The sequence below is a fragment of the Thiohalomonas denitrificans genome, from assembly GCF_016841685.1.
Lineage (GTDB): Bacteria > Pseudomonadota > Gammaproteobacteria > Thiohalomonadales > Thiohalomonadaceae > Thiohalomonas > Thiohalomonas denitrificans_A.
On the sequence record NZ_JAENYR010000011.1, the window covers coordinates 1 to 57,671 of the forward strand.

At 59.6% G+C, this 57,671-nt stretch carries 48 protein-coding genes and 1 CRISPR repeat array; of the genes, 29 read left to right on the top strand and 19 right to left on the bottom strand.

The window, feature by feature from the left end:
• A partial coding sequence (locus tag Q7L05_RS03720) for an amidase (RefSeq protein ID WP_303902139.1) occupies window positions 1–595 on the bottom strand: 595 nt, incomplete at its 3' end.
• A 78-nt stretch (window positions 596–673) separates the two neighbouring features.
• On the bottom strand, window positions 674–961 hold the full coding sequence (gene gatC, locus Q7L05_RS03725) for an Asp-tRNA(Asn)/Glu-tRNA(Gln) amidotransferase subunit GatC (RefSeq protein ID WP_303902140.1): 288 nt from the start codon (window positions 959–961) through the stop codon (window positions 674–676).
• Between the two features lie 138 nt (window positions 962–1,099).
• On the opposite strand from gatC, the gene Q7L05_RS03730 reads away from it, so the two are divergent.
• The 18 genes from Q7L05_RS03730 (at window position 1,100) to Q7L05_RS03815 (ending at window position 22,916) form a co-directional block, all read left to right on the top strand.
• Window positions 1,100–2,152, top strand: coding sequence for a rod shape-determining protein (locus Q7L05_RS03730; RefSeq protein ID WP_303902143.1), 1,053 nt, complete (start codon window positions 1,100–1,102; stop codon window positions 2,150–2,152).
• A gap of 91 nt (window positions 2,153–2,243) precedes the next feature.
• On the top strand, window positions 2,244–3,134 hold the full coding sequence (gene mreC, locus Q7L05_RS03735) for a rod shape-determining protein MreC (protein ID WP_303902286.1): 891 nt from the start codon (window positions 2,244–2,246) through the stop codon (window positions 3,132–3,134).
• Window positions 3,131–3,634, top strand: coding sequence for a rod shape-determining protein MreD (gene mreD, locus Q7L05_RS03740; protein WP_303902146.1), 504 nt, complete (start codon window positions 3,131–3,133; stop codon window positions 3,632–3,634). The genes mreC and mreD overlap by 4 nt, the downstream gene beginning before the upstream one ends.
• A 432-nt stretch (window positions 3,635–4,066) precedes the next feature.
• Window positions 4,067–5,980, top strand: a complete 1,914-nt coding sequence (gene mrdA, locus Q7L05_RS03745; protein WP_303902148.1) for a penicillin-binding protein 2 — start codon at window positions 4,067–4,069, stop codon at window positions 5,978–5,980.
• Window positions 5,977–7,083, top strand: coding sequence for a rod shape-determining protein RodA (gene rodA / locus Q7L05_RS03750; protein ID WP_303902152.1), 1,107 nt, complete (start codon window positions 5,977–5,979; stop codon window positions 7,081–7,083). The genes mrdA and rodA overlap by 4 nt, the downstream gene beginning before the upstream one ends.
• Before the next feature lie 5 nt (window positions 7,084–7,088).
• On the top strand, window positions 7,089–8,078 hold the full coding sequence (mltB, locus tag Q7L05_RS03755; protein WP_303902155.1) for a lytic murein transglycosylase B: 990 nt from the start codon (window positions 7,089–7,091) through the stop codon (window positions 8,076–8,078).
• 2 nt (window positions 8,079–8,080) lie between these two features.
• Window positions 8,081–9,010 (top strand): septal ring lytic transglycosylase RlpA family protein, encoded by a 930-nt coding sequence (locus Q7L05_RS03760; RefSeq protein ID WP_303902158.1) that lies wholly within the window; start codon window positions 8,081–8,083, stop codon window positions 9,008–9,010.
• 155 nt (window positions 9,011–9,165) lie between these two features.
• A complete protein-coding gene (locus Q7L05_RS03765; RefSeq protein ID WP_303902161.1) occupies window positions 9,166–10,308 on the top strand; it encodes a D-alanyl-D-alanine carboxypeptidase family protein in 1,143 nt (380 codons plus the stop codon).
• A gap of 63 nt (window positions 10,309–10,371) precedes the next feature.
• Window positions 10,372–11,232: a D-amino acid aminotransferase gene (locus Q7L05_RS03770; RefSeq protein ID WP_303902164.1), complete on the top strand. Its 861-nt coding sequence runs from the start codon at window positions 10,372–10,374 to the stop codon at window positions 11,230–11,232.
• An 89-nt stretch (window positions 11,233–11,321) separates the two neighbouring features.
• On the top strand, window positions 11,322–11,588 hold the full coding sequence (locus Q7L05_RS03775) for a YbeD family protein (RefSeq protein WP_303902167.1): 267 nt from the start codon (window positions 11,322–11,324) through the stop codon (window positions 11,586–11,588).
• Between the two features lie 108 nt (window positions 11,589–11,696).
• Window positions 11,697–12,362: a lipoyl(octanoyl) transferase LipB gene (gene lipB, locus Q7L05_RS03780; protein ID WP_411293312.1), complete on the top strand. Its 666-nt coding sequence runs from the start codon at window positions 11,697–11,699 to the stop codon at window positions 12,360–12,362.
• A 43-nt stretch (window positions 12,363–12,405) separates the two neighbouring features.
• A complete protein-coding gene (gene lipA, locus Q7L05_RS03785) occupies window positions 12,406–13,350 on the top strand; it encodes a lipoyl synthase (protein WP_303902172.1) in 945 nt (314 codons plus the stop codon).
• 381 nt (window positions 13,351–13,731) lie between these two features.
• Window positions 13,732–15,120 carry a CmpA/NrtA family ABC transporter substrate-binding protein gene (locus Q7L05_RS03790; RefSeq protein ID WP_303902175.1) on the top strand — a complete coding sequence of 463 codons (1,389 nt, stop codon included), beginning with the start codon at window positions 13,732–13,734 and terminating at the stop codon, window positions 15,118–15,120.
• Window positions 15,121–15,215: 95 nt separating this feature from the next.
• A complete protein-coding gene (locus tag Q7L05_RS03795; RefSeq protein ID WP_303902178.1) occupies window positions 15,216–16,238 on the top strand; it encodes an ABC transporter permease in 1,023 nt (340 codons plus the stop codon).
• A gap of 154 nt (window positions 16,239–16,392) precedes the next feature.
• Complete coding sequence (locus tag Q7L05_RS03800) at window positions 16,393–17,256, top strand: ABC transporter ATP-binding protein (protein ID WP_317623087.1); 864 nt, start codon at window positions 16,393–16,395, stop codon at window positions 17,254–17,256.
• A gap of 49 nt (window positions 17,257–17,305) precedes the next feature.
• Window positions 17,306–19,780, top strand: coding sequence for a nitrite reductase large subunit NirB (gene nirB, locus Q7L05_RS03805; protein ID WP_317623088.1), 2,475 nt, complete (start codon window positions 17,306–17,308; stop codon window positions 19,778–19,780).
• Between the two features lie 164 nt (window positions 19,781–19,944).
• Complete coding sequence (gene nirD / locus Q7L05_RS03810; protein ID WP_303902181.1) at window positions 19,945–20,253, top strand: nitrite reductase small subunit NirD; 309 nt, start codon at window positions 19,945–19,947, stop codon at window positions 20,251–20,253.
• 8 nt (window positions 20,254–20,261) lie between these two features.
• On the top strand, window positions 20,262–22,916 hold the full coding sequence (locus Q7L05_RS03815; protein WP_303902184.1) for a nitrate reductase: 2,655 nt from the start codon (window positions 20,262–20,264) through the stop codon (window positions 22,914–22,916).
• A 32-nt stretch (window positions 22,917–22,948) separates the two neighbouring features.
• On the opposite strand, the gene Q7L05_RS03820 is transcribed toward Q7L05_RS03815, so the two are convergent.
• Entirely contained in the window at window positions 22,949–23,140 is a 192-nt protein-coding gene (locus tag Q7L05_RS03820) for a hypothetical protein (RefSeq protein WP_303902186.1), read from the bottom strand.
• 529 nt (window positions 23,141–23,669) lie between these two features.
• Here Q7L05_RS03820 and Q7L05_RS03825 point away from each other — a divergent pair.
• The 4 genes from Q7L05_RS03825 to Q7L05_RS03840 all read left to right on the top strand — a co-directional run bounded on the left by Q7L05_RS03825 (window position 23,670) and on the right by Q7L05_RS03840 (window position 27,820).
• Window positions 23,670–24,512: a penicillin-insensitive murein endopeptidase gene (locus tag Q7L05_RS03825; RefSeq protein ID WP_303902188.1), complete on the top strand. Its 843-nt coding sequence runs from the start codon at window positions 23,670–23,672 to the stop codon at window positions 24,510–24,512.
• A 533-nt stretch (window positions 24,513–25,045) separates the two neighbouring features.
• Window positions 25,046–25,504: a hypothetical protein gene (locus Q7L05_RS03830; protein WP_303902191.1), complete on the top strand. Its 459-nt coding sequence runs from the start codon at window positions 25,046–25,048 to the stop codon at window positions 25,502–25,504.
• A gap of 182 nt (window positions 25,505–25,686) precedes the next feature.
• The gene (locus tag Q7L05_RS03835) at window positions 25,687–26,661 is read left to right on the top strand and encodes a hypothetical protein (RefSeq protein WP_303902194.1); all 975 of its coding nucleotides are present in this window, start codon (window positions 25,687–25,689) and stop codon (window positions 26,659–26,661) included.
• A 184-nt stretch (window positions 26,662–26,845) separates the two neighbouring features.
• On the top strand, window positions 26,846–27,820 hold the full coding sequence (locus Q7L05_RS03840; RefSeq protein WP_303902198.1) for a hypothetical protein: 975 nt from the start codon (window positions 26,846–26,848) through the stop codon (window positions 27,818–27,820).
• A gap of 251 nt (window positions 27,821–28,071) precedes the next feature.
• Here Q7L05_RS03840 and Q7L05_RS03845 read toward each other — a convergent pair whose 3' ends face one another.
• From Q7L05_RS03845 to Q7L05_RS03910, 14 genes are all read right to left on the bottom strand, one after another.
• Window positions 28,072–28,947 carry a HEPN domain-containing protein gene (locus Q7L05_RS03845; RefSeq protein ID WP_303902203.1) on the bottom strand — a complete coding sequence of 292 codons (876 nt, stop codon included), beginning with the start codon at window positions 28,945–28,947 and terminating at the stop codon, window positions 28,072–28,074.
• An 18-nt stretch (window positions 28,948–28,965) separates the two neighbouring features.
• Window positions 28,966–29,373, bottom strand: coding sequence for a type II toxin-antitoxin system tRNA(fMet)-specific endonuclease VapC (vapC, locus tag Q7L05_RS03850; RefSeq protein ID WP_303902205.1), 408 nt, complete (start codon window positions 29,371–29,373; stop codon window positions 28,966–28,968).
• Entirely contained in the window at window positions 29,373–29,609 is a 237-nt protein-coding gene (locus Q7L05_RS03855; protein ID WP_303902292.1) for an antitoxin, read from the bottom strand. The genes vapC and Q7L05_RS03855 overlap by 1 nt, the downstream gene beginning before the upstream one ends.
• A 188-nt stretch (window positions 29,610–29,797) precedes the next feature.
• A complete protein-coding gene (locus Q7L05_RS03860) occupies window positions 29,798–30,001 on the bottom strand; it encodes a hypothetical protein (protein WP_303902208.1) in 204 nt (67 codons plus the stop codon).
• The gene (locus tag Q7L05_RS03865; RefSeq protein ID WP_303902211.1) at window positions 29,998–30,507 is read right to left on the bottom strand and encodes a DUF6036 family nucleotidyltransferase; all 510 of its coding nucleotides are present in this window, start codon (window positions 30,505–30,507) and stop codon (window positions 29,998–30,000) included. Before Q7L05_RS03865 ends, Q7L05_RS03860 begins: the two co-directional genes overlap by 4 nt.
• A gap of 179 nt (window positions 30,508–30,686) precedes the next feature.
• Window positions 30,687–31,559 (bottom strand): HEPN domain-containing protein, encoded by an 873-nt coding sequence (locus Q7L05_RS03870; protein WP_303902214.1) that lies wholly within the window; start codon window positions 31,557–31,559, stop codon window positions 30,687–30,689.
• Window positions 31,560–31,764: 205 nt separating this feature from the next.
• A CRISPR array of direct repeats spans window positions 31,765–37,446; the repeat unit is 28 nt; unit sequence TTTCTGAGCTGCCTATCCGGCAGTGAAC.
• 129 nt (window positions 37,447–37,575) lie between these two features.
• Window positions 37,576–38,142 (bottom strand): type I-F CRISPR-associated endoribonuclease Cas6/Csy4, encoded by a 567-nt coding sequence (gene cas6f / locus Q7L05_RS03875; RefSeq protein WP_303902217.1) that lies wholly within the window; start codon window positions 38,140–38,142, stop codon window positions 37,576–37,578.
• A gap of 3 nt (window positions 38,143–38,145) precedes the next feature.
• Window positions 38,146–39,180 carry a type I-F CRISPR-associated protein Csy3 gene (csy3, locus tag Q7L05_RS03880; RefSeq protein WP_303902220.1) on the bottom strand — a complete coding sequence of 345 codons (1,035 nt, stop codon included), beginning with the start codon at window positions 39,178–39,180 and terminating at the stop codon, window positions 38,146–38,148.
• Window positions 39,181–39,192: 12 nt separating this feature from the next.
• Complete coding sequence (gene csy2, locus Q7L05_RS03885; protein WP_303902222.1) at window positions 39,193–40,167, bottom strand: type I-F CRISPR-associated protein Csy2; 975 nt, start codon at window positions 40,165–40,167, stop codon at window positions 39,193–39,195.
• Window positions 40,160–41,461, bottom strand: a complete 1,302-nt coding sequence (gene csy1, locus Q7L05_RS03890; protein WP_303902224.1) for a type I-F CRISPR-associated protein Csy1 — start codon at window positions 41,459–41,461, stop codon at window positions 40,160–40,162. The genes csy2 and csy1 overlap by 8 nt, the downstream gene beginning before the upstream one ends.
• 195 nt (window positions 41,462–41,656) lie before the next feature.
• Window positions 41,657–44,929: a type I-F CRISPR-associated helicase Cas3f gene (cas3f, locus tag Q7L05_RS03895; RefSeq protein ID WP_303902227.1), complete on the bottom strand. Its 3,273-nt coding sequence runs from the start codon at window positions 44,927–44,929 to the stop codon at window positions 41,657–41,659.
• Entirely contained in the window at window positions 44,926–45,903 is a 978-nt protein-coding gene (cas1f, locus tag Q7L05_RS03900) for a type I-F CRISPR-associated endonuclease Cas1f (protein ID WP_303902229.1), read from the bottom strand. Before cas1f ends, cas3f begins: the two co-directional genes overlap by 4 nt.
• Window positions 45,904–46,170: 267 nt before the next feature.
• The gene (locus tag Q7L05_RS03905) at window positions 46,171–47,247 is read right to left on the bottom strand and encodes a hypothetical protein (protein ID WP_303902231.1); all 1,077 of its coding nucleotides are present in this window, start codon (window positions 47,245–47,247) and stop codon (window positions 46,171–46,173) included.
• Window positions 47,247–48,572 carry a sigma-54 interaction domain-containing protein gene (locus Q7L05_RS03910; RefSeq protein WP_303902233.1) on the bottom strand — a complete coding sequence of 442 codons (1,326 nt, stop codon included), beginning with the start codon at window positions 48,570–48,572 and terminating at the stop codon, window positions 47,247–47,249. Before Q7L05_RS03910 ends, Q7L05_RS03905 begins: the two co-directional genes overlap by 1 nt.
• A 318-nt stretch (window positions 48,573–48,890) precedes the next feature.
• On the opposite strand from Q7L05_RS03910, the gene cydP reads away from it, so the two are divergent.
• The 5 genes from cydP to Q7L05_RS03935 all read left to right on the top strand — a co-directional run bounded on the left by cydP (window position 48,891) and on the right by Q7L05_RS03935 (window position 52,453).
• Window positions 48,891–49,109, top strand: a complete 219-nt coding sequence (gene cydP / locus Q7L05_RS03915) for a cytochrome oxidase putative small subunit CydP (protein WP_303902235.1) — start codon at window positions 48,891–48,893, stop codon at window positions 49,107–49,109.
• A complete protein-coding gene (locus Q7L05_RS03920) occupies window positions 49,106–50,722 on the top strand; it encodes a cytochrome ubiquinol oxidase subunit I (RefSeq protein ID WP_303902238.1) in 1,617 nt (538 codons plus the stop codon). Before cydP ends, Q7L05_RS03920 begins: the two co-directional genes overlap by 4 nt.
• 84 nt (window positions 50,723–50,806) lie before the next feature.
• Window positions 50,807–51,949 (top strand): cytochrome d ubiquinol oxidase subunit II, encoded by a 1,143-nt coding sequence (cydB, locus tag Q7L05_RS03925; RefSeq protein ID WP_303902241.1) that lies wholly within the window; start codon window positions 50,807–50,809, stop codon window positions 51,947–51,949.
• 77 nt (window positions 51,950–52,026) lie between these two features.
• Window positions 52,027–52,131 (top strand): cytochrome bd-I oxidase subunit CydX, encoded by a 105-nt coding sequence (cydX, locus tag Q7L05_RS03930; protein WP_303902244.1) that lies wholly within the window; start codon window positions 52,027–52,029, stop codon window positions 52,129–52,131.
• Between the two features lie 10 nt (window positions 52,132–52,141).
• Entirely contained in the window at window positions 52,142–52,453 is a 312-nt protein-coding gene (locus Q7L05_RS03935; protein WP_303902294.1) for a cyd operon YbgE family protein, read from the top strand.
• Window positions 52,454–52,679: 226 nt separating this feature from the next.
• On the opposite strand, the gene Q7L05_RS03940 is transcribed toward Q7L05_RS03935, so the two are convergent.
• The gene (locus Q7L05_RS03940) at window positions 52,680–53,024 is read right to left on the bottom strand and encodes a NifB/NifX family molybdenum-iron cluster-binding protein (protein WP_303902247.1); all 345 of its coding nucleotides are present in this window, start codon (window positions 53,022–53,024) and stop codon (window positions 52,680–52,682) included.
• Between the two features lie 60 nt (window positions 53,025–53,084).
• Window positions 53,085–53,237, bottom strand: coding sequence for a hypothetical protein (locus tag Q7L05_RS03945; protein WP_303902249.1), 153 nt, complete (start codon window positions 53,235–53,237; stop codon window positions 53,085–53,087).
• A 354-nt stretch (window positions 53,238–53,591) separates the two neighbouring features.
• On the opposite strand from Q7L05_RS03945, the gene ku reads away from it, so the two are divergent.
• Both ku and ligD read left to right on the top strand, forming a co-directional pair.
• Window positions 53,592–54,437 carry a non-homologous end joining protein Ku gene (ku, locus tag Q7L05_RS03950; RefSeq protein ID WP_303902252.1) on the top strand — a complete coding sequence of 282 codons (846 nt, stop codon included), beginning with the start codon at window positions 53,592–53,594 and terminating at the stop codon, window positions 54,435–54,437.
• 562 nt (window positions 54,438–54,999) lie between these two features.
• Window positions 55,000–57,513 carry a DNA ligase D gene (ligD, locus tag Q7L05_RS03955; protein ID WP_303902254.1) on the top strand — a complete coding sequence of 838 codons (2,514 nt, stop codon included), beginning with the start codon at window positions 55,000–55,002 and terminating at the stop codon, window positions 57,511–57,513.
• Window positions 57,514–57,671 lie beyond the last annotated feature (158 nt).

A 57,671-nucleotide genomic window follows, 5' to 3' on the forward strand; every position in this document is an offset into this window, starting at 1 on the left:
CGTAGCGGGAGACCCGGCCGTAAGTGGGCTTCAGGCCGGTGATCCCGCACAGGGCCGCCGGCTGGCGGATGGAGCCGCCGGTATCAGTGCCCGTGGCGCCGGCAGCGAGACGCGCCGCTACCGCCGCGGCGGAGCCACCGGAGGAGCCGCCCGGTACTGCTTTCAGGTCCCAGGGGTTGCTGACCGGACCGTAGAAACTGGTCTCGTTGGAGGAGCCCATCGCGAACTCGTCCATATTGGTCTTGCCCAGCATGACCGCACCGGCCGTCTTGAAGCGCTGCACGACCGTAGCATCATAGGGGGCGACGAAGTTGTCCAGCATCTTCGAGCCGCAGGAGGTCCGCACGCCGCGGGTGCAGAAAATGTCCTTGTGGGCGATCGGAATACCGGTCAGCGGCCCCGCCTCGCCACGGGCGATACGCCGGTCCGCCTCGCGCGCCTGTTCCAGGGCGGCCTCGGCGGTCACGGTGATGTAGCTGTTCAGTTTCCCGTCGAAGCGTTCGATGCGGTCCACGAAGGCCTGCGTCAGCTCCTCGCTGGAGAATTCGCCGGCGCTGAGGGCGGCGGCAAGTTCGGCGATGGTCTTGTTATGCATGTCAACACTCAGGTTCGAGATTCAAGATTCGAGATACGAGGGGATAAGGGCACGGGACACGGGTATCTTGACCCGCACCTATTCGATGACCTTCGGCACGAGATAGAGCCCTGCTTCGGTCGCGGGGGCATTTTTCTGGAATTCGCTGCGCTGATCGGTCTCGGTGACCTCATCGTCACGCAGCCGCTGACTCATCTCCAAGGGGTGGGCCATCGGCACCACATCGGCGGTATCCACCGCGTTCATCTGCTCAACGAGTTCCATAATCCTGGAAAGGTTTGTGGCATACTCCGGGATATCTTCATCGGATATAGCCAGTCGCGCCAGGTGCGCGATGTTCTCCACATCGTCTCGGTCCAGGGCCATCAGGCTCTCCATCCGGTCGGTTAATAGCGGAAAAAGCAGAAACTTATCACAGTTGCCACCTTGCCCAAAGGGCCGCGGCATTGCTAAATTATGCCCGGTTCATTCCGCCGACTCATTAATCTTATAGAAGCGACTGCCATGCTGGGATCTTTCCGGGGCCTTTTTTCCTACGACATCTCCATCGACCTGGGTACTGCCAATACCCTTATCTACGTTCGCGGTGAAGGCATTGTCCTCAACGAGCCTTCGGTGGTCGCCATCCGACAGGAGCCCGGCCCGAATAATACCAAACGCATCTCGGCCGTAGGCGTCGAGGCGAAACAGATGCTGGGACGCACGCCGGGCAACATCACCGCCATCCGGCCGATGAAAGACGGCGTCATCGCCGATTTCACCATCACTGAAAAGATGCTGCAGCACTTCATCCGGAAGGTTCACGAAGACAAGTTCAAGGCCTTCAAACCGAGCCCGCGGGTGCTGATCTGCGTCCCCTGCGGCGCCACCCAGGTGGAGCGCAGGGCCATCAAGGAGTCGGCCGCGGGGGCCGGCGCCCGTGAAGTCTACCTCATTGAAGAGCCCATGGCGGCGGCCATCGGCGCCGGTATGCCCATTTCCGAGGCGAGCGGCTCGATGGTGCTGGACATCGGCGGCGGCACGTCGGAAATTGCCGTTCTCTCCCTGAACGGTATCGTTTACGACAACTCGGTACGGGTAGGCGGCGACCGCTTTGATGAGGCCATTACCGCCTATGTGCGCCGCAATTACGGGACGCTCATCGGCGAGGCCACTGCCGAGCGCATCAAACATCAGATTGGAACGGCCTACCCGGGTGCCGAGGTGCGCGAAATTGAGGTGCGCGGCCGCAATCTGGCCGAGGGCATCCCCCGCAGCTTCACTCTCAACAGCAACGAGATTCTGGAAGCGCTTCAGGAGCCCCTTTCGGGGATCGTCACTGCCGTTAAAACGGCGCTGGAGCAGACCCCCCCGGAACTCGGTGCGGATATCTCCGAGCGCGGGCTGGTGCTGACCGGCGGCGGCGCGTTGCTACGCGACCTGGACCGGCTCCTCGTCGAAGAGACGGGGCTGCCGGTAATCATCGCCGAAGACCCGCTGACCTGCGTCGCCCGCGGCGGCGGCCGTGCTCTGGAGCTGATGGATGCACACGGGGGCGATCTGTTTGCCCTGGAGTAGACCAGGTCCGAGGTAAAAGAATCGAGATACGGGGTTTCGCACCTCGTATCTTCAACCTCGTATCTGAAGTCGGAGGTGTCACATCAAGGTACTGTTCCAGCGCGGACCGTCAATGGCCATGCGAGCGGCACTGCTCGTGCTCGCCTCCGTGTTCCTGATGACACTCGATCACCGCCAACAGCACCTCGAAACGATGCGTGCCACCCTCGCAATGGTCCTCTATCCGCTGGAATACCTGGTCAGCCTGCCCGCCACGGCCGGGAACTGGGCCTCCGATGCCTTCGCTGCCCGCTCCCACCTCATCAGTGAGAACGAAAATCTGCGTAGCCGCCAGCTGAAACTGGAAGCGCGGCTACTGAAATTCGACGCCCTCCTGGCCGAAAACAGCCGGTTGCGTGAAATGCTGCAGTCGCCGCGGATGGTTGACGAACGGCTGCTGGTGGCAGAGCTACTGGCTGTCGACATGGACCCCTTCAAGCGCCAGGCGGTGCTCAACAAAGGTTCTCTGGCCGGGGTCTACCGCGGTCATCCGGTCCTCGACGCCAAGGGCGTCATGGGGCAGGTAACCGAGGTATCGCCGGTCAGTTCGGTGGCAATGTTGATCACCGATCCCAGCCACGCCATTCCCGTACAATTCAATCGCAGCGGACTCCGCGCCATTGCACTCGGTACGGGTGAGGCCGACCGGCTCGAACTTCCCCACATTCCCAACACCGCGGATATCCGCGTTGGCGATCTGCTGGTCACCTCCGGTCTCGACCGTCGTTTCCCGCCCGGCTATCCGGTCGCCAAGATACAGCATGTCGACAAGGATCCCTCCCAGCCCTATGCATTCATCGTGGCCCGGCCCACAGCGGAATTGGAGCGGGTTCGGGAGGTACTTCTGATTTGGCCGGACCACCTCACCGAAACCAGCGAATCGGAAGCGGCGCTCGGGGAAGATGCGCCCGAAGAAATGGCGCAAGAGGCGCCCTCGTCATGAGCCTGGCCCAACACAGCCTGGCCCAACACCAGAACGGCTGGGCCATTATCGCCAGTTTCCTGGTGGCGATGATGCTGACGCTTATGCCGCTACCGGATGGCGCAGAGTGGTTTCGCCCCGAGTGGGTGGCCATGGTGCTGATTTACTGGTGCATGGCCCTGCCCGAGCGGGTCAACATTGGCGTTGCATGGATTATGGGCCTGTTCCTGGATGTTGCCCGTGGAGCACTGCTTGGTCAGTACGCGCTGACACTGACCCTGGTAGCCTTTTTGACTATCCACCTGCACCGCCGGGTGAGGAATTTTCCGCTTTGGCAACAAAGCCTTGCGGTATTGGTCCTGGTGGCGCTGGAGCAGCTGCTGGTCCTCTGGGTAAAGGGCATCATCGGCCAGTCACCGAATAACTGGCTTTATTGGGCGCCCTCGCTTACCAGTATGTTGCTGTGGCCGTGGATGTTTCTGGTCCTTCGGGATCTGCGCCGCCATTTCCGGGTGACCTAGTCATGCCTGGAGCCGCCTTCAGGGAGCCGCTGACCGGCCAGGCCACTCCTGCGCATCCCTGCCCCCGCGGCATTCGTGCATCCATGGACATCACGCAAGGCGCGCTTGCGCCGGAATGGCAGGCTTTGGACGCGCAGAGACGCGCTAACACTCCAGGGGATATGGCTGCCCAGGAGCAGGCAAGCAGGCCTGCCCCCGCAGAGGGCCGGCCAGCCGCTCGTCCGAAGGGGGCCCCCCGAAAGCACCGTGACCGCGTTGCGGACTCCATCCCCGGAGTCCGCCCTTCGGGCCGGCCTTCGGCTCTCCGAATCCGCTCCCGGCGGATTCGTGCAGTGCGTGACAAGAGGATAACCATTGCCTGCGCGCTGCACCTCGTCCTGGCGCTTTCGAAGGGCCCCGAAAATCCCCCCAAGCGTGAAGTAGCACACTAAAATGGCCAAGAGATTCACCCTCAAGGATCCGATTCGCGAAGCGCACCTGTTCCGAACCAGGGCGATAGCGGCGGCAGTCTTGACCACCTTACTCGTTTTCGTGCTGCTGGCCAGACTGGTCCATCTGCAGGTCCACAACCATGACCACTTCAGCACGCTTTCCAACAACAACCGGGTGGCCGTCCAGCCAATTGCGCCGACACGCGGGCTCATTTTCGATCGCAACGGTGTGGTGCTCGCCGAAAACCTGCCCACCTACATCCTGGAAGTGATACCCGAACGGGTGGAAGACATGGAGACCACGCTGGCGGCCCTTCGCAAGCTGGTCAATGTGGCCGATAGTGATCTGAAGCGGTTCCGCGAGAGTGTCCGCCGAAAGCGCCGTTTCGAAGCTATTCCGCTGCGCTTTCAGCTGACCGATGAAGAAGTGGCCCGAGTCGCCGTCAATCGCCACCGTCTGCCGGGAGTGGAGATCAACTCCCGCCTCACCCGCCACTACCCTCTGGGTGCGCTGACCGCTCACGTTGTGGGTTATGTCGGCCGGATCAACCAACGGGAGCTCAATTGCCTGGAGCAGCAAAGGGGCTGCGGCTTCGACTGGAGCGATACCTCCAAGGAACTCCTGCAACGCTCGAACTACAGCGCGACCAACCGCATCGGCAAGGTGGGTGTGGAAAGGAGCCATGAGGATGCCTTGCATGGGAAGGTCGGGTTCCAGAAAGTGGAGACCAATGCACGAGGCCGGGTCCTGCGAATTCTCGAGCGCACGCCGCCGGTCCCGGGAAAGGATCTGCACCTCAACATCGACATCGGGCTCCAGCAGGCGGCGCAAAAAGCCTTCACCGGCGAGCGCGGTGCGCTGGTCGCCATTGAGCCGAAAACCGGTGCAGTGCTGGCCCTGGTCAGCGTCCCCAGTTACGACAGTAACCTGTTCGTGAACGGGATCGACTCGGCAACCTACACAAAACTCTCCCAGTCACTGTTTCAGCCGCTCTTCAACCGGGCCCTGCGCGGCCAGTATCCACCCGGCTCGACCACCAAGCCTTTTGTCGGCCTGGCGGGACTGGAACTGGGCGACATCGGCCCCGACGACAAGCAGGTATGCCGCGGCCATTACCAGCTAGAGGGTGAAGAGCGGCACTACCGTGACTGGACAAGGCACGGGCCCGGGGTGGATGTGCACCGCTCTATCGTCGAATCGTGTGATGTCTTTTTCTATGACCTGGCACACAAGCTCGGTATCGACCGACTCTCGGGCTTTCTGCGCCAGTTCGGTTTCGGACAACCGACCGGGGTCGATATCGGCGGGGAGGCGGGCGGACTGATGCCCACGCGGGAGTGGAAGCGCCGCACGCGACACGAGGCCTGGTATCCCGGCGAAACCCTGATCACCGGCATCGGTCAGGGCTTCACCCTGGCCACGCCGCTGCAGATGGCCTCCACCACCGCTGCCCTGGCCATTCGCGGGCAGCGCATGCAGCCCCAGGTGGTCCGTGCCGTGGAGAATTCGGGAGGCGGTAATCGTGAAACGTTGCCAGCGGTCGCTTTGAAGCCGGTGAGCGTAAAGGAGTCCTCCAACTGGGACCGGATCCTCAACGCCATGGAACAGGTGGTGCATGGGTCCCGCGGGACGGCTCGCCGTATCGGCCGTGATGCGCCTTATCAGATTGCCGGTAAGACCGGTACGGCTCAGGTGTTCGGTATCGCACAGGATGCAGAATATGTGGAGGCGGACGTCGTCAAACTGCTCCGGGATCATGCCCTGTTTATCGGCTTCGCGCCGGTGGATGAGCCGCAGATCGCCATCGGGGTCATCGTGGAAAACGGTGGCAGCGGTGGTGCCGTGGCCGCGCCCATTGCCCGGCAGGTGATGGATTACCACCTGATTGGCCGTCAGGAGGAGAAAAAGCCATGATCCTGGACGCACCCACATCCCTACGAGGGAGTCTGGCAAACCGGCTGCACCTGGATTTGCCGCTGCTAATCGCGCTACTGCTGCTATCGGGAGTCAGCCTGGCGGTACTCTACAGTGCCGATAGCAGCAGGGTTGACCAGCAGCTGCTGCGGTTGGCGGTAGGCTTTGTGGTCATGCTGGTGCTGGCCCAGATCCCGCCGGACAACTATATCCGCTGGACACCCTGGCTCTATGCGCTGGCCGTCGGACTTTTAATCGCCGTGCTGCTGGCGGGGATCGCCGGCAAGGGCGCCCAGCGCTGGATCGGCATCGGCGGATTCCGCTTCCAGCCCTCGGAGTTGATGAAGCTGGCGATGCCGATGATGGTCGCCTGGTACCTGAGGGAGGTCTCCCTGCCCCCCAGCCTGAAAAAGCTCTTCGCGGCGGTACTGATTGTGGCGATCCCCACCCTGCTGATCGCCAAACAGCCCGACCTCGGCACCGCCGTGCTGGTGGCCGGTGCCGGGATTTTTGTTCTGCTTTTTTCCGGGATCCCGTTCAAGGTTTTGGGATTCGCCTCTCTGCTGCTCGCGCCACTCGCCGGTATGCTGTGGAAATTCGGGATGCACGATTATCAACGGCAGCGGGTGTTGACGTTCCTGACCCCCGAGTCCGACCCATTGGGGGCCGGGTACCACATCATCCAGTCGAAAATTGCCATCGGTTCGGGCGGACTGTATGGCAAGGGCTGGCTTAACGGCACGCAGTCTCACCTGGAGTTTCTGCCGGAGCGCCATACCGATTTCATTTTCGCGGTATTTGGAGAGGAATTCGGGTTGCTGGGCGGCACCCTGCTGCTTTCGGTTTATCTTTTCATCGTATGGAGGGGACTGTATATCGCCGCCCAGGCCCAGGAACCCTATGGGCGACTGCTCATCGGCGGACTGATCATGACGTTTTTTATCTACTTCTTTATCAATATAGGCATGGTCGCCGGGCTACTGCCGGTAGTGGGACTGCCACTGCCTTTGGTCAGTTTCGGCGGCACCTCCATGGTGACCATAATGGCCTCTTTCGGTATTTTAATGTCCATTCACACTCATCGAAAACTATTAAAAGGGTGACGGCCGTGAACCACCGTTTCGTACAGCTTGTATTCATTCCGGCCTCGCTACTGCTGTCGGGTCCCGGTCATGCCGATCTCGCAACACGGAACGATGTGCAGGGCTTTATTTCGCAAATGGTCTCCGAATACGGTTTCGAAGACACACAGTTGAAAACGCTGTTCGGAAAGGTGGAACTTCAAGAGGATATCATCAGCGCCATCTCGCGCCCCGCCGAGAGTAAACCCTGGCACGAGTACCGGCCGATCTTCATCACCGAGTCGCGCATAGAACAGGGTGCCGAATTCTGGCGGGAGCATGCCGAGGTGCTGGCGGAAGCGGAGCGCCGCTATGGCGTGCCGCCATCGATTCTGGTGGCGATTTTGGGGGTGGAGACCCGCTATGGTCGCCACCGCGGCGACTATCGGGTGATGGACTCCCTCTCCACGTTGGCCTTCGACTACCCGCCGCGCGCCAAGTTTTTCCGCGGAGAGCTGAAAGAGTTCCTCGTCATGGCCCGGGAAGAGGCGATAGACCCGTTGGAGTTGACCGGCTCCTATGCCGGCGCCATGGGCCAGCCCCAATTCATTCCGAGCAGCTTCCGCGCCTATGCCGTCGATTTCGATGACGATGGCCGCCGTGACCTCTGGGAGAATATCGGAGACGTCATCGGCAGTGTCGCCAACTACTTCGCCGAGCATCGCTGGCAACCGGGCCAGCCCATCGCCACCCGTGCGAAGGTCAATGGCACCCAGCACCAATCGCTGCTGGACAAGGGCTACCGACCGAGTACCACGGCCGGGGAACTGGGGAAACTGGGAGTCGAGCCGCAGACGCCCATCAACCCCGGGCTGGAGGCGGCCTTGATTGCGCTGGAAGCCGAAGAGGGCATGGAGCACTGGGTGGCCCTGCACAATTTCTACGTCATCACCCGTTACAATCACAGCCCGCTCTATGCCATGGCGGTCCACCAGCTGGCCGAAGGGATACGCGCGGCCTATGCGGCGGCGGAGTGACCGTGAAGCGAGCTGGCGATCAGTGGCTGGTAGCGGCTGCCCTGATCCCGATTTTGATTGGCGGCTGTAGCACGGGCATCGTCCGGGATGGCACCCCGGAGGATGCCGATGTCGATTTCAGCCGCATTCCCGACGCCGTGCCCCACTTCGAGCCGAAAAGCCGCTACGGCAATCCCGAGTCCTACGTCGTGTCCGGTAAGCGCTACCGGGTCAGTGACCGTGCCGATGCCTTTGTGGAGCGAGGTCTGGCATCCTGGTACGGCACCAAGTTTCACGGTCGGCGCACCTCTAGCGGCGAGGTGTACGACATGTACAAAATGACTGCCGCCCACAAGAGTCTGCCCCTGCCCACCTATGTGGAGGTCACCAACCTGCTTACGGGACGTAGCGTGGTGGTCAAGGTGAATGATCGCGGCCCCTTTCACGACGATCGAATTATCGACCTCTCCTACGCCGCCGCCCGCAAACTGGAGATCACCCGCAGCGGTACGGCACCAGTCGAGATCCGGGCTATCGAGCCGAACAAACCGACGAGGGCCATCGACCGTCCCCAACCGGCACTGGAAGTCCGCTCGGGCGGTGAAACCACCGCGATGGCGCGTCCAGCCGCGCTCGCCGCCGCGGCACCCGGGGAGGTGGCCGAGGCGATCGAAACGGCACCAACACCTTTGGCGTTCGACACAATCCGGTCATCCGGGGCAGCTGCTATTTTTCTGCAGGTCGGCGCGTTTTCCAGCCGTGACAATGCGGAACGTCTTCGCCAGCGACTGACCGATGCCGTCTCCGACATCGTCATTGAGTCGGGGGGTGCAGCCCAACGCCCGCTCTACCGGGTTCGCGTCGGGCCGCTGGCTTCGGAGCAGGAAGCCGACGCGCTGGCGGATCAACTGGTGGAATTCGGCATCCATTCACCCCGGGTCCTCCGGGATTGAGGTGCTCGAAAAATCACGGGGGACATGGGGGTAACCAGAAAAAACCACTGGGACACAGAATAATCGCGGCTCGTCAGTGTGACTGGCCACCTACTTTTCGACGGGATGACGCGGTAGACTATAAGTCTTCTCCAAATCGCTGACTGCACACTGCCATGAGCGCTATCCTGCGTTGTTTTAGCCTTCTCTTTTTGACCTTTGCCGCCACGGCCGTCTCGGCCAATCTTGCGTTCGTACCATCGCCGCCTGCCGTAAAGGCGGAGGGATTCGTGCTGCAGGATTTCCATAGCGGCCGTATTCTCGCTTCGGTCAACGAAAAAGAACGAATGGAACCGGCCAGCCTGACCAAGATGATGACCGCCTATGTGGTCTTTCAGGAGGTAGCCTCCGGCGACATCAAACTCGACGACCAAGTCCGGATCAGTGAAAAAGCCTGGCGCACCCAGGGCTCGCGGATGTTTGTCGAGGTCGACACCAAGGTCGGGCTGGAGCACCTGCTCAAGGGGGTGATCATCCAGTCCGGCAACGATGCCAGTGTGGCCCTGGCGGAGTACATCGCCGGCAGCGAAGAGGCATTCGCCGCACTGATGAATGACTATGCACGCAAGGTCGGTTTAACCGATACCCACTTCGTCAACAGTACCGGCCTGCCCCATCCCGAGCATTACACCACGCCGGGGGATATGGCTCGGCTCGCTGCTGCCGTCATCCGCGACTTCCCGCAGTTTTACGAGTGGTATTCCATCAAGGAATACACCTACAACAATATTACCCAGCATAACCGCAACAAGCTGCTGTGGCGGGACGAGTTCGTCGACGGCGTGAAAACAGGCCATACCGACTCCGCCGGCTACTGCCTGGTCTCCTCGGCCAAACGAGAGGATATGCGATTGGTCGCCGTGGTGATGGGGACATCCAGTGAAAATGCCCGTGCACAGGAGAGTCAGAAACTGCTCAACTATGGTTTCCGGTTTTTCGAAACCCACCACCTTTACGAAAGCGACGAAGCACTCAAGGAGATACGGATCTGGAAGGGAATGTCGGAAACCCTGCCACTGGGTCTGAATAGGGAGATGTACGTAACGATACCGCGGGGGCAGTACAAACAACTCGATGCGTCACTCAGCGTGGACACTAATATCATCGCCCCGGCACTCAAGGGTCAGGAGTTCGGGACCGTGACCGTGCAACTGGGAGAGGAAATACTGGCGGAGCAGCCGCTGGTCGCCCTTGAGGATATCGCAGAGGGCGGACTCTGGCAGCGCCTGCTGGATGACGTCATGCTGTGGTTCCACTAAGGAATTCAGTGCAAGAGCATTGGCCCCGCGAACACAGAGCGTATCTTTCCGGACAAAATAACAATGACCGATACGGTTTTTCTGAATGGTGATTTCCTGCCTGCGGACGAGGCCTGTATCTCGGTCCTCGACCGCGGATTCATGTTTGGTGACGGCGTTTACGAAGTCATCCCGGTCTACGGCGGACGACTTTTCCGCCTCGAACACCATTTGGACCGGCTTGACCACAGCCTCGATGGTATCCGACTGGAGAATCCGCTCCCGCATTCCCGCTGGCAGAGCGTGCTCGAGGAATTGGTAAGGTATAACGGCGGCGGCGATCAGTCCCTGTATCTTCAGGTCACCCGTGGTCCGGCCCGTCGCGACCATGCCTTCCCCCGCAATGTAAACCCGACGGTGTTCGCCATGAGCTCCCCGCTGGCTGCTCCTTCCCCCGAACTGCACAAAGGTATCAGTGCCGTCACGCTGGAAGACATCCGCTGGAAACTGTGTAACATCAAGGCCATCGCGCTGCTGCCGAACATCCTGCTGCGCCAACAGGCGCTGGACCAGGGCTCCGCCGAGGCGATTATGACCCGTGACGGCGAGGTCACCGAGGGCGCAGCCGCCAACATCTTTATGGTCCGCAACGGCACGGTCATCACACCGCCGAAGAGCAACCTGCTGCTGCCAGGCATCACCCGCGATCTGGTGGTGGAACTCTGTGCCCACCACGGGCTACCCTGCGAAGAGCGCCCCATCGAAGCAGCGGAACTCCGTGACGCCGATGAACTCTGGGTTACCAGCTCCACCAAGGAAGTGGTGCCGGTCACCCGACTGGACGGCGTACCGGTAGGCAACGGACGCCCGGGCCCGGTCTGGGAACGGATGGTGGAGCTCTACCAGGCCTACAAGGAGGCCTTTCGCCGGGGCGAGGTGGAATAGATTTTCGGCTTTTACCACCGAGAGCGCAGGGGATTGCACCGAATCAGTAGGCCATCTCTGTGTACTCTGTGGTTTAAAGGGTTTTGAGAATGAGCGACGAAGATACCCTGCTGGAGTTTCCCTGTGACTTCCCCATCAAGGCGATGGGGCGCGCTAGCGACGATTTCGAGACCACAGTGGTCGAGATCGTGCGTCGTCACGCCCCGGACCTGAGCGAGACCGCGGTGTCCGTGCGCGAGAGCAGTGGTGCCAAATACCTGGCGGTGACCGTCACCGTCCGGGCCACCAGCCGGGAGCAACTGGACAACATCTACCTCGAACTCACCGCCCACGAACAGGTCATGATGGCACTGTAAGGCAGGGACGAGGTTCGAGATGCGAGATTCGAGGAAAAGCGAAGGGCGTACGCCTGCTACCAGGCGACGGATTCATTGCTTCTTTCTGCGCACCGAGTATCCGTTTTGATTTCCCCCGAGAACCCCGTGGCCCCTGTGGTTAAACAGCCCCTTCTCCGCCACCTTGGCCTCCGTGACTACATCCCTGTCTGGGAGGCGATGCGAGCGTTTACTGACGAACGAGGATACGATACGCCAGATGAGTTCTGGCTGGTCGAACATCCGCCGGTATTCACACAGGGGCTGAACGCCAAGCCGGAACACCTGCTCGATACGGGTACCATCCCGGTGGTCAAGACTGATCGGGGCGGACAGGTGACCTATCACGGCCCCGGCCAGATTGTCCTCTATCCGCTAATCGATCTGCGGCGACTCGGGATCGGTGTCCGCCACTTGGTCACTGCCCTCGAGCAATCGGCTGTAGACCTGCTGGCCGATCTTGAAGTGAGCGCTTACCCCAGACGGGACGCCCCCGGGGTCTATGTCGAGCTGCCCGGGCGGGGGGAGGCAAAGATCGCCTCGGTGGGTCTTCGGGTGCGCCGCGGGTGCAGTTACCACGGAATTGCCCTCAATATCGCCATGGAAACGACGCCGTTTCAGTGCATCAATCCCTGCGGCTATGCCGGCCTGACCGTGACCCAGCTCAGAGAACTGGGCATCGAGCTGGATGTGGAAACGGCCGGCGAACAACTCGCCGCGAAACTGGTTCAGAGATTGGTAGTGGATAGTCGGTAGTACGATTCGCGTTCAATCCCCGTTGGCTTTATCCTTCTCTCCCATGAACTCCGATGAAAAACGATCCCTGAGGGGCGAGACCAAGACCGCACGCATCCCCATCAAGGTGGTGCCCGCAGAGCGCCCTCTGCCGAAGCCCCGCTGGATCCGCGCCAAGGCGCCCACCAGCCCCGAAGTAATGCGCCTCAAGGGCATTCTTCGCGAACAAAGGCTGCATACCGTTTGTGAGGAGGCGGCCTGCCCGAACCTGGGCGAATGTTTCCAGCACGGGACTGCCACCTTCATGATCATGGGGGATATCTGTACCCGCCGCTGCCCCTTCTGTGATGTAGCCCACGGACGTCCGAACCCCCTCGATAGCGATGAACCGGCGCACCTGGCTGAAACCGTCAAGGCCATGGGCCTGCGTTTCGTGGTGGTGACATCGGTGGACCGCGATGACCTGCGCGACGGCGGCGCCGGGCACTTCGCTGATTGCGTGGCAGCGGTGCGCGAGCAATCACCCGAAACGGCCGTGGAGATCCTGGTGCCCGACTTCCGGGGTCGCCTGGAGCCTGCCCTGGAAGCGCTCGGCAAGGCACCACCGGACATCTTCAATCACAACCTGGAGACGGTGCCCCGCCTCTACCGCAAGGCCCGGCCGGGTGCCGATTACCAGTGGTCGCTGGACCTGCTGCAGCGCTTTCGTGAACAGCACCCGCAAGTGCCCACCAAATCGGGGCTGATGCTTGGCCTGGGTGAGGAGCCCGGGGAGATCCTGGAGGTGCTGAGGGATCTCCGGGAACACGGCTGCGACCACCTGACCCTCGGCCAGTATCTGCAACCGAGCCGCCACCATCTGGCGGTGGAGCGCTATGTCCCTCCCGAAGAGTTCCGGGAGGCGGGAGCCCAGGCCAGATCATTGGGGTTCACCCACGTAGCAAGCGGTCCCATGGTCCGCTCATCCTATCACGCCGAACAGCAGGCCCGCGGCGAACCAGTCGGTTAGTCGCGCGTCGGTAATCTACGGCGCATTCACAATGCGCCACCTCTTCGTTCCGTCAGAAAGCGGTCGCTCTACTGGAGACTTGCCCTTTATGCGGCAAGCCGCGAGTGGCCCCCGCCCCATTCCAGGTAGTGCAATCCACATTTTGCGCCGCGATGGTGCATCGACCACGCATCCGCTCACTCCCTCCCGGGTCCCTTTCCGTGGCCCGCCCGCGGTTTCCTCCCTTCCGGCAACGGTTGGCATGCCAACTGCAAGATAAAACCCGAATGCGGCCCTGCCGACACGGGTCCGCATCCGGGCCCATCTCGGACAACGGCCGTTCCTGTACGGAACAATTCCGTGGGCTGTTTTTTACTCATAACCCGGAATGGCGAGGGAGTGATGCAAAGAGAGAAAAGAAAAACCAGTCGGCGCAACTTTGTGAAGTCGGTGGGTGCCGGGATTGTTACCGCCGCGACACTGCTCGCGACCCCGACCATCCAGGGAGCCGAACCGGAGAAAGAGGACCTCAGGTTCGGTTTTATCAAGTTGACCGATATGGCCCCGCTGGCGATTGCCTATGAAAAGGGCTATTTCGAGGATGAAGGGCTATATGTCACGCTGGAGGCGCAGGCCAACTGGAAAGTACTGCTGGATCGGGTGATCGACGGCCAGCTCGATGGCGCCCACATGCTGGCCGGTCAACCGCTTGGAGCCACCATCGGCTACGGCACGCAGGACCATATCGTCACTGCCTTCTCCATGGACCTCAACGGCAACGGCATCACCGTATCCGACACGGTCTGGGAGGAGATGAAAAAGCATATTCCTCACGAAAACGGCAAGCCGGTTCACCCCATAAAGGCCGATGCCCTGAAGCCGGTCATCGATCAATACAGGCAGCGAGGCAAGCCCTTCAACATGGGCATGGTCTTCCCGGTTTCCACCCACAACTACGAACTGCGCTACTGGCTCGCCGCCGGCGGCATCCACCCCGGCTACTACGCCCCGCACAGGAACGATACCTCCGGTCAGATCCAGGCCGATGCCCTGCTCTCGGTGACACCGCCGCCGCAGATGCCGGCCACCATGGAAGCAGGCACCATCGATGGCTACTGCGTCGGTGAGCCCTGGAACCAGCAGGCGGTCTTCAAGGGCATCGGTGTACCGGTAATCACCGATTATGAGATCTGGAAGAACAATCCGGAGAAGGTCTTCGGCGTTTCCAAACAGTGGGCCGACCAATACCCCAACACCCATGTCGCAGTCGTGAAGGCCCTCATCCGTGCGGCCCAGTGGCTGGACGCCGACCACAATGCCAACCGTCCCGAAGCGGCGAAAATCCTGTCGCGTCCCTACTATGTCGGCGCCGACGAGGAGGTGATCGCAAACTCCATGACGGGTACTTTCGAGTACGAAAAGGGCGACCAGCGTGCGGTTCCCGATTTCAACGTTTTCTTTCGCTATAACGCCACCTATCCCTACTACTCCGACGCTGTCTGGTATCTGACGCAGATGCGCCGCTGGGGCCAAATCCCCGAGTCCAAACCGGACAGCTGGTACATGGAGGTGGCGAAGCGTGTCTACCGCCCGGACATTTACCGGAAAGCGGCCGAAGCCCTGATTGCCGAAGGCAAATTCCGTTCGGAGGATTTCCCCGACTTCGACCACGAAGACGGCTTCCGTCCGGCACAGGAAGACTTCATCGACGGACTGACATTCGACGGCGGAAAGCCCAATGCCTACCTGGATCAGTTCCCCATCGGGCTCAAAGGCGACCAGCGGATATAGCAACCGCTTTCGGACGGTGCCTGGCCGAACGAACGACACAAGAGTCCGGAACCGACCGAAACGTCCATGCAGCGAAAAAGGAAAGGTGAGCACGTATGGCGACCAATCTCATAAACACGCATCGCACCTTCAGCGTCGGCTGGCTGGATGCCCTGCAGCATCGGCTCCAGGGCGACCGACTCACCACGCTTACAGCAACAGTGACAAAAACGCTGCTTGCTCCGGTGTTCGCGATTGCCGTTTTTCTGCTGGTATGGGGCATTGGCGCGGCTCACGTCGAGACCTCACTGGGGCAGTTGCCGGGACCGACCCAGGTATGGCACAGCGGCCAGCAACTCATCGCGGAATACCAGCAGGAGCGTCAGCGCGAAGCCGCATTCAATGAACGCCAGCACAAACGCAATGAGGCCAGGCTGGCAAAAGATCCCGACGCCGAGGTGATGCTGCGCCCCTATACCGGTATGCCGACCTTTTTCGATCAAATCGGCACCAGTCTCGTTACGGTAGCCACCGGCTTCCTGTTGGCTTCATTGATCGCGATCCCCATCGGCATCGTTTGCGGCATGAGCACCATCCTCTATCAGGCTCTCAATCCCATCATTCAGGTGTTCAAACCGGTATCGCCACTGGCCTGGCTGCCCCTGGTAACCATCGTGGTCAGTGCCGTGTACGTCAGCGACGACCCGATGCTTTCCAAGTCGTTTGTCACCTCGGCAATCACCGTCGCCCTGTGCTGTATCTGGCCCACCATCATCAATACCACCGTCGGTGTTTCCGCCGTTGACAAGGACCTGGTGAACGTGAGCCGCGTGCTTCGTCTCGGCTGGTTTACCAAGACGATGAAAATCGTCTTGCCCTCGGCGATCCCCATGATGTTTGCAGGTCTGCGGTTGTCACTGAGCATCGGCTGGATGGTGCTGATTGCCGCCGAAATGCTGGCACAAAATCCGGGGCTCGGAAAATTCGTCTGGGATGAGTTCCAGAACGGCAGCTCCGATTCGCTGGCGCGCATCATGGTCGCGGTTTTCGTCATCGGCTTCATCGGCTTTCTCCTCGATCGGTTCATGCTGCTGCTTCAGCGCTGGGCCAGCTGGGACAAAAGCGCGGTGCTGCGATAGACAGTTGCCCAAAATAGGAGCGTAACTCGCCCAGGTCCGCTCTCGAGACCCGGCACGATACAGAGCCTCCGTCATCCCCGCGAAGGCGGGGATCCATTGTGCCGCTCCTGGATTCCGCCTTCGCGGGAATGACGGAGGGGGGGAGTAGTCACACATGAGCAATAAAAACCAACCAGAGGTCCCCACCATGACCTACCTGCACATCGACCACATCGGCATGACGTTCAAGACCAGCAATGGCCCGCTGAATATCCTTGATAACGTCGACCTCAAGGTCAGCAAAGGCGAATTCGTTTCACTCATCGGCCACTCCGGCTGCGGCAAGTCGACAGTACTCAATGTTGTTGCAGGCCTGCTGGAGGCTACGACCGGCGGTGTACTGCTCGAGAACCGGGAGGTGAACGAACCGGGACCGGATCGGGCGGTAGTGTTTCAGAACCACTCGCTGCTGCCGTGGCTGACCGTCTACGAAAACGTCCGTCTGGCCGTCGACCAGGTTTTCGGCAAGGTGCATACCCGGCGTGAACGGAAAAAACGGACTCTGCATTACCTTGAGCTGATGCATATGGGACATGCATTGGAGCGGCGCCCGGCGGAGATCTCGGGCGGCATGAAACAGCGGGTCGGCATTGCACGCGCCCTGGCGATGGAGCCGAAGGTACTGCTGATGGACGAACCCTTTGGTGCGCTTGATTCGCTGACCCGAAGCCATATGCAGGACACCCTGATGGAGATTCAGGCGTACCTGCAAAACACCGTGGTGATGATCACGCACGACGTGGATGAAGCCGTACTGCTTTCCGACCGCATCGTGATGATGAGCAACGGGCCGTCGGCAACGATTGGGCAAGTCCTCCCGATCGATTTGGTTCGTCCCCGGCACCGGGTCGAACTCGCCGACGATCCGGCCTACAACCGCTATCGCGGAGCCGTGTTCCAGTTTCTGCATGACCGCCAGGAAAACCTGACGATCGCGAAACCGACAAAATCTGCCGTTCTGCGGATGGCAGCCGGTTAGCAGGAATCACCGGCTCACAGCGGCCAATGGTGCTTAGGAGAAAAGGATTATGAAAGAGCGACTAATCGTCATCGGAAACGGCATGGCGGGGATGCGCACTGTCGAAGAACTGCTCAAGCTGGCCCCCGATCTGTACGACATCACCGTGTTTGGCGAAGAGCCCCATGGCAACTACAACCGCATTCTGCTTTCTCCGGTACTGGGCGGTGAGTTGTCGTTCGAAGAGACGCTGCTCCATCGGCCCGAATGGTATGCGGAGAATGGTATTACGCTGCGCTCGGGTACGAGGGTAGAAAAGATTGATCGGCGGCGCCGGGTGGTGGTTGCCGCCGATGGCAGCGAAACACCCTATGACCGCATGCTGCTCGCCACCGGCTCCCGTCCGGTGATCCTGCCGGTAGCCGGTCACGGATTGCCCGGGGTGATCGGCTTTCGCACCATCGCCGACGTGGAGACGATGATCGATGCATCGCAGCGATTCCACCATGCGGTAGTGATCGGCGGCGGACTGCTCGGGCTGGAGGCCGCCGCGGGGCTGCTCAAGCATGGTATGAAGGTGCGTGTTGTGCATCTCGCGGAAACATTGATGGAGCGCCAGCTCGACGAGACCGCGGGTCGGATGCTCCAGGAAAATCTGGAATCCCGCGGGGTCGAGTTCCTCATGGGCGCTAAAACCAGAGAGATCATCGGCCGGAAACGGGTGCAGGGCGTAGTGTTCGAAGATGGTCGCGAGGTCAGTGCCGATCTGGTGGTGATGGCTGCCGGTGTCCGTCCCGAGAAGGAACTCGCCCGGAGCGCCGACATTCACTGCGACCGCGGAGTGGTGGTGGACGACACACTGCAGACCTTCGACCCGCGTATCTACGCGGTAGGCGAATGCGTCCAGCATCGCCGCGCCATCTACGGTCTGGTGGCCCCTCTATTCGAACAGGCCAGGGTCTGCGCCAACCATCTGGCCCGACTCGGCTTTGCCCGCTATACCGGCTCCATCACCTCCACCAAGCTCAAGGTAACCGGCGTCGACCTCTTCTCCGCCGGAGATTTCACCGGAAACGAACACAGTGAGGCCATCGTCTTTCGCGACCCGGCACGAGGTGTCTACAAGAAGCTGGTGCTGGAGGACGACCACCTGAGGGGAGCCGTCCTCTACGGCGACACCGTGGACGGCTCCTGGTACTTCGAACTGATGCGCGGGGGGGTCGACGTCAGCGCCTTCCGCGACGACCTGATGTTCGGGCGGGCACACATCGGCGATACCGGTCATGGCGGTGGAACAAGCACTGCCGAGATGGCCGATGACGCACAGGTTTGCGACTGCAACGGCGTCAGCAAGGGCGACATCGTCAAGGCCATTCGCAGCCAGGGTCTGTTTACCCTTGAAGAGGTGAAGAAGCATACCAAGGCGGCTGCGTCCTGCGGTGGTTGTACCGGTTTGGTGGAGCAGATCCTCGCGGCTACCGTGGGCGGCGAATACACCCATCCGGATCGGAAACCGCTCTGCGCCTGCACCGACTTCAGCCACGACGAGGTGCGCCACGCCATTCGTGAACAGCACCTGATCGATCGTGAATCGGTCATGAAGGGGCTCGATTGGCGCAGCCCCGACGGCTGTCCCACCTGTCGCCCGGCGCTCAATTACTATCTGCTGGCGGCGTGGCCGGGCGAGGCGGTGGACGACAGACAGTCACGCTTTGTCAACGAGCGGGTACACGCCAATATCCAGAAGGATCGCAGCTATACCGTAGTACCGCGGTTGTGGGGCGGTGTAGCCACGCCGGATGAACTGCGGGCCATTGCCGACGCTGCAGACAAGTACGCGGTGCCGCTGGTCAAGCTGACCGGGGGGCAGCGTATCGATCTGGTGGGCGTAAAAAAGGAGCAGCTACCCGACATCTGGGGCGATCTCAACAATGCGGGACTTGTCTCCGGCCACGCCTACGGCAAGGCGCTACGTACGGTCAAAACCTGCATCGGCGCACAGTTTTGCCGCTTCGGCACCCAGGATTCAATTCAGATGGGTATCGACCTGGAAAAGATGACCTGGGGCTCCTGGACACCGCACAAATTCAAGATGGCGGTCTCCGCCTGTCCGCGCAATTGTGCCGAGGCAACCATCAAGGACTTTGGCGTGGTCGGTATCGAAGGCGCCTGGGAGCTGCATGTAGGCGGCAACGGCGGCACCAAGGTGCGGGTCACGGACAGGCTTTGTCGGGTCGAGACCGCGACCGAAGTGCTCGAGTATGCCGGTGCCTTCATGCAGCTCTATCGGGAGGAGGCACGCTATCTCGAGCGCACCGCGCCATGGGTGGAGCGCATCGGCCTGACGCACATCAGAACCCGGGTGGTCGATGACGCAGAAAGGCGCCGCGAACTCTACGAGCGTTTTCTCGAATCACAGCGATACGCTCGGCATGATCCCTGGGCGGCAAACCGGACACCGGAGCAGCGTCTGGAATTCGTACCCATGCAGACGCTGTCCATGGACGCCCCGACCGTCATTCCCGCGAAGGCGGGAAGCCAGTGACGGTAGGGTGCACTCTCGTAGAGTGCACTCTTCAAGTGCACCGTTTCCGTCTGCCCCGTTTCTGTCACGGAAAAACGGCGCAATGGAAAAATGCGCTTTACATCGTCCGCATACCTTTTCAAAAAACCAACACCCCGCATCGCCGGGCATAACGGGAGAAAAAAATGTCCGAATGGATCGAAGTCGGCCCCCTGGAGAGTATTCCGCAACTGGGCGCCCGGGTTGTGGCCACCGACCAGGGGGATATCGCGGTGTTCCGCACCGGAGACGATCAGGTGTTCGCACTAGACGATGCCTGCCCCCATGAAGGTGGGCCGTTGTCGCAGGGCATGGTCTACGGCACCCGGGTCGCCTGTCCGCTGCATAACTGGAGCATCGAACTGTCCACCGGAGAGGCGGTCAGTCCGGACGAAGGATGCGCGGGCCGCCATGAGGTACGAGTCACCAACGGGAGGGTTGCGATACGTTTGTGAGAGACGCCATGAAAAACAGCGCTCCACTGCGGACCACGTGCCCCTATTGCGGTGTCGGCTGCGGCATCATCGCCACTGGAGAACCGGATGGCCGGGTGAATATCGCCGGCGATCCGAATCACCCTGCCAACTTCGGACGCCTCTGCTCCAAAGGCCATGCGTTGGGGGAAACACTCGGTATGGAGGGGCGGCTACTGCATCCCGAGATCACGGGTGTGCGATGTGACTGGGACACCGCTCTGGATGCAGTGGCCAATGGTTTCAAGGAGATCATTGAACAACACGGCCCCGAGTCGGTTGCGATCTATCTCTCCGGCCAGCTGCTCACGGAAGATTACTACGTAGCCAATAAACTGATGAAGGGTTTCATCGGCTCGGCTAACGTCGATACCAATTCGCGCCTCTGTATGTCTTCGGCGGTATCCGCCTACAAGCGTGCCTTCGGTGCCGACGTGGTGCCGTGCAGTTACGAAGATATCGAACGCACCAAGCTAGCGGTTTTAGCCGGTTCGAATGCCGCCTGGACCCATCCTGTGATTTATCAGCGCCTGGCGCGCGCAAAGCGGGACAATCCCGATCTGTTCATCGTGGTCATCGATCCGCGGCGGACTGCCACCTGTGACCTTGCCGACCTCCACCTGCCGCTGGCTCCGGACAGCGACGCCATTCTCTTCAACGGACTGCTCACCTGGCTGGCAGACAGCGGTGAATGCAATGAACTCTTCCTCAGCCACCACACGGAGGGTGCTGATGAGGCATTGGCCACGGCCCGGATGGCGGCACCGGACGTCGACAGCGTCGCCGGGCAATGCGGATTGCCGGCCGAAGATGTGACTGCCTTTTTCCGGCTGTTCGCCCGCACCGAGCGGGTGCTGACACTCTTCTCCCAGGGCATCAACCAGTCCGCCGGCGGCACCGATCAGGCCAATGCCATCATCAACTGTCACCTGTTCACAGGCCGCATCGGAAGGCCCGGCACAGGTCCCTTTTCCCTCACCGGACAACCCAACGCCATGGGCGGACGCGAGGTGGGCGGGCTTGCCAACCAGCTCGCAGCCCACATGGAGCTCGACGACCCCGCAGCGCGACAACGAGTGCAGGCCTTCTGGAATGCACCGGCAATGCCGGAGCGCGAGGGGCTCAGGGCGGTATCGATGTTCGATGCCATAGCAACCGGGAGCATCAAGGCCGTATGGATACTGGGGACCAATCCTGCGGTGAGCCTGCCCGAAGCGGATCGGGTCAGAGAGGCCCTGCGGCGATGCGAACGGGTGGTGGTCTCCGACTGCGTGTCCCGCAGCGATACCGTGGATCTGGCCGATATACGCCTGCCGGCCCTGACATGGGGCGAAAAGGAGGGTACGGTCACCAACTCCGAGCGGCGCATCTCCCGCCAGCGCGCCTTTCTGCCGCCGCCCGGTACCGCCCGGCCGGACTGGTGGGCCCTGGCACAAGTGGCCCGACGGCTCGGTTTCGGGGCAGCCTTCGATTACAACAGCCCCGCAGCCATCTTCCGGGAGCACGCGGCACTTTCCGGTCTGGACAATGGCGGACAGCGCGCCTTCGACATCGGTGCACTGGCCGGACTCGACGATGCCGGCTACCAGCACCTCGCACCTATCCAGTGGCCGCTGCCCGCAGGCAAACGACAGGACAAGACGCGGCTCTTTTCCGACGGCCGCTTCCATACGCCTTCGGGCCGGGCGCGCCTGATTCCGGTTCGCCCCGCTATCCCGCATCCGGGCGCCCTGTCGACAGATATGCTGGTGCTCAATACCGGCCGAATTCGCGACCAATGGCACACCATGACCCGCACGGGCCGTTCTCCACGTCTGGCCGGCCATACCCCCGAACCCTACGTCGAGGTCTCGGAGGAGGATGCCCTCCGCCTGGGATTGACGGAGGGTGGCCTGGCGGAATTGAGCTCGGCTTTCGGAACCATGCTGGCACGCACGCGGATCAGCACCGGACAGAAAACCGGGAGTGTCTTCGTTCCCATGCACTGGAGCCGCCCCTTTGCCTCTCGCGGCCGGGTGGGTGCTCTGATCGCGGCCCTGGTGGATCCCGTTTCAGGACAGCCCGCCTTGAAACAGGGCCGTGTGCGGGTCTCCCCCTGGAGGCCCTCGTGGCATGGTTTCGTGCTGTCACGACGCGAGTTGAAACTCGATTTGCCCTATTGGGTTCTCCATCAGGGGCACGAGTTCCGGAGTTATGAAGTGGCCGGTGACCGTGCACCGGAAGCGTGGCCCGCGGCAGCCCGGCAAATCCTCTGTTCGCCGGCACAGGATGTCGGCTGGGCGGAATATCTGGCAGTAAGCACCTATCGGGCAGCCCGGCTGATAAGTGGACGCCTGGAGAGCTGTCTGTTTATCGAACCCGCCTCCCATCCGTTACCCGACCGGGCTTGGCTGGAGTCACTGTTCGCGGCAGATGAATTGAACCACGAACAGCGACACCGGTTGCTCTCCGGCCAATCACCAAAAGATGCACCCTCGAGTGGGCGGACGGTATGTGCCTGTCATGGTGTGGGCGAAAACAGCATTCTCACCGCGATTCGTGAACAGGGGGTGAACAGTGTGGAGAAGATCGGCGAGTGCCTTAAGGCCGGTACCGGGTGCGGAGCATGCATCCCCGAACTGAAGGCCCTGCTCCGACTGGCTTGATGAAACAGCCGAACACCTCGCTCCCGGGGTCCTCAGGCACTGGTGTTAGCCGCAATCTGGACCCAGATAAAAAACAGGAAAACAGCACCGCCAATCACTAACGGCACCATCACAGACCACATCAATCCGAGCCCCCACAGCAGCCACGCGGCTCCCACGGCCGCCACCCCCGCCGGGACCACAGGCCAGAAGTAGCGCAGGTAGATGGCAACTATTCCTAACAACCTACCACATCGCATCTCAACACCTCCCACCTCACGCGAAGGTTCCAATAACTACCAAACATCCCCGGTATATGTCCTTACAAATAGCAGGGTATTGACCAGTACTGTATGTCAGGCGTAAAGTCGATTGCGCCCCCCGGGAATTCGAGGGCAGTTTCCAAGGGAGGCACAAGGCAAAGCCGGCCTCCCCGGAGAGGGAGTCAACATGAGCAACAGGACGCGCCGGCCCTTGCGCCCGCACCCGATTTTCCTTCCTGCCGCGTCGTCTGACGCTTCGCTCGCACCGCGCTCCAATGCGCGAAACCGTTCGCCCTCCCTCGCCAGGTTTGTTGGTCTACAAAAGGAGTTCTGGCTATGGAAAGAAGTATACGCATAGGGGGGCACCACGAGCACATGGCACGAAGTCGCCTATAAAAGCTACTGCCGAACAGCGGGGAGCTGGTCTGTGGACATCCGGTATGCCCCCGGAGACGGAAGTCCCGAGCAACTCATCGAAAACCCACTGGAGATCGTCTCGACCGGTCCCGAGGTGGATGTAGCTACCGCTTCAAACCGGATCCGTCCCAAAGTCATCGGGGGCGGGGGGATCCCCAATCTGTCTGCGGGCAGTACCGGCGTCAAGGTTGAAGTGAACGACTCCGGCTGCCCCAACAGACCCCTGCCGGATGCCGACATCACGATCGAGACACGGACCGTGGCCGGCAGCGGCGGACATACCCACATGGGCAAACAGGCCGGCACCGGCTCGTTTCCCTCGGGGAACGCGACCGAAACCGGAATCACCAACGAGGAGGGTGTTTTCCGAACCGAATACACCGCCGGCGTCGTCGGACTGAAGGAGCAGGTGATAGCCACAGCCAGGGCGGATGTATCGGCGGCGAGTGAACCACCAAACATTATGGAGAGTACTGGCGAAACCGAACTGACCATCGCAATTCCGGATCTCGTTCCGCTGACACCGTCCAGCGATTATGAACTGTACCAGTCACCCACCGGACAAGATACGCATCGTCAAAACAACTATGGGACCTTGGGGCTGGTATCGATTCTACAGAGCGTGGCAAGCCAATGGATAGAAGACCGGGTCGCTGAAGGCACGCCAGCAGCTGAAGTAAAAACACTGAGCTTCAACGATATGAGCCTGCCGAACGGCGGCGTTTTCGACCTGTGCAAAAGCCTGCAAGCCAATTGCAGCCATGTTTCACATGAGGTTGGAATCGATGTGGATGTAAATGTAACGAATCGGATGGGGTTAGACCATGATGAAACCGAGGCTCTCAAGTTCTTATTCATGAAACATGAGCCATCATGCCGTTTTATACACAAATATCATTTCCGTTGTGAACCGGCGTTGACGGTCTATCGACAGTAGGAAAGGAGTTTCGAATGAAAATGTTCGCACGTAATACAGTATTCATCACTACTGCTATGGCATCAATCGTTACTGTACCCGTATGCGCCGAGTGGATCGCACCCGATATCTCGAAGGCAGACGTCCAGGTTGAAGTTAAATTTGACCTGGCCACTGGAATCTATAGTTATGATTATACGGTAACAAATCCAAGTTCCAGCTTCGCACCAGTGTGTTGCTTCTGGATAGCAACAAAGCCCGAATTTCCGGCTTCGCTTCTCGGGGATCGCCCCTATCTGGATGACTCCGGGTTGTCAAGTGACGGCAGTCTGGATAAGGACCATTCTTCCGGATATTCGATCCCCTTAGGAATTGAGTCGCCTAGTGGTTTCGAAGCCAGTATCGGACGGCATGGCGATGTGCTTTGGCTACCAAAAGCACCTTTCGGACAACCGCACGACCTCATCGATCCTGGCGAAGTAATTGATGGGTTCCAGCTTCACTCTCGCGTTCCCCCCGGGGTTCTCACCGCTACGCTTAAGCCGAAAATCGACATGGGCCCAGGCTCGCCATACGAAGAATACGGCGAACTGTGCGGCGAGGACAACAGCCCCTGCCCCGACCCCAACACCTTCTGGGAGGAGCGACGGGTGGTCGGCCCCCAACTTCCGCACGAGCGCGAACTTATCGATGGCAAGGGACAGCGCGGGCGCGACGTCAACAAGTTCCTGCGCTTTGCCAACCCGCTGGAAACGTCGGTGGATCTCCCGCCCGATACCGAGCACTACGATCTGGTCGTCGTCTTCGGAGAGACCATCGTGCCCGAAAGCTTCGAAGCCTCGCTAAATCGCAGCGACATCACCGACCGGTTCACGGTGGCACCGGGCGGAACGGCCGTGGTGAAACTCCCCCTGGAGCCGGGACGCAACAAGGTGGTGCTCTCCATCGACGGCGAACGCGACGATGGCCGCATCGCCACGGACACCGACCAAATCACCTTCGTAGTCAAGTAGCCGCTGTGGCCCAAGTAGGAGCCCACCCCATGGGCGAACATGGCAAAGCCATCACCAAGTCTTCGTTCGCTCGTTCGCCCGGAGGGCCGGGCTCCTACGACCTGGACCGGGCGGTGCTACTACCGGTTACAGCCAAATAGAGCGGCCAATGAGCAATCGTCAAATCTCGGCAAGGATGTAATATGAAAGTTTCTAAAATTTGGTTAGTCGCCACGCTGCTTCTCACCTGCGCGTCGACACTATCAGCCGAATGGATCGCACCCGATATCTCGAATGCTGAGGTCGAGGTCGAGGTCGGGTTCGACCCGGCCACGGGGATTTACCGATACGACTATAAACTGATTAATCCAAGCTCAAATTTTGCGCCTATACGCGCATTCTGGGTGACTGCGGGACCGGAAAAGAACACGTCGAGTATCGAAGACCGCCCGTATATGGATAAATCGAATCTACCGAGCGACGGTAGCTTAAACAAAGATCGTTCCTTCCATTCGGGACGCTCGATTCCCCTCGGCATCGAGTCACCGACGGGTTTTGAAGCCACCATCGGCAGGGATGGAGACGTGGTGTGGCTTCCCGATACGCCGTGGGGGCAGCCTCTCGATTTTATCGACCCCGGTGAAGTTGTCAGTGGATTCCGCCTGCACTCTCGCGTACCGCCCGGAGTCGTAACGGCGCTTCTAAAGCCCAAAATCGACATGGGCCCAGGCTCGCCATACGAAGAATACGGAGAACTGTGCGGCGAGGACAACAGCCCCTGCCCCGACCCCAACACCTTCTGGGAGGAGCGACAAGTGGTCGGCCCGCAGCTGCCGGAGGAGCGCGAACTCATCGACGGCAAGGGGCAGCGCAGCCGGGACGTGAACCGATTCCTGCGCTTCGCCAATCCGCTGGAAACGTCGGTGAACCTGTCGCCCGATATCGAGCACTACGATCTGGTCGTCGTCTTCGGAGAGACCATCGTGCCCGCAAGCTTCGAGGTCTCGCTGAATCGCAGCGACATCACCGACCGGTTCACGGTGGCTCCGGGCGGAACGGCCGTGGTGAAACTCCCCCTGGAGCCGGGGCGCAACAAGGTGGTGCTCTCCATCGATGGCGAACGGGACGATGGACGCATCGCCACGGACACTGACCAAATCACCTTCGTGGTCAAGTAGCCGCTGCCGCCCAAGTAGGAGCCCACCCCGTGGGCGAACATGGCAAAGCCGTCACAGAAATATTCATTCGCTCGTTCGCCCGGAGGGCCGGGCTCTGCGATCCTGGCCCGGGCGATGCCACTACCAGGTTTCAGCCGAATAGAGCGGCCAATGAGCAATCGCCAAATCTCGGCAAGGATGTAATATGAAAGTTTCTACACTTTGGTTAGTCGCCACGCTGCTCCTCACCTGCGCGTCGACACTATCAGCCGAATGGATCGTACCCGATATCTCGAAGGCGGACGTCCAGGTTGAAGTGGACTTCGACCCGGCCACGGGGATTTACCGATATGACTATACGGTGATCAATCCCAGTTCCAGCTTCGCACCCGTGCGTTACTTCTGGATAGCAACAAAGCCCGAGTTTCCGACTTCGCTTGTCGGGGATCGTCCCTATCTGGATGACTCCGGGTTGCCAAGTGATGGCAGCCTCAAACGGGATCATTCCTCCGCATCAGCCTACGCTATCCCCCTCGGGGTCGAGTCACCAACAGGGTTTCGTGCAAGTATCGGCCGACACGGCGATGTGCTATGGGTTCCTGATGGTCCATGGGGCGAACCACGCGATCTCATCGATCCCGGCGAAGTCATTAGCGGATTCCGGCTGCACTCCCGGGTTCCACCCGGCTCCATCACCTCTATATTAAAGCCACAGATCGACATGGGCCCAGGCTCGCCATACGAAGAATACGGAGAACTGTGCGGCGAAGATGACAGCCCCTGCCCCGATCCCAACACCTTCTGGGAGGAGCGACGGGTTGTCGGCCCGCAGCTGCCGGAGGAGCGCGAACTCATCGACGGCAAGGGGCAGCGCGGGCGCGACGTCAACCAATTCCTGCGCTTCGCCAACCCGCTGGAAACGTCGGTGGACCTGTCGCCCGATATCGAGCACTACGATCTGGTCGTCGTCTTCGGAGAGACCATCGTGCCCGCAAGCTTCGAGGCCTCGCTGAATCGCAGCAACATCACCGAACGGTTCACGGTAGCACCGGGCGGAACGGCCGTGGTGAAGCTCCCCCTGGAGCCGGGGCGCAACACGGTGGTTCTCTCTATTGACGGCGAACGCGACGATGGACGCACCGCCACGGACACCGACCAAATCATTTTTGTGGTCAAGTAGCCGCTGCCCAGTAGGCGCACTACCTATGATTATGTCTCAGGATCGGGAGTTCGCAATTTCAAAGACAAGATCGCTGCCTTGATCGTGCCGGCATCCGACTAATTTAGTCAGCCTTCACTGTAACTGCTCGCCCGGGTGATCACGCACGGCCCGGGAAATCCGTCATCCCCGCGTAGGCGGGGATCCATTTTGAACCATGCTTCTGTCCTCTGGATCCCCGCCTACGCGGGGATGACAGAGGGGGTGAGTAGTTACCCTTCACTCATCTTTTCTAACGCCTCGATTTTTGCTTCGCAGCTTTTTCGGGTGAGTTCCATCAGCTCGGCGACCCGCTCGGCCAGATAGGCGAGAGAAACTTCGTCTATGATGTAGCGGCGATCATAACGGGCACCGACATAGGCATACTCAAGGAGTGTATAAGCGTCTCTCTGAAACTCTTCGACCGAAGGAAAAATATCGGCAAACGCCGGATTAATTTCCGAGGCACGATGACTCAGAATGGAGAGATAGTGTTCATCAGGAATGTAGCCGGTAAAAATCAAAAGAACCGTTTTAAAAGAAGCTTCTGCGGCTTGATGTAGATGAAACGCTCCATCCTTCCACCAGTTTTTTGCCTTATCAAATTCATAATGTGCAAAAAAGCGCTCGGCTCTCTCGAACCAGTGACCGTAATCATTGCGCGCGATATCCAGCCGCTCTCCCGGCGTCAATGCCTTCGGCTTAGCCAGCGAAAAATCGCCGGAGTCATACAACACCTTCCCTTCACTGATGATGTCAGAGAAGAAGTACTGTCCCAACTCCAGCTTACGATTCAGAAAATCGATATCGTGATGAATGATTCGAGGAGAAGCAGAAAGATTGGCTGCGTAGCAAGCCTGCCCTAACTCATGCCACACCAGCGAATCGCAGTCGTCCGACTCGTCAGTCACAGCCAGGATGTCGTAATCGGATGCATGGCCGGAACGCCGATCGGGTGCCAAATCCCCGGCCTCCTTCCAGCCGCCCCGAGCGTACGATCCGTAAAGAACGATAAGGCCGACCGCCGGGCAGTAGTCGCGAATCATTGCGGTGACCTTCGCCAGCTCCTGCTGCTTTTTCTCGGGTAGGTGTGAAATCGATGAGTCCATATCAGTTCGGAATGCGGCTCAGCAGGCCGGCGCCCAATTTTCCACCGCCAATCCGGTCACGCGCTCGAACTTCCGGCCATTGTAGGTCACCAGGGTCGCTCCCAGGTATCGGGCGTGTGAAGCGATCAGCATGTCGTTGCCGCCGATGATCCGGCCCACCCTCTCCAGTTCGGCCCGAATCTCGCCGTAGTCCTGCGCGGCGCCCTCCGGCCAGTCCAGCACCGAAGCAAAACGCAGAAACTCGATCAGTGCCGCTTCACTACGCTCACCCTGGACGGACTTGGCAATGCCGTAGCGCAATTCTGCCAGCACCACGGCGGATATGCCGACGTCACCAACCGACACTCCTTTCAGCCGCTCGTGAACCTCTGGAGGACGGCGCTTCATGACGTATATGCAGATGTTCGTATCCAGCATATAGCGCATCAAAGTGCCTCTCGTTCCTGCGGTGGGGCATCATCGACGCTGTCGGGAAAGTCTTCCGGCAGTGTTGGGACCTGCTTGGTAAAGTACTCGTCCCAGGTGCGCGGCTTTGGCCGTAGGACGATTTCATCACCCCGACGCTCTATGTAGACCTCATCGGCATCCAGTTCGTAAGCCTTTGGCAAGCGAACCGCCTGACTGCGACCGTTTCGGAAGAGATGCGCCGTTCGTTTTGTCATCATCGCCAGCCTTTTGGATATGCAAAAAGCATATGCCGACCCCTTCGACATTGCAACGCTTTTGTTCGCGACTCAACGAGGGCGCGGCCCTGAAGTTAGGGAGCGTGGGAGTGATTCACTTTCCTGTCGTTCTACCCGCTTGCGGATGTCTTCCTGGCTTTTACAACCCGCCTGGCGCTTGAATCAGTTCACTCCGAAGCCCCGGGCTTACCCGGTTCCTTGAGCTTTCCCTCTTCGCGCGCCCGTTGCAGTAACGCTGCTGTGACCCGTAGCTGGTCGAGCGTCTCGAAGCGCTCGCGCAGCGTCAGCCGCTGCCAGCGGCGTAACTGCTCCCGTCGACTGACATCCCAGGAAGCCACGTCTGAGCAGGGCTCATTGTGTTGTTCGCTCATTGCTTCTCCCGCTCTGCCAAAATCATACGCAAATGCTCCACATCAAGCAGATCCTGAGGGCGCCCCACTCGCTCTTTTATTGTAATCAGCGTTTCCAGAGACACAAAGCGCACCGTAAGCCCCGGGATAAGCTCACCAGACAGCGCGCGGGCGTATTCATCCTCAAAGTCGAATGGGTTCTCCACAAACAGATCGACCGATGTTCCCCGAAACCGATCGCTATAGAGGTTTAGCACCGTCATCCCTTTCTCTTCGATCCACAGCCGGCGGGTTCCCGGGTCGGCAAACTGCTCAGCGGTAACTGGCACCGTTGGGCGATATCCCAGTGGCTCCAGTGCCTTAAATGCCTTCACGACATTGTCAGGTGCCAAGGCCAATACCAAATCAACATCCGCAGTGAACCTCACATAGCCATGCGCCACGACAGCCAGACCACCGACCACGAGATACCGGACCTGCGAGTCGTTCAACGCCCGCGTTATCGTTTCGAAGCTAGTCAGTTCCACTGGTTCGCCCCATCGGCCCCTTGCCCCAACCTATTGGTAACGACATAAGGGAACCGTACCACAATCGCATCTCTACGCCTCCCGGCTCACGCGAAGGTTCCGGTAACTGCCAATGACAACGTTTTGCAAAGCGACCTCACCCACGCACCAGTGAGACATCCGGGCTAGCGCGAACATCCTCAAAGGCAGGCCCGTGCCAGCGCCTCGATTTTTGCTTCACAGCTTTCGCGGGTAAGCCTTATCAGTTTGGCGACCCGTTCCGCGAGATAGGTGAGAGACGCTTCGTCTATAGAGTAGCGCCGGTCGTAACGGGCGCCGATGTAGGCATACTCCAGAAGCGTAAAAGCCTCTCTCTGGAATTCGTCGGCCGAAGGAAAGATATCCGTGAACGCCGGATCGATCTCCGAGACCTTGTGGCCCAGAACAGAGAGATAGTGTTCATCGGGGATATAGCCGGTGAAGACCAGTAGCATGGTTTTGAAGGAGGCTTCTGCGGCTTGATGCAGGTTGAATGCCGCCAGCTCACGCCATGTCTTGGCATGGACGAGACGATGGGTCTCGAAAAATTGTTCCGCTCTCGTGAACCAATATTTAAAGTCATTGCGGGCGATATCAAGCCGTTCTTCCGGCGTCAGCACTTTCAGTTCGGCCAGTGAGAAATCACCCGAGTCGTACAGCACCTTCCCTTCACTGATGATGTCCGAGAAGAAGTACTGACCCAGTTCCAGCTTCCGATTCAGAAAATCGATATCGTGGTGGATAATTCGAGGGGAAGCCGAGAAGCCTGCTTCATGACACACCTCCCCTATTTGGTGCCAAACCAGGGAGTCGCAGTCATCCGGCTCTTCGGTCACAGCCAGAATATCGTAATCGGATGCGTGACCGGAACGCCGATCGGGTGCCAAATCCCTGGCATCCTTCCAGTCGCCCCGAGCGTACGAACCAAAGAGAACGATCAGGCCAACCGCCGGACAGTGGGCGCGAATAATCGCGACGACGTTTGCCAGATCCTGCTGCTTCCCCTCGGGGAGATGGGCAATCGATGAATCCATATCAAGTTCAGATCGTGAGTTTAGTGGACTGTGTGCCCGATTCTCGACCGCGAGTTCGAGTGAACGGCCTGACTATGGTCGTTTCGGACGAGATGTGCTGCACATTTCACTCGTCAGGAGCCTTCTTGGCCTCAAAGCATAAGCCTACCTCCTTTAAGATTGCAATCTGGAACACTGCTTACCAAGGCGGTGACGCTCAAGCTCTCTTCTGAGCTGCTTATCCGGCAGTGAACAGCACATGGATGGCCTATCGCGGTTTCCTGCTTTTCTGAGCTGCCTATCCGGCAGTGAAAAGTGAACGTGAAAGAGCTGCAGTACCTGGGCGTGCACCTTTTCTGAGCTACCTATCCGGCAGTGAACGCATCCGCCCATCTCTCCGTGAGGACCTGATATTTCTGAGCTGCCTATCCGGCAGTGAACCTTCGCATAGTCGATGGCTTCCATTTCACGGTTTTCTGAGCTGCCTATCCGGCAGTGAACGACGGCTGCCTCCAGCTCGGCGATGGCCATCTTTTCTGAGCTGCCTATCCGGCAGTGAACATGGGGAGGCATCCGGCACGACCAGGGAGTGGATTTCTGAGCTGCCTATCCGGCAGTGAACATTGGCTATATCGGCAGCAGAGAGCGTCTGGTTTTCTGAGCTGCCTATCCGGCAGTGAACTCGGCGCCCTCGGCGGATGCGCGTACCTGGGTTTTCTGAGCTGCCTATCCGGCAGTGAACGACATAGGTGCCGGGCTTGGCGTCGCGTCCCATTTCTGAGCTGCCTATCCGGCAGTGAACGCGGCCCCAGTCGAGCGAGGCGGCGACATCGATTTCTGAGCTGCCTATCCGGCAGTGAACCACCTGGGCAGCGTTGACCTCGGGATCATCCATTTCTGAGCTGCCTATCCGGCAGTGAACCGATACCGGGCTATGACCGACTCAGCCTGGTCTTTCTGAGCTGCCTATCCGGCAGTGAACCACATACCCCCGATTTCGCGGAGCCTCCCGCATTTCTGAGCTGCCTATCCGGCAGTGAACTCGGGGTATGACCGCTCGCCGGGATAGGAACTTTTCTGAGCTGCCTATCCGGCAGTGAACAATTATCGAGAAGATGCGCGAGCGGTCTAATTTTTCTGAGCTGCCTATCCGGCAGTGAACGGAGGCGATCGCAGAACTGCCGGTGATGGTGTTTTCTGAGCTGCCTATCCGGCAGTGAACCTGGAGACGATCCCGCGTCATCTGCGGGATAATTTCTGAGCTGCCTATCCGGCAGTGAACGCACCCAAAGCGCATAGCTTTTCCGCCTGATTTTTCTGAGCTGCCTATCCGGCAGTGAACAAGCATCCCGCGAAATGCTGGCGCTCGCGTTTTTTCTGAGCTGCCTATCCGGCAGTGAACGCGGAACCCGGCCGAGGCCGTTTCCGCGTGGTTTTCTGAGCTGCCTATCCGGCAGTGAACGCCTCCATCAGCCACGAGACCAGTGCGCAAGATTTCTGAGCTGCCTATCCGGCAGTGAACGCATGGGCTCGGTTTATCCAGTTTATGACGATTTTCTGAGCTGCCTATCCGGCAGTGAACACCCTTTGAGCGCCGCTTCACGCTTCCATGCTTTTCTGAGCTGCCTATCCGGCAGTGAACCGTCTGCGCACGAAGGGGCTAAGCCCGTTGTTTTTCTGAGCTGCCTATCCGGCAGTGAACCAAGCTCAGCGAAATCGCCGGCCGAACAAAATTTTCTGAGCTGCCTATCCGGCAGTGAACCTCATGCAGGTAGTCGATGTTCGGGTTGCCCTTTTCTGAGCTGCCTATTCGGCAGTGAACGAATTCATCATCCTGCAACGCTGGTTTAATCCTTTCTGAGCTGCCTATCCGGCAGTGAACAAAGACATGTCGCGCAAAATCGGATTACTCAATTTCTGAGCTGCCTATCCGGCAGTGAACTACTCTGCCCGCTTCACCTGCTGGGAGATGTATTTCTGAGCTGCCTATCCGGCAGTGAACGGATCGGGAGAGTCGTGCGGAGTGTCGGACGTTTTCTGAGCTGCCTAGCCGGCAGTGAACATCAAGAGGCATTAGCGCTTGAGGATGTAGATTTTCTGAGCTGCCTATCCGGCAGTGAACACGCCGTTGGGGGAGGATTACATAAACGAACATTTCTGAGCTGCCTATCCGGCAGTGAACCTGTGGCAGGAAGTATTTGCAGCCACCAGCAATTTCTGAGCTGCCTATCCGGCAGTGAACCGCATTACGCAGGGTTACGGCAGCACCAATATTTTCTGAGCTGCCTATCCGGCAGTGAACCGCACAGAGCCGGAGGGGTGGAAGCTGGTGCCTTTCTGAGCTGCCTATCCGGCAGTGAACGCTCCGGGTCCGTGGCAACATCCCCCTCCGTTTTTCTGAGCTGCCTATCCGGCAGTGAACTCCGAGAACCGTCATGCAGCAGATTGCCCGCTTTTCTGAGCTGCCTATCCGGCAGTGAACAACACAACAACAGTTTCTTTAGACGATGAAGCGTTTCTGAGCTGCCTATCCGGCAGTGAACGGCGATGGCGGAGCCCGTGCCGATGTTCCCGTTTTCTGAGCTGCCTATCCGGCAGTGAACGTGAGAAGAGCAGCATCACCGCCGGCACTAAGTTTCTGAGCTGCCTATCCGGCAGTGAATGCTCTCAATCTCTGCGGCCAACTGCTCCAAGTTTTCTGAGCTGCCTATCCGGCAGTGAACCTGTCTCAACAGGATTTGTTCGGGGGTGCATTTTTCTGAGCTGCCTATCCGGCAGTGAACGGTTTGTTCCTGCTTGCTGCGGTGCCCGGTCATTTCTGAGCTGCCTATCCGGCAGTGAACTGTGAATTTCATGTCTGCTTCCTCTGATTGCCTTTCTGAGCTGCCTATCCGGCAGTGAACCTACTGCGTCGCATCCCTCCGGCAGAATGTCATTTCTGAGCTGCCTATCCGGCAGTGAACCGTATATCCCATGTTATGCGGTCATCTCCGCATTTCTGAGCTGCCTATCCGGCAGTGAACCGATTGCTTACTACAAATTTCCGCTCACAGAATTTCTGAGCTGCCTATCCGGCAGTGAACCGCAGCAAGCAGAAACAAACCGAACACTATCTTTTCTGAGCTGCCTATCCGGCAGTGAACTCCGGGTAATATCCGCAAATCGTCCGCGACGTTTTCTGAGCTGCCTATCCGGCAGTGAACGGGTTCCAGCGCCGGACGTCCTCGAGGCCAATTTTCTGAGCTGCCTATCCGGCAGTGAACGCGTTGAACGGGAGATAAAAGTGATATCTATCTTTCTGAGCTGCCTATCCGGCAGTGAACGGGCGCCACCGGCGGCGCCGGCTGGGACGGCTTTTCTGAGCTGCCTATCCGGCAGTGAACATCTGTTCCCATCGCTGAATCGTCCGGATGCTTTTCTGAGCTGCCTATCCGGCAGTGAACGTTGAGATTGACTATTCGGAGGCCGCGCAACATTTCTGAGCTGCCTATCCGGCAGTGAACGGCAGCGATCGCCAGAGCCAGGGCGACGAATTTTTCTGAGCTGCCTATCCGGCAGTGAACCCGATCGGCGAGACCATGGAGGGCGCCGAACATTTCTGAGCTGCCTATCCGGCAGTGAACGAGATGCGGGAGCTGGAGGCTAAGGCGGCGATTTTCTGAGCTGCCTATCCGGCAGTGAACAGGGTAGGGCCCCAATATTGGATTTCCTTCTCTTTCTGAGCTGCCTATCCGGCAGTGAACCCCCGTGCCCGTGCATGCGGTGATATCTCGACTTTCTGAGCTGCCTATCCGGCAGTGAACGTGATAACCTCGCCAGAAATCGAGTAGTATTCCTTTCTGAGCTGCCTATCCGGCAGTGAACGTACGACAAAGGCGGATATGATATTCGCTGTATTTTCTGAGCTGCCTATCCGGCAGTGAACGAAGGTCGAGTTGGTGGTGCCCGCGCCATTTTTTTCTGAGCTGCCTATCCGGCAGTGAACAACCTGAGCGCCACCATCAGCGCAGACGCCACTTTCTGAGCTGCCTATCCGGCAGTGAACAGAACAAGCATCACGATTACATCGTGCTCTTTTTTCTGAGCTGCCTATCCGGCAGTGAACTGAGTCTGGCCGAAAGAGGCCGATCCTTCATTTTTCTGAGCTGCCTATCCGGCAGTGAACAGCGATACCGAATACTACGCCGCAGGCGTCAATTTCTGAGCTGCCTATCCGGCAGTGAACCAGTGTGGCATAGGTGTGGCGGCTGCCGTGTATTTCTGAGCTGCCTATCCGGCAGTGAACAATGAGCTACTTCGAACGATACGATTCTTTCTTTTCTGAGCTGCCTATCCGGCAGTGAACCTAAAACACAACGGCATGTCGGTTATTAACTTTTTCTGAGCTGCCTATCCGGCAGTGAACCTGGCGACTAGAAACAAGTGGAAGCCTATTAATTTCTGAGCTGCCTATCCGGCAGTGAACATTATGGAAATCTGGAAAGACACTTATGTATTCTTTCTGAGCTGCCTATCCGGCAGTGAACAACCAGGGCGTGCGCGGATGTCTGGCGTCGATTTTCTGAGCTGCCTATCCGGCAGTGAACAGGACACTATTTTCCCTGACCTGGCAAGCGGTTTTCTGAGCTGCCTATCCGGCAGTGAACGAAGACGTGATCCATACGCTGCACTCCGAGCTTTTCTGAGCTGCCTATCCGGCAGTGAACGATCCGCCTTGGCTTGCAGGGTGCCGAGCTTTTTTCTGAGCTGCCTATCCGGCAGTGAACCGAGCGGGGCACCAGTACGCCGGTGTGGTGCATTTTCTGAGCTGCCTATCCGGCAGTGAACTCAAATACCTGTCCGGCACTGCGGCCCATTATTTTCTGAGCTGCCTATCCGGCAGTGAACGTCGGGGACCTGACTCCAGCGCATGACGATCGATTTCTGAGCTGCCTATCCGGCAGTGAACCGCCTATTGTCGAGTCGGGGAGTAATGCGAACTTTCTGAGCTGCCTATCCGGCAGTGAACGGATGCGACGAGCGGGACATGGTTTTCGCTAATTTCTGAGCTGCCTATCCGGCAGTGAACGTTGGCCGTGGATGGTCCGCGCTCTTCAGTCATTTCTGAGCTGCCTATCCGGCAGTGAACTTGCGGGACTCCCACACGGCCCTGCGGTATTTTTTCTGAGCTGCCTATCCGGCAGTGAACAAATCCGGGTCCAGGTCCAGCACGATCGCGACTTTCTGAGCTGCCTATCCGGCAGTGAACGTGGAGTCGGCCACGTCTCCCCAGGGCGACGTTTTCTGAGCTGCCTATCCGGCAGTGAACCTCATCAACTACCAGATCATTGAGCACAACCTTTTCTGAGCTGCCTATCCGGCAGTGAACGTCTTCGGCCTCTTCATCCGTGTAGCCCTTCTTTTCTGAGCTGCCTATCCGGCAGTGAACGCATTTAGTGCTCCACTGCTCAGGCCGCCAGATTTCTGAGCTGCCTATCCGGCAGTGAACCCGACAGCGCTCGCGGTGTCGTCGGCTTCGGTTTTCTGAGCTGCCTATCCGGCAGTGAACAACGCGCTCAACGCGACCCCCACTATCCAGCATTTCTGAGCTGCCTATCCGGCAGTGAACGAGTGGTCCGGCATCAGGTCGCGTTTCTCCGTTTTCTGAGCTGCCTATCCGGCAGTGAACGATCACCTACGACCAGACCGTGGCGTTGTCATTTTCTGAGCTGCCTATCCGGCAGTGAACAGTTGGGCCAACTGTTCGCCTTGATCTTCAATTTTCTGAGCTGCCTATCCGGCAGTGAACTCGATCGTAAGCTGTAACGCCGTCTTTTTGGTTTTCTGAGCTGCCTATCCGGCAGTGAACAGAACGGCATGTACTACGCGCACGACAGTTGCTTTCTGAGCTGCCTATCCGGCAGTGAACTAGCGATACTAGCGAGTAACTTCTTATTGTTAAAGAGCTTTTCTGAATGAGGAACGCCCACACCCTATTTTTGGGCGCGGGCGTAACTGTCTGATAGTGAAGGCACTGACTGCAAGGGCTGAAAAAGGGTCAAAACCAGGGGATGGTCGCTTCTGAGCTCAACCCATAGGCATTAAAAGTTCCATTTATTGCTTGTGCCTGGGGTGGAGAATGCTCCAAAAAAACACAAAAGTAGTGTCCATTGCTTTGGCTTTTTAGCCGAAGAAAGGGCAGCTTCACCCGTTCCTCCACGGAATCGGGGATTTTCAGCGCGATTTCTTCCTCTGACAGTTCCGAATGCCGTTTGGCATGCCGGCGCCGCAAACGCTCGGCATTGGACTTCGGCTGTACTCGCCTTATGCGACGGTGCTTAGCATTCCCGGGCACCGCCGCCAAGTCCGACTGAAACAGGTGATCACGCATTCCAGTCAGCCAATTCTCTGTCATGACTCGCTCAAGGTCGGCAGCAGTTCCGTGTAGTCGTAGGCACGGCCCAAGAAACAGTTGGTCCTGCTGAAGTTCTGGGAAACTGATCCCGATAGAGCGGCTGTCGATCTGGACCAAGGCACGATGAAGTTTGGAAAACAGGGCATTCATCAATAGCGGCGTCGGAAATTCCGGATCGGGTAGCAGCCGAAAATCCAGATAGTGATCCATGGTCTACTCCTTTTCGCCGAATACGCCGCCCCGGATTAGCGTCGCCATGACGAAGTGCTGATGGCCTTCTGCCGGAACCTGTTCCTTCAGCACCCAGTTGTCGAGCAGGTTGTAGAAGTCGGTCTTCTGCTTAGGCTGGCGGTACGCCTTGCCTTGAGATGTTACGGAGCCATACGGTTCGACTGCAATCGGCCCTAGGTTGGTGGTGTCGCGATACCAGGTGTCTATCGTCCTGAGTGCGTTCCCAATCTTCTGGCTGTGCATTCCCGCCACGTCGCCAACGGTGTAGAGGGTTTTGCTTTTCTGTCCGCGTTTATCGCCCCTGTCGAGGATCAGCTCCTGGGAAGGGTAGACCTCCTGGCCATCACCGACGCGGGCATAGGCGATCACCTCAAGCAGGACATGGCTTTCACCGGACAGCCCCTTTTCGACAACCCTGGCGAGCTCTTCGAGCGAATTTGCCTTCGCCTCTGGTGCGTTGAAGTCCCGTAGCGAAAAATCATGTGCATCGAAGTCCCACTCGTTCGCCACTTCACCATCCTTCAGGTGGCGGATCCGGACCTCGATGCGTTCCGCACCAATGCGGTTACGCCACAGAAAGCGGCCATTGGCCAGGTTGACTGCGTAGCGGTGGGCCAGCTCGGAGAATCCTTTTTCCTGAACATATCGCTGCACGGTCGCCTGCAACCGCTCCTGGTAATCGGCGTTGTTACAGGCCGAGGGCGATCCCGCGCCGCCGAGAACGCGTAGGGTGAAGCGGGTCCGCAGCGTGTCCAGGTCGTTCGGCAGCGCCGCGACATCGACGGTCTGCAGGTTGGGCGATTGAATCGATGCGTCCAGCTTTGCCGGGTCCTGCTCCTTGGTTTTCAGACGGTTGGAAATGGTCCCGCGCACCGACTTTTCCCTAACGCTGATCGCAGGCCATTTGGAACCGTTGTCCCTAGTGTTCCAGGAACCGGCGCTAAAAAGGGCGTCGGAGGGATCCAGTTTGCGCTCGAAGGCGAGAACAGAGGCGGTTTTTACTTCTTTAGTGGCCATGATTGATGCTCCTTATGCAATGCCGTCAACGGCGGTTTCCAACGTTTGGGAGTAGTGATTGATGCAGCGGTAGATTCCTCTGTCCGGATCGGCCTCATTGCGCCACAGCAATTGATCTAGGTGGTTAAACCGGTGGGGACTGACCCATTCGCCCAACGAATAGATGCTTTCGACAAAGCGAAAGGGGGTGGATTCATCCCGGGTATTCTTTACCTCGCCACCACGATGAAGCGGCGAGAGAGCGGCATAGCCGACCGGAAGCGGCACAAGCCAGCCCGGTCTCTTGCGGATGCCCCACTTCGATTCCTCCGGCTTGTCCGGATCGGGACAATCAGGCTCGTAATTCAGGCGGGTCATATCCAGTAATGCATCGAGCGCGGTGGTGGTTGGTGCCCGTTCCCGCAGTTCAGACAGGCGTTGCGCCAACCGGTCCTCCCGTTCAACCAGGGCGAAGCCCGGGAGTAGACGGCGACGGAATTTGCGAAGGACCTCCCGTTGGCCCTCGATATCCTCCGCCATTGGCCACCATTGGGCGTCAAACCTTTTTCCCTCGCGTTTCGGCAGGATGCTACCGCCGGCAAGACGCATTCCCTGCACGATTTCCATGACCTCCTCGGCGAAACGCTGGCCCTTGCCGGCCGACAGGTAATCGCGCACGGCAATCACCAGACTGACCTCCATATGGGCCCGACCCTCTTCCACTAGCGCCTGGGTCGTTCCATCCTTCCCGACCGGGTTTCGGGTCAAGCGGAAGACCTGGGTGTGTTTTCCGGCCGGCTGGAACACCTGGGGGGCGAAGCCGTGACAGATGATGCCGACACCAGTGAATCCCAAGGCCTGATCGCGCGCAAGGCGACGCTCCAGCGCATGGACAAATCCGGTGAATGCCGTCGGAGCGGGAAAGCCCCAGCTTAGTGGGCCGCAAATCGCGTTGGCGTTCTGTACCCGCAGGCGCGGCAGCAGTAGCAGAGCGGTAGGTTCACTCATCGAAGTCGACCTCCATGCGCATGAGTTTCATCTCCTTTTCCATGACTGATTGCCACTCGTGGGCTTCGTCTTTGCCCATGGGGGTTCTTGTCGATGTGAGGGTTGCGTTCAGCCAGTTGGCAAAGCGCCTGCAGACCTCCTCTTTCCAATCACCTCTGGCACAGAGCGTCGCGAACGCTTCATCCTGCGCGGCCCGGCCCGGATCGAGCCAGCATTGCTCCGCCGCATTCAGCCGACACTTTTCATCCACGGTCCAGCCCGGTTTGAGCTCATGCAGTTCAGCGGCAAACAGCAACGCCTCGTCACGAAGGTGGCCTACGAGATCGGCGCGCGTCTCGCGAATGCGGATGTTGTTGATATCCTGAACCCCTTTCAGAAAGTCTCCCAGCGTGCGGAGTAGTATTCGCACCCGCTTGCGCCTCTCGAACACATGGTCGAAGACACTCTCTGTATTCAGTGGGGTTCGAACCGGGGTCGAATACCAGGTCGGCGGCAGGGCGGCGAGCAAATAGTTCTCTCCGTAGCGCTCGCTGTTTAGCTGGCTGATGTTTTGCGGTTTGGTGCCGCCGAAGTTCTGGATCGCCAGATCGGGGTATTCGCAAAAGCCGTGAGGATGCGGCTCGCGGTCCCAGTAGGCCTTTCGGGCGGCCTTCGCCTCCTCGGAGAACCGATCAACGCGAATGCCGCTCACGACGCGGTGTACCAATGAGGTTGGGAACAAGGGGGCCAGCAGGTGGTACTCACCCTTTCCAAGAGGCCAGTAGAGCTGCTTGGCAAGCCGGTGAGAGGCCAGCTCTCCCTTGGGCTCAATCAGCCCGGTGAAGGCCTCCATCCAACTTTTGGCCTGTTCGGCATTATCCGAGAAAGCGGCCTGCAGCGCGCTGTCGCCCTCAAGAGCCAGGTCCAGCAGGCTCTTGCCGCCAACCTCCAACTTCAGAAACTTGTACACGTCCAGAGCGGCGGCATTACCGACGATATCGGGGGCGGCTTCATCCAGGGTATGGGTGCCGACCAGCAGGTCACCGGCCTGCGGGTTGCCTGGGGCGTTCAGACTGGTGCCCCTGGCATCGGGGTGGGTGAACTTGATGGCGTGGGTGACTTGCTGAATTTGCCCGACTCGGCTCGCGGCGTTGTAAATCCAGCGCTCAGGCTGATGCGCCTCCAGAAGCTTTTCGCGTTTGTCGTCCTCCCCTTCCTTGAGTTTATCCAGCTTGGGCTGAAGTCGCTCTTGGAGGAATTGAGTGATCACCTGCCGAACACTTTCCGGCGATATTGAAGATTCCGGCACAACCACGAATGCACGCTCCTTATGACAAATAAATATTGTTTTCGAACAAACTACCTGCCTGAAAGGCAAAATACAACCATGTAATTATCTGAAGAACCACTCTATAATTCCGAACACTGCCGAAGAGGTAGCTTAGAAGATGTAGTTATCAGGATTAACTGCCGACCAGGCAGCACTCCGCGGGGCTTTCGCCCCGCGGTCTCATTGACCCCGACTAAACCCCAATGCCGGGTGGTAATTCCACCCTTTCGTTTCTTGCTTCGCCGGTAGGTCGATAATGCCAAACAGCCGGGCGCAGTACGTTACTTCCATGCCGAGCCGCTCCGCGAGCGCCTCCAGGGCCTCCCTGTAATCCGGCTCGCCCCAGAACTCGATCCGGGGCCCCGGATCGAGTTCAAGGGCATTGCAAAGAGATAATTTCGTCAGTTTTCCATCGCCCTCGAAACGGTAGAATCCGATGTCTTCATCGTCATCATCAGGCAGGAGCCCGTAACGCTGGTGTCCCTCTGGATCGAGACGGAAGGGGGTGTTTCGCTGAAGTTCGCCGCTTATGCTCGCGTGCGTTGACCACCACCAGTGGACCGGCTCCATCTTGTAGATGCCCCCTTCGGTCTCTCCAAACATCAAAGCCCGCAGCTTGGCGTGTTCCAGGTCCACTAGGTTCCGTGTGGGCTGAAGTGTTTTTCGCTCGCGGATGCGAGCCGAGGCGTCGATTGAAGCTAACTGCTCCGGGGCCAACAGTTCGGTAAGGCGATGCGTCGCCAGCGGAAAGTCCTCATTTTCGAAGCCGGGCCGGCAAAACGCGGGGGCGTTGGGCCGGATCAGGTGTCTTACATTGGTGTCCAGCAGGTAGAGGTTGGCACTTTCACAAACCCCGGGGCGGTGCCTGCGGACGCGTCCGGCCAACTGAATAATGGAGCGCATCGACGAGGGCTCGACCACCGCCCAGTCGTAGTCATGGTCCCGCCCCACTTCGGCGACCGCCGTCGCCAGTACGACGTAGATCTGCTCCGGTTCCGATGCATTGTCGAGGCAGTCGCGAACCGCGGGTTCTTCGAGTACCGCGTCGGGTTCTGCTCGGTTCAGGAGGCGGTCTAATCGGTTTTCGATGCCGGTGCGGACCAATAGCGGATGCTGTGAATGATATACACAGAGGTGAATACGATGACCCTCCTCGGCGCCCAGGCGGTATAGGGCTTGAGCGGTTTCGATTAGGGGCCCGATATTAGCCATTCGGATGAGTCCGAAACTAATCCGCTTTCCGGTTTTTGGGTCGGGCGTATTGTGCCGATCGTGAAGCTCATGAATGTAGTCACGTAGATGGGGCGCCAACTCTGCCGTGACCTCTTCCCGCTCCTTGGCGTGGGCAATCGAAAGTGGCTTGATAACCGCCTTTCGGCGCATCTCTGTCTGCGCCAGTCGGCGGAGGCGCCCATCGACAAAGGTCCGATGAGCCAAGGCATAACTATCCCGGGCAGAATGATTGCTGGTATCTGCGTTGAACTCGTCAAACCAGGCGCAACAGACGTCGAGAGGTTCTCCCGGTATGCCCCGGTTGCGTTGATAGCTACGCCGTCCCTCCAGGTAGGCTTGGAACAGCCCCTGAGTCAGAGTGGGTGGGAGCGTTGCTGATGAGAGCAGGACGCGACTGCCCAACAGCCCGGCCCAATGAACCAGTCGGGTCAGGGCGGGCAAATCGTTGGTATCGAAGTCGTCCGGTTCGTCCAGCACCAGGTCCGAACTCATAAGACGCAACATCGGAGCAATTTGACGGCCGCCACGGGTGCCCTCGGTGGCCGGGATCAGGTGATCGACAGTGCAGGCCAGAATGGGGGCATTGAGAAGTTTCCGTGCCTCCACGTTATCACCCAGCCAGCGGTTCAGTGGGCCATCCTCCAGGCTTCCCTCGAAATGCACGAAGTGCTGTTTGGGCAACAGATCGGCGCTGGATTCAGCACCCAGCGTCGATAGCCGAGTCTCCTCTTCTTGGCGCTGCTGCTCATGAAGTTTCCGAACGGCTCCACCAACAAGCACCGCCAGATCATCACTGCCCAGTCCGAGCCGCTTCCGGTAGGCGTCACCGGTCTGCAAGGTCAGAGTCCGAAGTCCCAGGGCGATACTGAAGCGGGCTCCCTGTTGCGGATCGGCAAGGGCATAGAGTATTCGCCCATTGGCCAGCGTCTTGCCGGCCCCTGTGGAGGCCATGTTGACGCCAAAGAAGCCCTGGCGAGCAGTGCGGGACTGAATGCCGGTCGCTAAATCAAAGGCGCGATCCTGCCAACGAAAAGCCGGATTCCGACTGCGCTGCCGGAAACCCTTGTGCCGGGCGATACGGGGAAGCCGTTGTGCTAATCGGGGCAGCGCCCGGACAATTCGGCTGGCACTGACCTCGACACCGATCAGGTGTTCATCAAGTCGCTGCTTGAGGGCGCCTGTACCACGGTCGGTATTGGCGAAAAGCGGGTACTCCGGGCTTCCGTACCGCTTGTGGCTGGGTTGGGCGGAGTAGTAGTGGTCGGCCAGCATCAGGGCCATGCGGGAGAGGTGCAACACATAAGGATCATCCCGCCATTGTGACTGCAGCATTGTAGGTCGCTGGAGGATTCTGTTAGCGACTTTGGCCGCGTGAATGCGCCAGTGATGGCTGTCGAATGGCGTGCCTTTTCTGAACCGCCAGCACTCCGCGATGGCCTTTTCCGAGGCGTCGAACTGCAGTCCGCTCCATGTGTCTTGAATCTCTTCGGGGAGGTTGACCAAAAGCTGGGAGCGGATGGGGGAACCCTTCACCTGAGTCGGTAGACGGTGATGGCTGACAATCAACCACCCGACAACGTGTGCCAAAGGTGCTGACGATGGCAATGCTTCGAACGGTCCGAGAAGGCCGCGATCCATTCTGTCTCGCGACAACCGGTCCAGCACGCCTTTGCCCTGCCCCTTGGTCAACCCGGCTAGCCGCTGCAACCAGACATCATCGCTGTCCTCTCCGACAAAGGCCTCGAACAGCCGCAACGAGACCCATTCATGCCGGTAGGCGTCAGCAATTGGCTTTTTGCTGCTGGCCGGGGCCAACTTTTTCTGAAAGGCTTGGTTTGCCTTACCGAAGTCATGAAACAGCGCCGCAAGCGTCGCCAGGAGCCGGATCTCCTCGGCGGTATGCCAGTCGTTTTCATCCCGGCTTCTGAGTACATCACGTGCTGTCGTATTGGTCGGGGTGGCCCCCTGAGCATTGAATCTCCTGGCATCGCCGACAATCCAGAGAAGCTCACTATGGTCTTTCCCGCGTATCCAGTGACAAGCCACCGCGGTATTCTTGCGAGCCGTTTTTCGCAACATGCGATGCAGAGTTTCCAGGCCCTGCTGGGTGATTGGGGTTTGCCAGGTACGGTCGCCGCGGCGCTCAGCAAACTGGTCGAGGATCCGCCGTGTTTCGGTAAGGGCATTCTTGCTGCACTGGGAGGCCAGCAGAACGTTCATACGGCCCGCCCCCCGACATCTGTCGCGATCCGCTTGATCGTATCGATCATGAAATCCAGCGATTCATTGCGTGTTAAGCCTTCAATGCAGGCTTGCCGGAACTCCTGCTCGTCATGACCGGCCATGGCAGAAATAAACGCCTGGGGCAAAATAACGGCATCTTTCACCAAATCCGCCACGTCGAACACTAAACCGCCACGACGGGTTTTGCCGTGCAATACTGCCAGGCCATGCGGCACGCCCAGTACCCAGGTGGCCGTTGCGCCCAAGCCATAGGCCAGATAGTTGCCGTGATCGAGAAAACGATTAGCTGGATCGGTGCCGGTACCCTTCTTGGCGCGGACAAACTCACCGTAACCCATGGTCCGTGCAGCAATCTTGAACAGGTCTTTGGTAAGGCGCGCTTCAAGAGTCAGGAGATCCATCGTAGTAGGGCAGGCGGCAATACCGGCGCGGGTACTTTCAAGCTGTGGCCCCAAGGTGCTTCCCTGCACCTCGAAGCCCGCATCCCGCAGAGCCCGACTTTTTAGCCAGTGTGACTCAAGGCGCTGCAGCCGGGCATACTGAAAAGCCCTGGCTGCTTCCAACCGTAGTCCGTCATCGAACCAGAACCGGACCCAATTCTGCAGATATTCGGTTGGTCGGTATTCGCTTTGCGGAGTGAACCAGGCAACTTCGACATCCACTTCGTTTGCACTAAAAAGCGGCGTGCCACCACCACCACAGAATCCCACCAATACACCCGCCTTGGCCAGTTCGCGCATGGCGGCCTGAGTTATCGATGTGCCGGTCCCCAAGAGCAGGGATGTGGTGTTGGCGATAGGGATGTTCCAATATAGCGACTGCCGCCCTTCATCGGTGACGTATTCGACTCGTCCACCGTTTACTAGTACGCGACAGTGCTGGAGATAGTAGAGGTTAGCGCGTTTCGAATGTAAAACGCTTTTGAGGTCGCTTGGTGTCAGGTCATCCATTGAACTTGTCCATTTGCAAACGATGCATACATAGGCAGCGGTCTACCCTGATGCTCGGCAATCGAGTGATTAGCCAAAGCATCATTCTTTAGGGTTTAAGCACGAATTGCAAAGCCGGAGGAGTTGGCGGGAATCGCCGCGGGGGCGCGCCTCCTGCGGGGAGGGGGAGGACCGGATGGCGCATTATAAAGGTGCCTGCGGATCGTGGGGTGCATCCTTCAAAATCATCGGCTGCGGACAGTTGTGGCGGCGTGTTGAGAATGCGCCCTACGGGTCGGTTGCGATCCGCTTCTCCAGTTCGTCGACCGCCTGCCCGATGCCGGTGGCGGGAACCGGGGGGTGGCGGCCGGCCTGCAGTGACCGCAGGACGGCTTGCCTGAATTGGTTCGATTTCCAGGACTGCGGCGACAGGGGTTCGGCGCTTCCGTTCTGGGTGAGCCACTGCTCAAGGTAAGGTGATTCGGGCCAGTCGGGGCGGGGGATGTAGAGAACGGGGATGCCGTTTCCGGCGGCTTCGGTGAAGCTGCCGTAACCCGGCTTTGTGATCAGCAGGTCGCATGAGGCGACCAGGTCGGTGAATGGCAGATTCAGGTCCTCGAAGGGGATCGCGTCGGGGTGTTCAACCTGCCAGCCGCGCTGCACCAGCCAGCGCACACCTTCGATACGTGGCCACTGCTCGACCGGCAGCCGCAGGTGGATGCCACCTACGGCAACGAGAACGAGTTTATCGCCTCCGGTGTTGAAGGCGTGGTCGAGTTCCGGGCGTCGATTACGGCCCGGCGCCATGATCGGCCCGATGTCGCGGGCGTTATCGAGAAACCCCATCGGCATGGAGGGTTCGGTGCGCAGAAACAGATCGGCACTGTTATAGGCAACCTCCATCTGCCCGAGGATAGGTCCCGCCTCGGGTCGGTCTCCACAGTAGTGCCGATAGATATCCGCCCAGTTGAGGCAGCACATCGCCGCGGAGGGGAGCCCCGCCCGCTCGGCACCCGCCAAGGTAAGGTAAGGAATATCCGCCAGAACGAGATTGGGGGCGACCTCTCGCAGCTCTCCCGCCACACGGTCGACCCGCTCATCCCACTGCCGGTGGAATCCGCCATAGCGCTGTGCACTGGCCTCGACGTCCACCTCCAGTGCATCGTGCTGCACCATGCCGAAATCGTCGGTGGCAACCTGCAGCTCGAAGGGGCCGTCGATGCGACGCTCGAGAACGGCACGTGACAGCGCGGTACGAAGTGTCAGCCGCAGTTCCGGGTAGCGTGCCCGGAGTGCGTTCAAAACGGCCGCGCTCTGGGCCAAATGCCCAAAGCCGTGGGGCGAAATGGCGGCAAGCAGGTGCATCACTGCTCCGCTTGGTCAAGCATTTTGAGGTCCTGGAGCTTCCGGTAGAGGGTTCGCTCACTAACTCCCAGGCGCGCGGCCAGGTCGCGCTTGTCTCCCTCGAAACGGGCGACGGACCAGCCCATGTAGCGGCGCTCCATTTCGTCGAGCGGAATGATCTCGTTGGGCATCGGTCCCGAGACCGATCGCTGCATACCGCTCCGGCACTCCTCCGGGAGGTGATCCGGGAGGATTACGTCCCCGTCGGCCAAAAGTGCAGCGCGCTCCAGAATATTGCGCAACTCGCGGATGTTCCCCGGGAAGTCATAGGCGCGCAAATAGTCGAGGGCCTCCGCGGAGAGCGTCAGGGTGCGCCCGATGTTCACGCGGCGAAGCAGGTTTTCACACAGCAGCGGCAGGTCTTCGACCCGTTCGCGCAGCGAGGGAAGGACGATCGGGAAGGCGTTGAGGCGGTAGAAGAGGTCACTTCGGAACTCCCCTGCCTCGACCATCTTCTTCAGTCCACGGTGAGTGGCACAGACCAGCCGGAAGTCGGCCTTATGGGGCTCGATTCCCCCCACCCGCCGGTAGGTTCTGGTCTCCAGCAGCCGCAGCAGCTTTACCTGCAGCGAGAGAGGCACATCGCCGATCTCGTCCAGGAACAGCGTCCCGCCGCGCGCCGCCTCGACCAGACCGATCTTCTGGACCTGGGCACCGGTAAAGGCGCCCTTTTCGTGGCCGAACAACTCGCTTTCGAACAGGCTTTCGGTCAACCCCGAGCACTCCACCGGCACGAAGGGACCTTTGGCACGGCTGCTGGCATCATGCACGGCCTGGGCAACCAGCTCCTTGCCGGTACCGGACTCGCCCAGCAGCAGGGCCGCCGCGTCGGAAGGGGCAACCCGCCGCACCAGCTCCAGCACCCGGTTGAAAGGCGATGAACGCCCTACCAGCCCGCTATCGGTCGGGTCGGAACTGGCCAGGCAGCTGTGATGCATGATCTCCAGATAGAAGTTCGGCTCGCCGCTTTCCCCCCGGACCGGCATCATCTCCACCTCCACGTGCTCCTCGCCGGAGGGCGTGTGGTGCAGGTGCAGATCGCGCTGGGGCAGACCGGTTTCCCGACACGCCTTGAGGGGACAGCTCTCGCCGGCCTGATCGCAGGGGAGCTGATAATGGTGGGATATACGGTAGCAGAGCGACTCGCCGCTTGGTCCCGGGTCGCCATACTCCTTCTTGTAGGCCCCGTTCGCCGCCAGAATGCGGTAATCGCGGGCAATGATCACAGCCGGTTCGCCGAAGGAATCGATTATTGAAACCACTTCGGCCGGGACCCTCTCGCTCATGAACCAAACCCCAGAGTGACGTGAATGACAGGCATTCTCTCAGAAATGCCAGATTTGACACAAGCACAATCGCTTCCGCCTCCTCCATCAACGCCCTAAAAACATTGGGAAAACTTCAAAACTTGATTTATATCAATTGTTTTAGGTGGCAGTTTGGAGTCAGAAGACCCTCGGAGATTGAAAATGTGATGGTTGGCACAATGGTTGCTCAATCATAGGACCGGCCCCGGCTCTTGCCGGATCCCCCTCGCCTCTCGCGCTCTTGACCTTGAGGCGGCAGGAGCCGTGTCCGGCCGTTTCGCTCTTCGGGAGGACCTTATGTTCAGCAATCCGCTGGTGAAGGAAATCACGGTGGTGCTGCTGTTGAAACTCGCTTTCATCACCGCACTCTGGTTTGCCTTTTTCCGTGGAGCATCGGAACCGCGGCTCCCGATCACGGAAATCGATCGCATTGAAAAGGGACCGGCTACCGAGCTCCGCGCAAGCCCAACAGCAGTCCACTCCACCATGCATATAATCAGAGGTAACCCGGCATGATTGGTGCAGATGTCGTCGACCTGTCGCGATTGCAGTTTGCAATCACGGCGATGTACCACTTCCTGTTCGTCCCGTTGACCCTTGGGCTGTCCTTTATCCTGGTGATCATGGAGTCGGTCTATGTGATGACCGGCAAAACCATCTACAAGGATATGACCAAATTCTGGGGCAAGTTGTTTGGTATCAACTTTGCGCTGGGGGTCACCACCGGCATCACCATGGAGTTCCAGTTCGGCACCAACTGGGCCTACTACTCCCACTATGTGGGTGATATCTTCGGTGCCCCGCTGGCCATTGAAGGGCTGATGGCCTTCTTTCTGGAGTCCACCTTCATCGGCCTGTTCTTCTTCGGCTGGGAGCGGCTTTCGCGGCGCCAGCATCTGATGGTCACCTTCCTGACGGCCTTCGCCTCCAATATGTCCGCGCTATGGATTTTGGTGGCCAACGGCTGGATGCAGAACCCGGTCGGTTCGGAGTTCTCCTTCGAGACCATGCGCATGGAGATGACCTCCTTTGCCGAGGTGCTGCTCAATCCGGTGGCGCAGGTCAAGTTCGTGCATACCGTTTCGGCAGGCTACGTCACCGGCGCGCTGTTCGTGCTGGGTATCTCCGCCTATTACATGCTCAAGGGGCGGGATCTGGAGTTCGCCAGGCGCTCGTTTGCGGTGGCCGCCGCCTTCGGGCTCGCCTCCTCCCTCTCGGTGGTGATCCTGGGCGACGAGTCCGGCTACGAGCTGGGCGATGTCCAGAAGGTGAAGCTGGCCGCCATTGAATCCGAGTGGGAGACCCAGGAGGCACCGGCCGGCTTTACCCTGTTCGGCATCCCCGACCAGGAGAACGAGACCACCGACTACTCGGTGAAAATTCCTTGGGCCCTCGGCCTCATCGCCACCCGCTCGGTCGATGAAGAGGTAACCGGCCTGAAGGACCTCAAGGTGCAGCATGAGTCCCGCATTCGCAACGGCATGGAGGCGTACGGCCTGCTGCAGAAGCTGCGCAGTGGGCAGACCGATGAGGCCACCAAAGCGCGCTTCAACGCGATCAAGGACGACTTGGGGTACGGACTGCTGCTGAAGAAGTACACGCCGGAGGTGGTGGATGCCACGGAAAAGCAGATCCTCATGGCCGTGGACGACACCATCCCGCAGGTGGCACCGCTGTTCTGGAGCTTCCGCCTCATGGTGGCATTGGGCTTCTGGTTCATCCTCCTGTTCGGGCTCTCCTTCCTCTACTGCGCCAAGCGCGATGCCGGCCGCAAACAGTGGCTGCTAAAGGCGGCGCTCTACAGCATCCCGCTGCCCTGGATCTCCTGTGAGCTCGGCTGGTTCGTGGCCGAGTATGGGCGCCAGCCCTGGTCCATCGGCGAGGTGCTGCCGACCCACCTATCCACCTCCACCCTGGGAACGGGCGACCTGTGGTTCTCCCTGGCCGGATTCATCGGCTTCTACACCCTGCTGCTCGTGATCGAGATGTACCTGATGTTCAAGTACGCCCGCCTCGGTCCCTCCGCGCTGCACACCGGTCGCTACCACTTCGAGGTCGGAGCGGCGGCAGCACCGATGGGCGGCGGCGCCGGTCTGATCCCGCAGCCAATGCAAACGCATGTGGAATAAACGCAAAGAGCGCAGAGGCGCAGAGCACGCCGCGTTGAACGAGTTCTCTTTGCGACCTCCGCGTCCAATAACGAGGTCTGAACAATGATTCTGGATTACGAGACATTGAAACTGGTGTGGTGGCTGCTGGTCGGCGTGCTGCTGATCGGCTTCGTCATCACTGACGGCTTCGACATGGGTGCCGGTGCACTGCTGCCGTTCCTGGGCCGGAGCGATGAGGAGCGCCGGGTGATTATCAATACGCTCGGCCCGCACTGGGACGGCAACCAGGTGTGGTTCATCACCGCCGGAGGGGCTATTTTCGCGGCCTGGCCGGCGGTGTACGCGGCGGCTTTCTCGGGCTTCTATGTTGCCATGCTGCTGGTGCTGTTCGCGCTGTTCTTCCGGCCGGTGGGTTTTGATTATCGCTCCAAGGTGGAGGACCCGCGATGGCGCAGCGCCTGGGACTGGGGCCTATTCGTGGGCGGCGCAGTGCCGGCCCTGCTGTTCGGGGTGGCCTTCGGCAACCTGATCCTGGGCGTGCCGTTCGAGTACGACACGTTTTTGCGGCCCACCTACACCGGTTCATTCTTCGGGTTGCTGCGTCCCTTCGCGCTGCTGGCGGGTGTCGTGAGCCTGTCGATGCTAATCATGCACGGCGCCACCTGGCTGCAACTGCGTGCGGGCCAACCCATCGAGGCCCGTGCCCGCAAGACGGTGATGGTGGCCGGTTCGGCGGTGATCGTCTCCTTTGGTGTTGCCGGCATCTGGCTGGCCCTGGGGATTCCCGGCTACGAGATCGTCTCCATGCCGGCCACCGATGCGCTGCCGAATCCGCTGGCCAAAGAGGTGGTGCAGGCGGAAGGGGCCTGGATGGCCAACTACGGTCGTTATCCCTGGATGATCCTCGCGCCGATGCTGGGTTTTGTCGGTGCACTGGGGGCGATCCTGATGGCGGGCGCCAAGCGTCCGGGTCTGGCATTCACCTCCAGCGCGGCTTCGATGTCGGGCATCATTTTCACGGCGGGCTTCTCCATGTTCCCGTTCATCATGCCCTCCATCACCGTACCCGATGTTTCGCTGACGATGTGGGATGCCCCCTCCAGTCATCTGACGCTGACGGTAATGTTCTGGGCCGCGGTGATCTTTGTGCCCATCATCCTGGCCTACACCGTCTGGTGTTACAGGGCGCTGTGGGGAAGAACCACCGTGGAGTTCATCCGCGAGCACAACTATGACGCTTACTAACTCAACCAAAACGGTGCCGCGGAGGTGCAAAGCGACGGCAGCCTTTCGCGGCACCGCGGCCCATCAGGAGGTTTGAAATGTGGTATTTCGCCTGGATTCTCGGGGTTTTGCTGGCGTTGACCCTGGGGGCGCTGAACGTCATGTGGCTGGAGTCCGAACTCGCCGGTTCCGAACCGGACTAAGCCCGATATGATGAATTCCCCTGAGCGGGGGCGCGGCCGCAGCCGCGTCCCTTACCCCAATCCCCTCTGGGCCCGAACGGGGTCTCTGCTAATGGCCATTGCGCTGAGCGGCCTCGTTCTCGTCTTCCCGCGCGCGATTGCCGAGACCGCCGGCGCGATCCGCCACGGCGCCTTGATGCTGTTGCTGTGGGGTATCGCTGCTGGCTTTATTCACGGAGTCGGATTTGTTCCCCGCATAGGCCTCTGGCGCGCAGCATTTCACCCGGGGGTCGGATGGCTCTTCATGATCGGTGGGAGTCTCTGGATTTTCGCTGCCCCGTAGTTTTCTGCGCGACACTTCGATCGGTTGATTTATTGGCAATGGGCGTGACCCGGCTCAAGAAGTAGTCTGGTGAAATAGGTGTGCCGAAATGGTGCCCGAGAGAGAAGGGAAGCCGGTGAATCCCATTTTGAAATGCGTATCAAGTGCTACGACCTGAAAGCGGGAGCGCTAACGCGGAGTTCGCAAAGGGGCCCTGCCTCTTTTACGAGCTCCGCATTTTTTCGGATCAATGCGCGTGCGGCTCAGGCGGTGGTAGCGGTTCACCATGGACGATGGCCTTGACGGCCCTCATCGGGTCGGTCTCGGAGGTCGCGACCACACGAATGCCGCGCGCGGCCATGCGGTTCACAAAACCCTGACCGCAGCCGCCGGTGATGATCACGTCGGCCACATCGACGGGGTGCGGGTCATCTCCGTGGTAGTCGTGAAAGGCCATGCCCTTGGGAAGATCGATACGCTGTATCTCGTCGGGTTCGCCTTCCACTTGGGAATCATAGACCAGGAACCGCCGTGTTTTACCGGCGTGCCCGGTGACGGTGCGAAAGTTCTGACTGGTCACTGCGATCTTCATTTCGTTGCTCCAGGAATGGGTAAAGAGGGGAAAGCGCCGAGCGCCCCCGCTGTTTCAATGTTAGCCGCCAGGGAGTGATGCCCGGTTCGGGCCTCCCTCATCGATGGCGTTCTGGATGAGCAGCAGATCCCTGTCATCGAGACTGCCGAAGAGGACGCTGTCGCGGATCCCGCAACGACGGCAGAGGCTTGAACACGGTTCGGGTTGGGTCATGTCGGATCAGCATTGAAGGAGACGCTATTATAACGTAGCCGGACCCTAAACGCTGGACACGCACCCGCCCAAGGGACTGCCCGCGGGCCTCGGGCCTCGGGCCCCGACTCACGGCTGCATCCGGCGCCGTCCGAACTATCCTTACCGAAAGGAAACCAGGCGAGGCGAGTGTGCAATGAGGGTATGCCCTTACCATTGCGGGTGGTGTGATGACCCGGCCTGTAAGGCACAGGGGTGTCGATATACCGGGACGCCGCCGCTGATCGCCTGTGAACGGTGTGGTGAACTGCATGAGCCGTATGTTGAACCGGTCCAGTGCGCGGGCTGCTGCGAGCCGCAGCGGGAGGATTCGTGATGTCACGGGTAATCTGGAAAGGCAGCATCAGCTTCGGCCTGGTCAATGTCCCGGTCTCCCTCTACTCGGGCGAACAGCGGGACGATATCCATTTTCATCAGCTGGACAAACGCAACCTCTCTCCGATCGGGTACCGGCTGGTGAACAAAAACACCGGCGAAGAGGTACCCCGGGGTGAGATCGTCAAGGGCTACGAATACGAGAAGGGCGAGTACGTCCTTGTCTCCGACGACGAACTCAAACAGGCCAATCCCGAAGCGACCCAGACCGTAGAGATCATCGATTTTGTCGAGGGCGACGGCATTCCGCTCATGTACTTCGATAAGCCCTATTACCTGGAGCCGCAGAAGCGTGCGGAGAAGGGTTACATCCTCCTGCGGGAGACACTCCGGCGCACCGGGAAGGTGGGGATCGCGCGGGTGGTACTGCGGACCCGTCAGTATCTGGCAGCCCTGGTGCCGGTGGAAAACGCATTGGTCCTGGAGATGCTGCGCTACGATTACGAGCTGCGTAAACCGGGCGATTTCAACCTGCCGGCCGAAGACATGGAGGCTTACGGCGTATCCGACCGAGAGATCGAGATGGCCGAACGGCTGGTCGAGGGCATGGCCGGCGAATGGCAGCCGGAGAAGTACCATGACGATTTCCGGGAAGATATCCTGCGCCTGATCGACGAAAAGGTTCGCACCGGCAAGACCCACGAGATCGGTATCGGACCACCCCCTCCCGAACGCCGCCGTGCCGAGGTCGTCGACCTCATGTCTCTGCTCAAAAAGAGCGTCGAGGAGACGGAGAAGGAGCGCGGCAAGAAAACCGCACCCAAACGACCCCGAAAACGGGCCTGAGAGCGAGTCCACCTGCCGCTCCGCAGCCCCGAATCGGTGATGAACTGGTAACCACGGGGACCACGGGGTAAAACAAGGTGTTCGGCTTTTTCTCCGCCGTGCGCTCCGTGGTTCGAAATTCAAGGGGTGAATCGTTAGTTCTTCAGGAAGAGCCGGAGGCCACGAATAATCTTGTGTCGCAAACAGCGAAACTGCCGCATCGCTGGGGCTCCTCCTGAAGAACTTGCCTCTGCTGTCATTACGAGGAGCCTAAGCGACGAAGTAATCTCTCCTGCCAACACCGGGATTGCCGCGTCGCCGAGGCTCCTCCTGAAGAACTTCCGCTTCTGTCACTGCGAGGAGCCCCAGCGACGAAGCAGTCTGGTACTCCGCAACATCGAGATTGCCGCGTCGCTGGGGCTCCTCGCAATGACACCTAAGAGTTCGTCATTGATTCGGGGCCGCGCAGCGGCGGGTACGGCTCGCAATGACAACTTTCTTCATTGATTCAGGCCTGCGCAGCAGGACGGCTCGCAGTGACAGGAGAGATCCTGCCAATCTTCCCTTGCTATCCAATCTGACCATGGCACTGGAAAAATATCGCCACAAACGGAATTTCGAACGCACGCCGGAGCCGGGTGGAGAAGAGCCCACTTCGGGCGGCGAAGGTCCGCTGTTCGTGGTTCAGAAACATGCGGCGCGGCGACTGCACTACGACTTTCGTCTGCAGATTGGAGACGTACTGAAGAGCTGGGCGGTCCCCAAGGGACCGAGTCCCAATCCGTCCGACAGGCGTCTGGCAGTGGAAACGGAAGATCATCCCCTCGATTACGGTGACTTCGAGGGCGTGATCTCCAAGGGAGAATACGGTGCCGGCACGGTCCTGCTCTGGGATCGCGGCAGCTGGCAGCCGGAAGGTGATGCCGAGACTGCCTGGCGTCGGGGCCATCTCAGCTTTCGACTCGCTGGAGAGAAACTGAGGGGCCGCTGGTCGCTGGTCCGTACCGGCGGCAAGGAGAGCCGCAACTGGCTGCTCATCAAGTCCGATGATGACGAGGCCGGGAGCTACTGGAGTGACGCCGAAGAGAATCAAAGCGTAGCGTCCGGACGCAGCCTGGAGCAAATTGCGCAGGGCCGTGACCACCTCTGGCACTCCGATTCAGGGCACGGGGCGCTGTTTCCCGAAATGGAGGGCAGACCGGTCCCTTTGCCAGCCGCGATGGACGCCCAACTCGCCCGGCTGACCGACAACCCTCCCGAAGGGGAGCAGTGGCTGCATGAAATCAAATTCGACGGCTATCGTATTCTCGCCCGCCTCGATGCCGGCAATGTCCGGCTGATCAGCCGCAACGGCAAGGACTGGACCGGCAAGTTCGGTTCGATCGCTGCGGCTCTGGCCGACCTGCCGATCCAGAACGCCTGGCTGGACGGGGAGATCTGCACCCTGCTCCCGGATGGAAGGACCAGCTTTCAGGGGCTGCAGGAGGCCTTGAGCAAGGGGCATGAGGAGGAGCTGGTCTACTTCGTGTTCGACCTGCTCTACCTGGATGGACTGGACCTTCGCGACCGGCCACTGAAAGAGCGCAAACTTGACCTGAAGCGGATGCTGGAGCGGGTCGGCAGTGGCGCCTCTCTGCTTCGCTATGCCGATCACATTACCGGCCATGGAACGGTCTTCTATGAACAGGCGTGCGCCCACGGACTGGAGGGTACGCTGGCCAAGCGCGTCGACGCGCCTTATCGAAGCGGCCGCGGCGGCGACTGGCGGAAGATCAAGTGTCTGCTTCAGCAGGAGTTCGTCATCGGTGGCTTTACCGATCCGACGGGGGGCCGAAAGGGGCTAGGCGCGCTGCTTCTGGGGGTCTATGAGAACGGGAGCCTTCGCTACGTAGGAAAGGTCGGAACCGGCTTCACCGAAGCGACACTGCGGGACCTGCATGACCGGCTTCGGCCGCTTGAGCAGTCGGAGCCCCCCTTCACGATGGGTCTGCCACGCAGCAGCCGCCACCTGCACTGGGTGCGGCCCGAGTTGGTGGCCGAGGTACAGTTCGCCGAATGGACGCGCGAGGGAATATTGCGCACCCCTTCCTATCAGGGACTGAGAGAAGACAAGCCCCCCACCGAGGTGCGACGCGAGGCCCCAGAGCGGCTTTCGCCCTCCTCGACTGCGCCTGCGCAGGAGCAACCCTCTCCTCGCCTGCTGAACGATCGCATCGAGGGCCTGAAGCTCTCCAACCCGGACAAGGTACTCTATCCGGGGCAGGGCCTGACCAAGCGCGATCTTGCCCATTACTATCAAACGGTGGCTGACCGGATTTTGCCCTGGCTGGCCGGGCGTCCTCTTACCCTGTTGCGCTGCCCCGAAGGTCTCCATGAAGAGTGTTTTTTTCAGAAACACGCCGAGGGCAACATCCCCAAGGCGATTCGGCGTGTAATGATCCCCGAGAAAGAAGGGAAGGAAGCCTACCTGTTCGTGGACGACCTCGAAGGACTGATTGGTCTGGTCCAGATGGGTGTACTGGAGATCCACACCTGGGGCGCACGCGCCGACCGGACCGAAGCCCCGGATCGGGTGATTTTCGACCTGGATCCCGATGAGGGTCTTGAATGGCGGGCCGTCGTCGACGCAGCGCTGGCGATCCGCTCGCGTTTACAGGAGCTCGGATTCAGCTCCTTTTTGACGACCACCGGCGGCAAGGGCCTGCACGTGGTGGTGCCCCTCATCCGCCGGCACGGATGGAGGGAAGTGAAAGCCTTCGCCAAGGCGGTAGCGGAGGGTCTGGTCAATGGTGCTCCACATCGCTATACCGTCAGCCCCTCGAAGCGGGCCAGGCGGGACAAGCTGTTTATCGACTATTTGCGCAACACCCGGGGCGCAACCGCCATTACCCCCTATGGCACCCGCGCCAGGTCGGGCGCCCCGGTGGCGACACCTATCGCCTGGGACGAACTGACGCTCGCCCTCCGACCGGATCAGTGGAATGTCCACAACATCGCCGAGCGGCTGACGAGGCCGGAGGAAGACCCGTGGAGGGGCTATCGCGGTGTTCGCCAGTCGATCACCATCGCAGCCCGGCGTCAGTTGGGACTTGAGTAGCCGACAGGCAGTTGCCGTGTACCTTTGTGCCCCTCTTGCCTGAAGTTTCACGCCAAAGCACCTGTAGGTCGGGCTTCAGCCCGTCATGGTGACGGCCTGAAGGCCGACCTACATGAAAACCGGAGAGTGCAGGAGCGTACCGGGTCGATTATTCCGGT

What these genes read in the sequence shown, in the direction of transcription:
- rodA (WP_303902152.1), top strand. Translation starts at nt 5,977, where the DNA reads ATGATCCTGGACGCACCCACATCCCTACGAGGGAGTCTGGCAAACCGG.
- Q7L05_RS03800 (WP_317623087.1), top strand. Translation starts at nt 16,393, where the DNA reads ATGAGCAATAAAAACCAACCAGAGGTCCCCACCATGACCTACCTGCAC.
- Q7L05_RS03765 (WP_303902161.1), top strand. Translation starts at nt 9,166, where the DNA reads ATGAGCGCTATCCTGCGTTGTTTTAGCCTTCTCTTTTTGACCTTTGCC.
- csy2 (WP_303902222.1), bottom strand. Translation starts at nt 40,167, where the DNA reads ATGAGTGAACCTACCGCTCTGCTACTGCTGCCGCGCCTGCGGGTACAG.
- Q7L05_RS03790 (WP_303902175.1), top strand. Translation starts at nt 13,732, where the DNA reads ATGCAAAGAGAGAAAAGAAAAACCAGTCGGCGCAACTTTGTGAAGTCG.
- Q7L05_RS03770 (WP_303902164.1), top strand. Translation starts at nt 10,372, where the DNA reads ATGACCGATACGGTTTTTCTGAATGGTGATTTCCTGCCTGCGGACGAG.
- lipA (WP_303902172.1), top strand. Translation starts at nt 12,406, where the DNA reads ATGAACTCCGATGAAAAACGATCCCTGAGGGGCGAGACCAAGACCGCA.
- cas3f (WP_303902227.1), bottom strand. Translation starts at nt 44,929, where the DNA reads ATGAACGTTCTGCTGGCCTCCCAGTGCAGCAAGAATGCCCTTACCGAA.
- Q7L05_RS03835 (WP_303902194.1), top strand. Translation starts at nt 25,687, where the DNA reads ATGAAAGTTTCTAAAATTTGGTTAGTCGCCACGCTGCTTCTCACCTGC.
- Q7L05_RS03840 (WP_303902198.1), top strand. Translation starts at nt 26,846, where the DNA reads ATGAAAGTTTCTACACTTTGGTTAGTCGCCACGCTGCTCCTCACCTGC.
- cydB (WP_303902241.1), top strand. Translation starts at nt 50,807, where the DNA reads ATGATTCTGGATTACGAGACATTGAAACTGGTGTGGTGGCTGCTGGTC.
- Q7L05_RS03845 (WP_303902203.1), bottom strand. Translation starts at nt 28,947, where the DNA reads ATGGACTCATCGATTTCACACCTACCCGAGAAAAAGCAGCAGGAGCTG.
- Q7L05_RS03940 (WP_303902247.1), bottom strand. Translation starts at nt 53,024, where the DNA reads ATGAAGATCGCAGTGACCAGTCAGAACTTTCGCACCGTCACCGGGCAC.
- Q7L05_RS03905 (WP_303902231.1), bottom strand. Translation starts at nt 47,247, where the DNA reads ATGCACCTGCTTGCCGCCATTTCGCCCCACGGCTTTGGGCATTTGGCC.
- cas1f (WP_303902229.1), bottom strand. Translation starts at nt 45,903, where the DNA reads ATGGATGACCTGACACCAAGCGACCTCAAAAGCGTTTTACATTCGAAA.
- Q7L05_RS03910 (WP_303902233.1), bottom strand. Translation starts at nt 48,572, where the DNA reads ATGAGCGAGAGGGTCCCGGCCGAAGTGGTTTCAATAATCGATTCCTTC.
- Q7L05_RS03730 (WP_303902143.1), top strand. Translation starts at nt 1,100, where the DNA reads ATGCTGGGATCTTTCCGGGGCCTTTTTTCCTACGACATCTCCATCGAC.
- mreD (WP_303902146.1), top strand. Translation starts at nt 3,131, where the DNA reads ATGAGCCTGGCCCAACACAGCCTGGCCCAACACCAGAACGGCTGGGCC.
- vapC (WP_303902205.1), bottom strand. Translation starts at nt 29,373, where the DNA reads ATGCGCTATATGCTGGATACGAACATCTGCATATACGTCATGAAGCGC.
- cas6f (WP_303902217.1), bottom strand. Translation starts at nt 38,142, where the DNA reads ATGGATCACTATCTGGATTTTCGGCTGCTACCCGATCCGGAATTTCCG.
- Q7L05_RS03935 (WP_303902294.1), top strand. Translation starts at nt 52,142, where the DNA reads ATGAATTCCCCTGAGCGGGGGCGCGGCCGCAGCCGCGTCCCTTACCCC.
- csy3 (WP_303902220.1), bottom strand. Translation starts at nt 39,180, where the DNA reads ATGGCCACTAAAGAAGTAAAAACCGCCTCTGTTCTCGCCTTCGAGCGC.
- cydX (WP_303902244.1), top strand. Translation starts at nt 52,027, where the DNA reads ATGTGGTATTTCGCCTGGATTCTCGGGGTTTTGCTGGCGTTGACCCTG.
- nirD (WP_303902181.1), top strand. Translation starts at nt 19,945, where the DNA reads ATGTCCGAATGGATCGAAGTCGGCCCCCTGGAGAGTATTCCGCAACTG.
- Q7L05_RS03775 (WP_303902167.1), top strand. Translation starts at nt 11,322, where the DNA reads ATGAGCGACGAAGATACCCTGCTGGAGTTTCCCTGTGACTTCCCCATC.
- Q7L05_RS03945 (WP_303902249.1), bottom strand. Translation starts at nt 53,237, where the DNA reads ATGACCCAACCCGAACCGTGTTCAAGCCTCTGCCGTCGTTGCGGGATC.
- Q7L05_RS03870 (WP_303902214.1), bottom strand. Translation starts at nt 31,559, where the DNA reads ATGGATTCATCGATTGCCCATCTCCCCGAGGGGAAGCAGCAGGATCTG.
- Q7L05_RS03920 (WP_303902238.1), top strand. Translation starts at nt 49,106, where the DNA reads ATGATTGGTGCAGATGTCGTCGACCTGTCGCGATTGCAGTTTGCAATC.
- ku (WP_303902252.1), top strand. Translation starts at nt 53,592, where the DNA reads ATGTCACGGGTAATCTGGAAAGGCAGCATCAGCTTCGGCCTGGTCAAT.
- nirB (WP_317623088.1), top strand. Translation starts at nt 17,306, where the DNA reads ATGAAAGAGCGACTAATCGTCATCGGAAACGGCATGGCGGGGATGCGC.
- Q7L05_RS03830 (WP_303902191.1), top strand. Translation starts at nt 25,046, where the DNA reads ATGGGCCCAGGCTCGCCATACGAAGAATACGGCGAACTGTGCGGCGAG.
- mrdA (WP_303902148.1), top strand. Translation starts at nt 4,067, where the DNA reads ATGGCCAAGAGATTCACCCTCAAGGATCCGATTCGCGAAGCGCACCTG.
- cydP (WP_303902235.1), top strand. Translation starts at nt 48,891, where the DNA reads ATGTTCAGCAATCCGCTGGTGAAGGAAATCACGGTGGTGCTGCTGTTG.
- Q7L05_RS03815 (WP_303902184.1), top strand. Translation starts at nt 20,262, where the DNA reads ATGAAAAACAGCGCTCCACTGCGGACCACGTGCCCCTATTGCGGTGTC.
- gatC (WP_303902140.1), bottom strand. Translation starts at nt 961, where the DNA reads ATGGCCCTGGACCGAGACGATGTGGAGAACATCGCGCACCTGGCGCGA.
- Q7L05_RS03795 (WP_303902178.1), top strand. Translation starts at nt 15,216, where the DNA reads ATGGCGACCAATCTCATAAACACGCATCGCACCTTCAGCGTCGGCTGG.
- ligD (WP_303902254.1), top strand. Translation starts at nt 55,000, where the DNA reads ATGGCACTGGAAAAATATCGCCACAAACGGAATTTCGAACGCACGCCG.
- Q7L05_RS03860 (WP_303902208.1), bottom strand. Translation starts at nt 30,001, where the DNA reads ATGAGCGAACAACACAATGAGCCCTGCTCAGACGTGGCTTCCTGGGAT.
- Q7L05_RS03855 (WP_303902292.1), bottom strand. Translation starts at nt 29,609, where the DNA reads ATGACAAAACGAACGGCGCATCTCTTCCGAAACGGTCGCAGTCAGGCG.